Source organism: Stenotrophomonas indicatrix (assembly GCA_041545745.1).
GTDB classification, from domain to species: domain Bacteria; phylum Pseudomonadota; class Gammaproteobacteria; order Xanthomonadales; family Xanthomonadaceae; genus Stenotrophomonas; species Stenotrophomonas indicatrix_A.
The window spans coordinates 824,036-880,792 of sequence record CP168152.1 but is presented as its reverse complement, the minus strand read 5'-3'; the positions used below and the strand labels follow the sequence as shown (position 1 = coordinate 880,792).

Genomic DNA, 56,757 nt, shown 5'->3' with positions numbered 1-56,757 from the left:
ATCAGGTCCACGTTGTCGGTGCTCAGGGTGGCAACGCCGTTTTCGACATTGATGTTGATACCAGCCGGCTTGGCCAGCGACAGGGTGCCCTTCGGGCCCTTGGCGATGACGTTGTCGTTCTGGACGTTCAGTTCAACCTTACCCAGGTCGATCGGCTTCTTGGCTACACGGGACATGGTCTACTCCTTTCGCCTTAGGCCACGAAGCACAGGACTTCGCCGCCGACGCCCAACTGGCGCGCCTGCGCATCAGTCATGATGCCCTTGGAGGTGGAAATGATGGAAATGCCCAGGCCGTTCATGACCTTCGGCAGTTCGCTCTTGCCGCGGTACTGGCGCAGGCCCGAACGCGAGAAGCGCTTCAGGGTCGCGATGACCGGCTTGCCTTCGAAATACTTCAGCACGATTTCCAGCTCGGACTTGTTGTTCTCGAGCGCGGTCACGCGCAGGTCGGCGATGTAACCCTCGTCCTTCAGGACCTGGGCGATCGCAACCTTGATCTTGGACGACGGGGCTTTCACCGTCTGCTTGCCAACCGCTGCCGCATTCTTGATGCGGACCAGCAGGTCGGCGATGGGATCAGTCATGCTCATATGAGTACCTTTGAGTGCACCGATATCCGCTTTCGCGAAAATCTGTTGTCTCCTGGAAACGGGCCAGGCCCCCTCCCCTACGCGTTGCGCAGAGCAAGACGCGGGAGTATACGCCAAAAGAGCCCGACTTGCGTCGGGCTCTTCGGTTTTTTGCAGAGGGAAAGCTGAACGTCCCCTCTCCCCGGCTGCGAGGGCCCCCGAAGGCACCCTCGCTGGCAGGACCGGCTGGTATTACCAGCTGGCCTTGCGCAGGCCCGGAACGTCGCCACGCATGGTGGCTTCGCGCAGCTTGTTGCGACCCAGGCCGAACTTGCTGTACACGCCACGCGGGCGGCCAGACAGTTCGCAACGGTTGCGGTGGCGGCTCGGCGACGAATCGCGCGGCAGCTTCGACAACTTGGTGGAGGCCTCGATCTTCTCTTCGTAGCTCGCGTCCGGGGAGGACACGATCTTCTTCAGAGCAGCACGCTTGACAGCGAACTTTTCAGCCAGTTTCTTCCGCTTGATGTCGCGGTTGACCATGGAGGTCTTTGCCATTTCGGTTTCCTCGACGAATCAGTTACGGAACGGGAACTTGAACGCTGCCAGCAGCGCCTTCGCTTCCGCGTCGGTCTTCGCAGTGGTGGTGATGGCGATATCCATACCGCGGATCGCGTCGACAGCGTCGAAGTCGATTTCCGGGAAGATGATCTGTTCCTTCACACCCATGTTGAAGTTGCCGCGACCGTCGAAGGAACGACCGGAAACACCACGGAAGTCGCGCACGCGCGGCAGCGAGATGTTGATCAGGCGGTCCAGGAACTCGTACATCTTGTGGCGACGCAGCGTGGTCTTGCAGCCGATCGGCCAACCATCACGGATCTTGAACGATGCCACCGAGATACGCGACTTGGTGACGATCGGCTTCTGGCCCGAGATCTTGGTCATGTCGCCAACGGCGTTTTCCAGGATCTTCTTGTTGGTGGCCGCTTCGCCGACACCCATGTTCAGGGTGACCTTGACCAGCTTCGGCACCTGCATGGAATTGGTGTAACCGAACTGCTTCATCAGCGCCGGCACCACTTCTTCCTTGTAAAACTTTTCGAGACGGGAAGTCATCTTCTCATTCCTCAGGCGTCGAGCGCCTCACCGCTGGAGCGGAACACACGCAGTTTGCGTCCATCCTCCAGCACCTTGAAGCCAACGCGCTCGCCCTTGCCCGAAGCCGGGTTCAGCACATTCACGTTGGAGATATGGATCGACGCTTCACGCTCGACCACGCCGCCGGCAACACCTGCCTGCGGGTTCGGCTTGGTGTGGCGCTTGACGATGTTCACGTTGGCGACGACCAGACGGTCGCCATCGACGCGGACGACTTCGCCCTGCTTACCCTTGTCCTTGCCAGCGTTGACGACAACCTGGTCGCCCTTCTTGATACGGTTAGCCATGATTATCTCCTGTCGCTCACAGCACTTCGGGAGCGAGCGAGACGATCTTCATGAACTTCTCCGAACGAAGTTCACGAGTCACCGGCCCGAAGATACGGGTCCCGATCGGCTCCTGCTTGTTGTTAAGCAGAACGGCAGCGTTGCCGTCGAAGCGGATCAGCGAGCCGTCGGCGCGACGCACACCCTTGCGGGTACGCACCACGACGGCGTCATACACTTCACCCTTCTTGACCTTGCCGCGCGGAATCGCATCCTTCACGGTGACCTTGATGATGTCGCCGATGCCGGCGTAACGGCGCTTGGAACCACCCAGCACCTTGAAGCACATCACTCGCTTGGCACCAGAATTGTCGGCGACGTCAAGGTAGCTCTGCATCTGGATCATGATTCAGACTCCTTATTCAGCCGCACGCGTGATGACTTCCACCACGCGCCAGTTCTTGGTCTTGGACATCGGAGCAATCTCGGTCACGCGGACGACATCGCCTTCCTTGCAGGCGTTGTCGGCATCGTGGGCGTGCAGTTTCGTCGAGCGCTTGATGTACTTGCCGTACAGTGCGTGCTTGACCTGACGCTCGACCAGGACGGTAACCGTCTTGTCCATCTTGTTGCTGACGACACGGCCTTCGACCGTGCGCAGCGCTTTGTTTTCAGTATTGTCGCTCATAGCGGCCATCCTTACTTCGTGCTGCCGAGCAGGGTCTTGACGCGAGCAATTTCGCGACGCACCCGGCGGATGTCGTGTGTCTTCGGCAGCTGGCCGGTGACCTGCTGCATACGGACAGAGAACTGTTCCTTACGCAGGTCGATCAGGTGGGCCTTGAGGTCGTCAGCCGACTTTTCACGGAGAGTTTTGATATCCATCAGCGCACCGTCCGGGTCACGAAAGTGGTGGTGACCGAGAGCTTGGCAGCGGCCAGGCGGAACGCCTCGCGTGCCACTTCCTCGGTAACACCCTCGATTTCATAGATCATGCGGCCGGGCTGGATCTGGGCCACCCAGTATTCCACGTTGCCCTTACCCGAACCCATTCGAACTTCGATGGGCTTCTTGGTGATGGGCTTGTCGGGGAACACTCGGATCCACATCTTGCCGCCGCGCTTCACGTAGCGGCTGATCGAGCGGCGAGCCGCTTCGATCTGACGCGCGGTCAGCTGACCGTGGGCGGTTGCCTTCAGGCCGTACTCGCCAAAGCTGACAGCGTTTGCGCTCCAGCTGAGGCCTTCGTTACGGCCCTTGTGCACCTTGCGGTACTTGGTTCGCTTGGGTTGCAACATTGTCGTTACCTCGCTTCACGAGCCGGGCGCTGACGGTCACCGCGGTCGCCGCGATCATGACGATCGTTGCGCGACGGGGTGTCGTCCTGCTTTTCCTGGCCAACCTGGGAGAAATCGAAGACCTCGCCCTTGTAGATCCAGACCTTGATGCCGATGATGCCGTAGGTCGTCTTGGCTTCAGCGAAGCCATAGTCGATGTCGGCACGCAGCGTGTGCAGCGGCACGCGGCCTTCGCGGTACCACTCCGAACGGGCGATTTCTGCACCGTTGAGGCGGCCACCGACGTTGACCTTGATGCCCAGGGCACCCAGGCGCATCGCGTTGCCGACCGAGCGCTTCATTGCACGGCGGAACATGATGCGACGCTCCAGCTGCTGCGCGATCGATTCGGCAACCAGCTGTGCGTCCAGCTCGGGCTTGCGCACTTCGGTGACGTTGATGTGCGCCGGGACGCCCATCATCTCGCTCACTTCCTTGCGCAGCTTCTCGATGTCCTCACCGCGCTTGCCGATCACCACGCCCGGACGGGCGGTGTGGATCGTCACGCGAGCGGTCTTTGCCGGACGCTCGATCAGGATCTTGCTGATGCCGGCCTGAGCCAGCTTCTTGCGCAGCATTTCGCGCACTTTCAGGTCGGCTGCCAGGTAACCAGCGAACTCGGCCTTGTTGGCGTACCACTTGGAGTTCCAGTCCTTGGAAATGCCGAGGCGGATACCAATCGGATGAACTTTATGACCCATGGTCTTTTCCTTATCCGCTTACTTGGCGGCGCCAACAACCACAGTGATGTGGCTGGTGCGCTTGAGGATGCGGGTACCGCGGCCTTTCGCCCGCGCCATGAAACGCTTCAGGGTCGGACCTTCATCTACCATGATGGTCTGAACCTTCAGCTCGTCGACGTCGGCGCCCTGGTTGTTCTCGGCATTTGCAATAGCCGACTCCACCACCTTCTTGATCAGGTGGGCAGCCTTCTTGTCCGAGAACTTCAGCAGGTTGACGGCACGCTCGGCCGGCAGACCGCGCACCTGGTCAGCGACCAGACGTGCCTTCTGCGGGGAGATGCGCGCGGTGCGCAGGATGGCTTTCGCTTCCATTGTCATCTCTCCTTACTTGCCCGACTTCTTGTCACCACCGTGACCCTTGAAGGTCCGGGTGATGGCAAATTCGCCGAGCTTGTGGCCGACCATGTTCTCGTTGACGAGAACCGGGATGTGGTTCTTGCCGTTATGCACGGCAATGGTGACGCCTACCATGTCAGGCAGGATCATCGAACGACGCGACCAGGTCTTGATCGGACGCTTGCTACCCGCAGCGGCAGCCACCTTAGCAACCAGGTGGTGATCGACAAACGGGCCCTTCTTGAGTGAACGTGCCATGGTCGATTAGCCCCTACGATCGCGGACGATGAACTGCTGAGTGCGCTTGTTATGGCGCGTCTTGTAACCCTTGGTCGGAACACCCCACGGGGTGACCGGATGCGGGTTACCCTGGCCGGCCTTCGCCTCACCACCACCGTGCGGGTGGTCAACCGGGTTCATGGCAGCACCACGAACGGTCGGGCGGACGCCGCGCCAGCGCTTGGCACCGGCCTTGCCCAGCTTTTCCAGGCTGTGCTCGTCGTTGCCGACTTCGCCGATGGTCGCGCAGCACTCGACCGGAACCTTGCGCATTTCACCCGAGCGCAGGCGCAGGGTGGCGTAGATGCCTTCACGAGCAACCAGCTGCACGGCAGCACCTGCAGCGCGGGCGATCTGGGCGCCCTTGCCCGGCTTCAGCTCGATGCAGTGGATGGTGGTACCGACCGGGATGTTGCGCAGCGGCAGGGTGTTGCCCGCCTTGATCGGAGCATCCGAACCAGCGATCACCTGATCACCAGCCTTCAGACCCTTCGGGGCGATGATGTAGCGGCGCTCGCCGTCGACGTAGCACAGCAGGGCGATGTGGGCGGTGCGGTTCGGATCGTATTCGATGCGTTCCACGCGCGCCGGGATGCCCAGCTTGTTGCGCTTGAAGTCAATCAGGCGGTAGTGCTGCTTGTGGCCACCACCGACGTGACGCACGGTGATGCGGCCGTGGTGGTTGCGACCACCCGAACGGCTCTGCGACTCGACCAGCGGAGCGTGCGGAGCGCCCTTGTGCAGGTCGGGAGTAACCACGCGCACGGCCGAACGGCGACCGGGAGAAGTGGGCTTGAATTTCATCAATGGCATGGGATGTACCTCAGGCCTTGGCCGTTACATCGATCGACTGGCCGTCGGCCAGGCGAACGTACGCCTTGCGCCAATCGCCGCGGCGGCCAGCACGGTTACGGAAGGACTTGTTCTTGCCCTTGACGTTGACCACGTTGACTGCTTCGACCTTGACGTCGAACAGCTGCTCAACCGCGGCCTTTACATCGGCCTTGGTGGCTTCGTTCGAAATTTCGAAGACGTACTGATTGGAGAGTTCCTGCAGGCGCGCGGTCTTTTCGGAGACACGCGGGGCGAGCAGCACGCTGAAGATTTTTTCGTTGCTGTTCATGCCAGCCACTCCTCGACCTTCTTGACCGCGTCAGCGGTGATGACGACCGTGTCGGCACCGACCAGCGACACCGGATCCAGGCCCTGGACGTCACGCACTTCCACGTAGGGAATGTTGCGCGCCGACAGGTACAGGTGCTCGGAGGCTTCTTCAGTGACGATCAGCGGGCGCTTGCCCACTTCCAGGCCGGCCAGCTTGGCGATCAGAGCCTTCGTGTTGGTCGCTTCGACATCGAAGGACTCCACGATGGTCAGACGGCCCTGACGGTTCAGCTCGGACAGGATCGCGCACATGGCGGCACGGTACTGCTTACGATTGACCTTCTGCTCGAAGCTGCGCGGCTTTGCCGCGAAGGTGACACCGCCGCCGACGAAGATCGGAGCCGTCAGTGCGCCATGACGCGCGCCGCCGCCCTTCTGCTTCTTCGACTTCTTGGTGGTACCTGCCACTTCGGAGCGAGTCTTCTGCGCCTTGGTGCCGGCGCGACCGGCGTTGCGGTAAGCAACGACGACCTGGTGAACCAGATCTTCGCTGAAATCGCGACCGAACACGGCGTCGGAGACCGAGACCTTGTTATTGCTACCCGTGATAACGAGTTCCATCGTCATCTCTCCTTATGCCTTGCTCGCCGGACGGACGATCACGTCGCCACCCGCCGCGCCCGGAACGGCGCCGCGAACTGCGATCAGACCGCGCTCGACGTCGACCTTGACAACTTCCAGGTTCTGGGTGCTCTGCTGCACCGAACCCATGTGACCGGACATCTTCTTGCCCGGGAACACGCGGCCGGGCGTCTGGCGCTGACCCAGCGAACCCGGCGCGCGATGCGACAGCGAGTTGCCGTGGGTAGCGTCACCCATGCGGAAGTTGTAGCGCTTGATGGTGCCCTGGAAGCCCTTACCCTTGGTGACACCCTGGACGTCGACGATCTGGCCGACTTCAAAGATGTCCGCCTTGACTTCGCCACCAACGGCGAAATCGCCGAGCTGGGCGTCTTCAACGCGGAATTCCCACAGGCCACGGCCCGCTTCCACTTTCGCCTTGGCGAAGTGGCCGGCTTCCGGCTTGTTGACCAGGGCAGCGCGACGCGCGCCGACGGTCACCTGCACGGCGCTGTAGCCGTCAGCTTCGACGGTCTTGATCTGCGCGATGCGGTTGGGGGTTGCTTCGATCAGGGTCACCGGGATGGAACGGCCATCTTCGGTAAACACGCGGCTCATGCCAGCCTTGCGGCCCACGAAGCCCAACGAATATTTCTTCGTCATGGTCGTAGTCCTCAGGTCAGCTTGATCTGAACGTCGACGCCGGCAGCCAGTTCGAGCTTCATCAGCGCGTCCACGGTCTTGTCATTCGGGTCAACGATATCGAGCACGCGCTTGTGCGTGCGGGTCTCGTACTGGTCACGCGCGTCCTTGTCGACGTGCGGGGAGACGAGGATGGTGTAACGCTCGATCTTGGTCGGCAGCGGGATCGGGCCACGCACTTGCGCGCCGGTCCGCTTCGCCGTCTCAACGATCTCGCTGGCCGAACGGTCGATCAGACGATGATCGAACGCTTTCAGCCGGATCCGGATCTTTTGGTCCGCCATGGCGGTAGGTTCCTTCGATAAAAGAGCGACAGACAAAGCCTCTGGGTTGCTTTGCCCCATGAAATCCCTGAATACAGACGGCCCGCATTCCCGCAGGCCGACAAGGTCAATCCGTAGACCCCAAATGCATAGGCAGACCCATGAAACTGGCCTGCCCAGACGGAGAAGCATAATGGCACGCAAGGCAGCTGTCAACAGTCTCCTGTTGACGCCGCCTGAATGGCATTGACCCTTCCTGGTCCGGGGAACACAAGGCACATCCTGTGCCTACTTTCCCGTTTGATACGCCCCGATGCCCTACCCAGGCAACATCGGGGCGCAGAGTCTAGCAGATTACTCGAGGATGGTGGCAACCACGCCAGCACCGACGGTACGACCACCTTCGCGGATCGCGAAGCGCAGGCCGGCGTCCATGGCGACCGGGTTGATCAGGGTGACAACCATCTTGATGTTGTCGCCCGGCATCACCATCTCGACGCCTTCCGGCAGCTCGACCGCACCGGTGATGTCGGTGGTACGGAAGTAGAACTGCGGACGGTAGCCCTTGAAGAACGGGGTGTGACGGCCGCCTTCATCCTTCGACAGAACGTAGACTTCGGCGTCGAACTTGGTGTGCGGCTTGATCGAACCCGGCTTGGCCAGAACCTGGCCACGCTCGACGTCGTCACGCTTGGTGCCGCGCAGCAGCAGACCGGCGTTGTCGCCTGCCTGACCCTGGTCCAGCAGCTTGCGGAACATTTCCACGCCGGTCACGGTGGTCTTCTGCACCGGACGGATGCCGACGATTTCGATTTCTTCGCCGACCTTGATCACGCCGCGCTCGATACGACCGGTCACCACGGTGCCACGGCCCGAGATCGAGAACACGTCTTCGACCGGCATCAGGAATGCCTTGTCGACGTCACGCTCCGGGGTCGGGATCCAGGTGTCCAGCGCCTCGACCAGCTTGATGACGGCCGGTACGCCGATTTCGCTCTGGTCGCCTTCCAGCGCCAGACGGGCCGAACCCGAGATGATCGGGGTGTCGTCGCCCGGGAAGTCGTACTTGCTCAGCAGCTCGCGGACTTCCATTTCGACCAGTTCCAGCAGCTCGGCATCGTCAACCATGTCGGCCTTGTTCAGGAACACGACGATGTACGGCACGCCGACCTGACGCGACAGCAGGATGTGCTCGCGAGTCTGCGGCATCGGGCCGTCAGCGGCCGAGCACACCAGGATCGCGCCGTCCATCTGGGCAGCACCGGTGATCATGTTCTTGACGTAGTCAGCATGGCCCGGGCAATCGACGTGGGCGTAGTGACGAACGGTGGATTCGTATTCGACGTGCGCGGTCGAGATCGTGATGCCACGTGCCTTTTCTTCCGGCGCGGCGTCGATCGCGGAGTAATCCTTGAACTCGCCACCGAAGCGCTCGGCACCAATCTTGGTCAGTGCGGCGGTCAGCGTGGTCTTGCCGTGATCGACGTGACCGATGGTGCCGACGTTGACGTGCGGCTTGGTGCGCTCGAACTTACCCTTTGCCATTTCTTTCTACCTTATTGGTTCGTAAGTGGTTTGGAGGACCTGAGCGTTACGCTCAGGCCTTCTTCATGACTTCGTCGGCGATGTTGTTCGGCGCCGGCTCGTAGTGGTCAAATTCCATCGTGAAGGTGGCGCGGCCCTGGGTCTGCGAACGCAGCGAGGTCGCGTAGCCAAACATTTCGCCCAGCGGAATCATCGCGTTGATGATGCTGGCCGAACCGTCACCGGTGGTATCAGAACCCTGCAGAACGCCGCGACGACGGCTGACGTCGCCCATCACGTCACCCTGGTAATCCTCCGGGGTCACGATCTCGACCTTCATGATCGGCTCCAGCAGGACCGGCTTGGCCTTGCGGAAGCCTTCCTTGAAGGCCATCGAGGAAGCGAGCTTGAACGCCATTTCCGAGGAGTCGACGTCGTGGTACGAGCCGAACACCAGCTTCACCTTGACGTCCACGACCGGGAAGCCCGCCAGCGGACCGCTGGTGATGGTTTCGCGCAGGCCCTTTTCAATCGACGGGATGAATTCCTTCGGAATCACGCCACCGGTGATGTCGTTGATGAACAGGAAGTCGTCCTTGATGCCAGCGGCGATCTTCGGATCTGCACGATCGGCCTCGGTGATCGGCGACAGCTCGATCACGACGTGACCGTACTGACCCTTACCACCGGACTGCTTGGCGTGCTTGTAGTCCGACTTCACGTCCGACAGGGTGATCGTTTCGCGGTACGCCACCTGCGGCTTGCCGACGTTGGCTTCAACGTTGAACTCGCGCTTCATGCGGTCAACGATGATGTCCAGGTGCAGCTCGCCCATGCCCGAGATGATGGTCTGGCCGGATTCTTCGTCGGTCTTGACGCGGAACGACGGATCTTCCTGCGCCAGACGACCCAGTGCCAGACCCATCTTTTCCTGATCGGACTTGGTCTTCGGCTCGACAGCCATCGAGATGACCGGCTCCGGGAACACCATGCGCTCGAGGATGATCGGCTGATCCATGGAGCACAGGGTGTCACCCGTGGTGGTGTCCTTCAGGCCCACGGCGGCGGCGATGTCGCCGGCCAGAACTTCCTTGATTTCTTCGCGGTTGTTGGAGTGCATCTGCAGGATACGGCCGATGCGCTCCTTCTTGCCCTTCACCGAGTTCAGCAGCTGGTCGCCTGCATTCAGCGTGCCCGAGTAGACACGGAAGAAGGTCAGCGCGCCGACGAACGGGTCGGTGATGATCTTGAAGGCCAGGGCCGAGAACGGAGCCTTGTCATCAGACTTGCGGCTCATTTCCTTGGTTTCATCGTCAACGTCGGTACCGGTCACGTCCGGCACGTCGATCGGCGACGGCAGCAGCTGGATCACGCCGTCCAGCATGGCCTGCACGCCCTTGTTCTTGAACGCCGAGCCGCAGTACATCGGCACGATGTCGGTCGCCAGGGTGCGCACGCGCAGGGCTTCGATGATCTCGGCCTCGGTCAGCTCATCGCCACCCAGGTACTTGTCCATCAGCTCTTCGCTGGCTTCGGCAGCCGCTTCGATCATGAAGGTACGGGCTTCGGTCGCTTCAGCCAGCAGGTCGGCCGGCACATCGCTGTACTCGAACTTCATGCCCTGCGAAGCCTCATCCCAATGGATGGCCTTCATCTTCAGCAGATCGACGACGCCCTTGAAGCCTTCCTCAGCGCCGATCGGCAGCTGCATCGGAACGGCCTTGGCGCCCAGCTTCGCCTTCAGCTGGCCGACGACCTTGCTGAAGTTGGCGCCGGTACGGTCCATCTTGTTGACGAACGCGATGCGCGGCACCTTGTAACGGTTGGCCTGGCGCCACACGGTTTCCGACTGCGGCTGCACGCCACCGACGGCACACAGCACGAAGACGGCACCGTCGAGCACGCGCAGCGAGCGCTCCACTTCGATGGTGAAGTCGACGTGCCCGGGGGTGTCGATGATGTTGAAGCGGTGCTCCGGCAGGGACTTGTCCATGCCCTTCCAGAACGCGGTGGTCGCAGCGGACTGGATCGTGATGCCACGCTCCTGCTCCTGCTCCATCCAGTCCATGGTGGCGGCGCCGTCATGCACTTCACCGATCTTGTGGCTCTTGCCGGTGTAGAACAGGATGCGCTCGGACGTGGTGGTCTTGCCGGCATCGATGTGAGCCATGATGCCGAAATTGCGGTAACGCTCGATGGGAGTGGAACGGGCCACGGGGAGCCTCTCAGATTTCTTGGATTTCGGATGGCCGAACGCCGCCTTTCGGCGGCCTTCGGATTGGCGCAGCCCTTCTGGGGCCGCGAGGCAGCACCGAGATGGTACTGCCCTGCCTGTTTTACAAGGCCGTCAAACTCACCAGCGGTAGTGGGCGAATGCCTTGTTGGCTTCGGCCATGCGGTGGGTTTCTTCGCGCTTCTTGATGGCGCCGCCACGGTTTTCCGCAGCGTCGATCAGCTCAGCGGCCAGCTTCTTCGGCATGGTGTTCTCACCACGCTTGCGCGCGGAGTCGATCAGCCAACGCATGGCCAGGGCCATCTTGCGCGAGGCGCGCACTTCGACCGGCACCTGATAGGTGGCACCACCGACACGGCGGGACTTGACTTCGACCGACGGAGCCACGTTTTCCAGAGCCTTCTGAACCAGCTCGACGGAATTCGGGTTCTTCTCACCGATCACGTCCATGGCGCCGTAGACGATCTTTTCAGCGACCGACTTCTTGCCGCTCAGCATCACCATGTTGATGAAACGGGCGATGGTTTCGCTTCCGTGCTTCGGATCCGGCAGGACTGCGCGCTGCGGCGTATTACCTTTACGAGACATGTGTGCTTTCCCTTAGCTCTTCGGACGCTTGGCGCCGTACTTGGAACGGCCCTGGCGACGCTTGGCAACGCCGGAGGCGTCGAGCGAACCACGAACGGTGTGGTAACGCACACCCGGCAGATCCTTGACGCGACCGCCACGGATCAGGACCACGGAGTGCTCCTGCAGGTTGTGGCCTTCACCGCCGATGTAGGAAATCACTTCTTCCTGGTTGGTCAGGCGAACCTTGGCAACCTTGCGAAGCGCCGAGTTCGGCTTCTTCGGAGTAGTGGTATAAACGCGCGTGCAGACGCCACGGCGCTGGGGGCACTTTTCGAGAGCCGGCGAGGCGCTCTTATAAGTGGTTGCCTGCCGCGGCTTGCGGACAAGCTGATTGATCGTCGCCATCAGTATGTTCTTCTGAGAGAGGCCGAAAAAAACCGGCCATGAATGCGGATATGTGCGAGCAGGCGAAAAACCGGCCTGCTGAGACAGACGATTGTAGCAACCTGGCGAAAACGCGGTCAAATGCGCACACGCCAAGCCAGCCCTGATCCTGGGCCGTTACAGGGGAGCCTTCTCCATGCCCCCCGTTCAGGTTGTCGCCCGACCCATCGCTGGGCCGGGCGGCATCCTACCTCATCGAAGGCGAACAGACCAGCGGCCTGTGCCTTCGAGTGCAGTTCCGGCCAAAACCGGTCCTGCGTGATGCTTGTCCGGCACGGAGCCGGAGCATGCAGCAGGGACCGGTCGATGGCCGCCCCCTGCCCGATCGAGGTCCGACCGAAGCCGGACCGGCCGATCAATCCTCGGCCTGCTCGGCGTCGGTCGATTCCACCACCACTTCCGGTGCTGCCACGGCCACGGGGGCCGCAGCTGCCGGGGTACCGGCAAGGGTCTGCATTTCCGAGTCGGTCAGCCCGCTCGCGTTGCGGCGGCGGTTGGCGTGGTACGACAGACCGGTACCGGCCGGGATCAGACGGCCGACGATCACGTTTTCCTTCAGGCCGCGCAGGTTGTCCTTGGTGCCACGGACGGCAGCCTCGGTCAGCACGCGGGTGGTTTCCTGGAAGGAAGCGGCCGAGATGAACGACTCGGTTGCCAGCGAGGCCTTGGTGATGCCCAGCAGGACCGGATCGAAACGAGCGATCAGCTCGTTGCGGGTGGTCAGGCGTGCATTTTCCTCGATGACGCGCTGGCGCTCGACCTGTTCGCCGTTCAGGAACTTGCTGCTGCCCTGATCGGTGATCTCGACCTTGCGCAGCATCTGGCGGGTGATCACCTCGATGTGCTTGTCGTTGATCTTCACGCCCTGCAGGCGGTACACGTCCTGGATTTCCTTGACCAGATAGGCGGCCAGCGGCTCGACACCCAGCAGACGCAGGATGTCCTGCGGGCTCGGCTCGCCGTCGACGATCGTTTCGCCCTTGGTCACGTGCTCACCTTCGAACACGATGACCTGACGGTACTTCGGAATCAGCTCTTCGTGTTCCGAACCATCGGTGTCCTTGATGATCAGGCGCTGCTTGCCCTTGGTGTCCTTGCCGAAGCTGATGATGCCCGAACGCTCGGCCAGCACCGCCGGATCCTTCGGCTTGCGCGCTTCGAACAGATCGGCCACGCGCGGCAGACCACCGGTGATGTCGCGGGTCTTGGACGCTTCCTGCGGGATCTTGGCAACCACGTCACCCACGCCGACGGCAGCGCCGTCCTGCAGGTTGACGATCGAGCGCGGCGGCAGCAGGTACTGCGCCGGCAGATCGGTGCCCGGAATCGACAGGTCGTTGCCCTTGCCATCGACGATGCGGACGATCGGGCGCAGATCCTTCGCCTGGGCGCCGCGGCGCTTCGGGTCGGTGATTTCGCGCGACGCCAGGCCGGTCAGCTCATCGGTCTTCTCGATGACGGTGATGCCGTCGACGAAGTCGATGAAGCGGATGAAACCAGCCACTTCCGAAACGATCGGGTGGTTATGCGGATCCCAGTTGGCCACGGTCTGGCCAGCCTTGACCGCATCACCGTCCTTGGAGGTGATGGTTGCGCCGTACGGCAGCTTGTAACGCTCACGCTCACGGCCGTGCGCATCGAGCACCGACATTTCGCCCGAGCGCGACACGGCGACCAGCGAGCCGTTGGCATGGGCCACCGACTTGAGGTTGCTGAACTTGACCGAGCCGGTGGTCTTGACGGTGATGTTGTCGACCGCAGCAGCTCGCGATGCCGCACCACCGATGTGGAACGTACGCATCGTCAGCTGGGTACCCGGCTCACCGATGGACTGGGCGGCGATGACGCCGACCGCTTCACCGATGTTGACCAGGTGGCCACGGGCCAGATCGCGGCCGTAGCAGCGACCGCAGACGCCGAAGGCCGATTCGCAGGAGATCGTCGAGCGGACCTTGATGGTCTGCACGCTGGCCTCTTCAAGCTTGGCGACCCAGGCTTCGTCGAGCAGGGTGTTGCGGGTGACGATCGGATCTTCGTCGTTGCCCGGCAGGAACACGTCCTCGGCAACCACGCGACCCAGCACGCGATCCTTCAACGGCTCGACCACGTCACCGCCTTCGACGATCGGGGTCATGATCAGGCCTTCGGTGGTACCGCAATCCACCTCGGTGATCACCACGTCCTGCGCCACGTCGACCAGACGACGGGTCAGGTAACCCGAGTTCGCGGTCTTCAGCGCGGTATCGGCCAGACCCTTACGGGCACCGTGGGTGGAGTTGAAGTACTCCTGCACGTTCAGGCCTTCGCGGAAGTTCGCCTTGATGGGCGTCTCGATGATCGAGCCATCGGGACGGGCCATCAGGCCACGCATGCCGGCCAGCTGACGGATCTGCGCCTGGCTGCCTCGTGCACCGGAGTCGGCCATGATGTACAGGGAGTTCATCGACTTCTGGTCGATGGTCTCGCCCTTGGCATTGATGACCTTCTCGGTACCGATGGTGTCCATCATCGCCTTGGCGATGCGCTCATTGGTGCGCGACCAGATGTCGACCACCTTGTTGTAGCGCTCGCCGGCGGTGACCAGGCCCGACTGGTACTGCTCCTGGATTTCCAGCACTTCGGCTTCGGCCTCGGTGAGGATGCCCTTCTTCTCGTCCGGGATCAGCATGTCGTCGATGCCGATCGAGACGCCGGCGCGGGTCGCGTAGGCGAAGCCGGTGTACATCAGCTTATCGGCGAACACGACCGTGTCCTTCAGACCCAGCTGGCGGTAGCTGGAGTTGATCAGGCGGCTGATGTTCTTCTTGGTCAGCTCGGTGTTGGCCAGCGCGAACGGCAGGCCTTCCGGCAGGATTTCAGCCAGCAGGGCACGACCGATGGTGGTATCCACGATCGAGGTCTTGCTCTGCTTGTTGCCTTCCTCGTCGGTCACCACCTCGGTGATGCGGACCTTGACGCGCGCGTGCAGTTCCACCACGCGGTTGTCGTAGGCGCGCTTGACTTCGGCGATGTTGGCGAAGGCCATGCCCTCGCCCTTCTTGTTTTCCAGCGAGCGGGTCATGTAGTACAGACCCAGCACGACGTCCTGCGACGGCACGATGATCGGCTCGCCGTTGGCCGGCGACAGGATGTTGTTGGTGGACATCATCAGCGCACGCGCTTCCAGCTGGGCTTCCAGCGAAAGCGGCACGTGGACGGCCATCTGGTCACCGTCGAAGTCGGCGTTGAACGCGGTGCAGACCAGCGGGTGCAGCTGGATCGCCTTGCCTTCGATCAGGACCGGCTCGAAGGCCTGGATGCCCAGACGGTGCAAGGTCGGCGCACGGTTCAGCATCACCGGATGCTCGCGGATGACCTCTTCCAGGATGTCCCAGACTTCGGCTTCTTCGCGCTCGACCAGCTTCTTGGCGGCCTTGATGGTGGTAGCCAGGCCACGACGCTGCAGCTTGGCGAACACGAACGGCTTGAACAGTTCGAGCGCCATCTTCTTCGGCAGACCGCACTGGTGCAGGCGCAGGTACGGACCGACCACGATGACCGAACGGCCCGAGTAGTCGACGCGCTTGCCGAGCAGGTTCTGACGGAAGCGACCCTGCTTGCCCTTGATCATGTCGGCCAGCGACTTCAGCGGGCGCTTGTTGGTGCCGGTGATGGCACGGCCACGACGACCGTTGTCCAGCAGCGCATCGACCGATTCCTGCAGCATGCGCTTTTCATTGCGCACGATGATGTCCGGCGCGCTCAGTTCGAGCAGGCGGCGCAGGCGGTTGTTGCGGTTGATGACGCGGCGGTACAGGTCGTTCAGATCGGAGGTCGCGAAGCGGCCACCATCCAGCGGAACCAGCGGACGCAGGTCCGGCGGCAGCACCGGCAGGACGGTCATGACCATCCACTCCGGACGGTTGCCCGATTCCAGGAAGGCTTCGATCAGCTTGATGCGCTTGGTCAGTCGCTTCAGCTTGGTTTCCGAACCGGTGCTGGCGATTTCTTCGCGCAGGCGGGTCATTTCCGACTGCAGGTCGATGGTGCGCAGCAGTTCGTACACGGCCTCGGCGCCCATGGCGGCGTCGAAGTCGTCGCCGTGCTCCTGGCGGGCCTGCAGGTACTGTTCTTCGGTCAGCAGCTGGCGGCGCTCCAGGGCGGTCAGGCCCGGCTCGGTCACCACGTAGGCTTCGAAGTACAGCACGCGCTCGATATCGCGCAGGGTCATGTCCAGCATCAGGCCGATGCGCGACGGCAGCGACTTGAGGAACCAGATGTGCGCGACCGGCGAAGCCAGGTCGATGTGGCCCATGCGCTCACGACGCACCTTGGCCAGGGTCACTTCGGTGCCGCACTTCTCGCAGACCACGCCGCGGTGCTTCATGCGCTTGTACTTGCCGCACAGGCACTCGTAGTCCTTGACCGGTCCGAAGATGGCGGCGCAGAACAGGCCGTCACGCTCCGGCTTGAAGGTACGGTAGTTGATGGTTTCCGGCTTCTTCACTTCGCCGAAGGACCACGAACGGATCAGGTCCGGCGAAGCCAGCGCGATCTTGATCGCGTCGAAGTCCAGCGTCTGGCGCTGCTGGTTGAAGAGGTTGAGCAGGTCTTTCATGGTGTTCTCCAGAAGGAGGAATGCTGTGTCGATGGGCTTTCAGTTGACTGCCAGCGGCGCGGCGGCGTTGACCGCCGCGCCGGCATGGATCAGTTGTCTTCCAGTTCCATGTTGATGGCCAGCGAGCGGATTTCCTTCACAAGCACGTTGAAGGATTCCGGCATGCCCGCGACCATCTCGTGCTCACCGTCGACGATGTTCTTGTACATCTGGTTGCGGCCCTGCACGTCATCGGACTTCACCGTCAGCATTTCCTGCAGGGTGTAGGCCGCGCCGTAGGCTTCCAGCGCCCAGACTTCCATTTCACCGAAGCGCTGGCCGCCGAACTGCGCCTTGCCGCCCAGCGGCTGCTGGGTGACGAGCGAGTACGGACCGGTCGAACGGGCGTGCATCTTGTCGTCGACCAGGTGGTTCAGCTTCAGGTAGTGCATGTAGCCAACGGTGGTGTGGCGATCGAAGGCTTCACCGGTGCGGCCGTCATACAGCTGGGTCTGGCCACTGCTCGGCAGGTCGGCCAGTTCCAGCATGCGCTTGATTTCCGCTTCGGTGGCGCCGTCGAACACCGGGGTGGCCATCGGCACGCCGTCGAACAGGTTGCGGGCCAGGCGCAGCAGTTCCTCGTCGCTGAACTGCGACAGGTCGACACGGTTGGCCACGTTGGTGTCATCGTGGTTGTAGATGTCGTCCAGGAACTTGCGCAGGTCGGCGACCGCCGCCTGGGCTTCCAGCATTGCCTGGATCTTGCGACCCAGACCCTTGGCGGCCCAGCCCAGGTGCACTTCCAGGATCTGCCCGATGTTCATACGCGACGGCACGCCCAGCGGGTTCAGCACGATGTCCACGGTTTCGCCCGAGGCCATGTACGGCATGTCCTCGACCGGCACGACGTTGGACACCACACCCTTGTTGCCGTGGCGGCCTGCCATCTTGTCGCCCGGCTGGATGCGGCGCTTCACGGCCAGGAACACCTTGACCATCTTCAGCACGCCCGGGGCGAGGTCGTCGCCCGCGGTGATCTTGCCGCGCTTGTCGGCGAAGCGACGCTCGAATTCCTTCTCGTGCGCCTGGATCTGCTTCTGTGCGCGTTCGATGGCTTCGGCAGCGTCCTCGTCCTTCATGCGCAGCACGAACCAGTCAGCCTTCTTCAGGCCATCCAGGTAGGCGTCGGAGATGACGTCGCCCTTCTTCAGGCCGGCACCACCGTTGACCACCTTGCCCACGATCTGCGAACGCAGACGGGCGTAGATGGCCGCTTCCAGGATGCGGAACTGGTCGTCGAAGTCCTTCTTGACGCGCTTGATTTCAGATTCTTCGATCTGACGGGCGCGCTTGTCCTTCTCGATGCCATCGCGGGTGAAGACCTGCACGTCGATGACGGTGCCGTCCATGCCCGGCGGCACGCGCAGCGAGCTGTCCTTCACGTCCGAAGCCTTCTCGCCGAAGATCGCGCGCAGCAGCTTCTCTTCCGGGGTCAGCTGGCTTTCGCCCTTCGGGGTGACCTTGCCGACCATGATGTCGCCAGCGCGGACTTCGGCACCGATATACACCACGCCGCTCTCGTCCAGACGGTTCAGCGCCTGCTCGGAAACGTTCGGGATGTCGGCGGAGATTTCCTCCGGCCCCAGCTTGGTGTCACGCGCAACGCAGGTCAGCTCTTCGATGTGGATCGTGGTGTAGCGATCCTCTTCCACCACGCGCTCGGAGAGCAGGATGGAGTCTTCGAAGTTGTAGCCGTTCCACGGCATGAAGGCGATCAGCATGTTCTGGCCCAGGGCCAGTTCACCGATGTCGGTGGACGGACCATCGGCCAGCACGTCGCCACGCGCCACCACGTTGCCCACTTCCACCAGCGGACGCTGGTTGATGCAGGTGTTCTGGTTGGAGCGGGTGTACTTGATCAGGTTGTAGATGTCGACGCCGGCATCGGACGCATCGGTGATCTCGGCTTCGTTGACCTTGACCACGATGCGGGCGGCGTCGATCTGCACGATCTCACCACCACGACGGGCGTTCACGGTCACACCCGAGTCACGCGCCACGGCGCGCTCGATGCCGGTACCGACCAGCGGCTTCTGCGCACGCAGGGTCGGCACGGCCTGACGCTGCATGTTGGCGCCCATCAGTGCGCGGTTGGCGTCATCGTGCTCCAGGAACGGAACCAGCGCAGCCGCGATCGACACGGTCTGCATCGGCGAGACGTCCATGAAGTGGACTTCCGCCGGCGGCTTCAGCAGCGATTCGCCCTGGTAACGGCAGGGAACGAACTGCTCGGTCAGCACGCTGTTGGCATCGGTCAGGGCGTTGGCCTGGGCGATGACGTACTCGTTTTCTTCGATGGCCGACAGGAACTCGACTTCGTCGAAGACCTTGCCATCCACGACCTTGCGGTACGGGGTCTCGAGGAAACCGTACTGGTTGGTGCGGGCGTACACGGCCAGCGAGTTGATCAGGCCGATGTTCGGGCCTTCCGGGGTTTCGATGGTGCAGACGCGGCCGTAATGGGTCGGGTGCACGTCGCGCACTTCGAAGCCGGCGCGCTCACGGGTCAGGCCGCCCGGGCCCAGGGCCGAGACGCGACGCTTGTGCGTGACTTCCGACAGCGGGTTGTTCTGGTCCATGAACTGCGACAGCTGCGAGGAGCCGAAGAATTCCTTGATCGCCGCAGCCACCGGCTTGGCGTTGATCAGCTCCTGCGGGGTCAGGCCTTCCGACTCTGCCATCGACAGGCGTTCCTTGACCGCACGCTCGACGCGGACCAGGCCCACGCGGAACACGTTCTCGGCCATTTCACCGACCGAACGCACGCGACGGTTGCCCAGGTGATCGATGTCATCGACCACGCCACGACCGTTGCGGATCTCGGTCAGGACCTTGATCACGTCCAGGATGTCCGAGCTGTCGCCGTGGGCGGCAACCAGTCGCTTGGACTCTTCGTCGTTGCGCTCGCCGTAGTACTTGCGGTCGTACAGCACGGCTTCGCCGGTGGTTTCCTTGCGGCCCACGCGACGGTTGAACTTCATGCGGCCGACGGCCGACAGGTCGTAGCGCTCGAAGGTGAAGAACAGGTTGTGGAACAGGTTCTGCGCAGCATCCTTGGTCGGCGGCTCGCCCGGACGCATCATGCGGTAGATCTCGACCAGGGCTTCCAGCTGGGTCTTGGTCGGGTCGATGCGCAGGGTGTTGGACAGGTACGGGCCGCGATCCAGGTCGTTCACCCACAGGGTGCCCACTGCGTCGACGCCGGCCTTGCGGAAGTTCTGCAGCTGCTCGTCGGTGATTTCGTCGTTGGCCTGGGCCAGCAGTTCACCGGTCGAGGCATCGACCACGTCGTGCGACAGGATGCGGCCGACGATGTAGTCGTCCGGCACGGCCAGGGCGGCGATGCCCGAGGCTTCCAGCTGCTTGATGTGGCGCGCGGTGATGCGCTTGCCGGCTTCCACGATGACCTTGTCGCCGTCGGCGAGGTCGAAGCCCAGGGTTTCGCCGCGCAGGCGCTCCGGCACCAGCTCCAGCTGGACGCCTTCATCCGGGTTGATGTGGAAGGTGTTGATCTCGAAGAACTCGGCCAGCATCTCTTCGTTGCTGTAGCCAAGCGCACGCAGCAGGATCGACACCGGCAGCTTGCGGCGACGGTCGATACGGGTGAACAGCGCGTCCTTCGGGTCGAACTCGAAGTCCAGCCAGGAGCCGCGGTAAGGAATGATGCGGGCGCTGTACAGCAGCTTGCCCGAGCTGTGGGTCTTGCCACGGTCGTGGTCGAAGAACACGCCCGGCGAGCGGTGCAGCTGCGAGACGATGACGCGCTCGGTGCCGTTGACGATGAAGGTGCCGTTGTCGGTCATCAGCGGGATTTCGCCGAGGTAGACCTCCTGCTCCTTCACGTACTTGATGGCCTTGGTCGACGACTCGCGGTCGTAGATCACCAGGCGCACGGTCACGCGCAGCGGCGCACCGTAGCTCATGCCACGCTGACGGCATTCACGCTCGTCGAAGACCGGATCGCCCAGCTTGTAGCCGACGTACTCCAGGGCAGCATTGCCGCTGTAGCTGGCGATCGGGAAGACCGACTTCAGTGCAGCGTGCAGGCCGTGGTCCGTGCGCTTGGCCGGATCGACGTTTTCCTGCAGGAATTCACGGTAGGAATCCACCTGGATGGCGAGCAGGAACGGCACTTCGAGAATCGAACGCTGCTTGCCGAAATCCTTGCGGATACGCTTTTTTTCGGTGAACGAATAGGACGTCATGAGGTCTTCCACCTTGTTGTGCGAGTCGTGCGCCCACGACCCGAAGGGAACTTGAAATTGTCAGTTGGAAGTCGCTGGTATTGCCGGCACCAGCACGCCTTCTCCCGCTACTTCCAACTGCCAACTCGTCTGCATCCACTCCCCCGCCGCCGCGCTTTGCGCTGGCCGACCAGGGTTTGACCGCAGCCCGTGTTGGGCTTTTTCACCGTATTTCCGTAGAACCGCGCCACGATTGGCTGGCCCTACAACAACGACCAAAGGCCGGGGGCTTACGCCCCCAGCCTTGGCTGCATCGCCGGATTTCGATGGCGACGCAATGGAAGTGCTTACTTGACTTCGACAGTCGCGCCAGCAGCTTCCAGATCCTTCTTCATCTTCTCGGCTTCGTCCTTCGAAGCGTTGTCCTTCAGGACGCCGCCGGCTTCGGCCAGGTCCTTCGCTTCCTTCAGGCCCAGGCCGGTGATGGCGCGGACGGCCTTGATGACTTCGACCTTCTTGTCGCCAGCGGTCTTCAGGGTGACGACGAATTCGGTCTGCTCTTCAACAACGGCAGCCGGGCCAGCCACAGCAGCGGCGACCGGAGCAGCGGCGGAGACGCCGAACTTCTCTTCGATGGCCTTGACCAGCTCCATCACTTCCATCAGGGACTTCTCGGCGATGGCGTCGACGATCTGTTCGTTGGTAAGGGACATGATAATTACCTTTGGATGTTTTTCTGGATTGAGGTTCCGTCAGGAACCACGATTAGTCGAAACTCAGGCGGTCTCGGCGGCCGGTTCAGCAGCGTCGGCGGCGACGTCGCCACCATTCTGCTTGTCGCCGATTGCCTTGATGGCGCGGGCGAACATCGTGACCGGCTCGGTCAGGACGCGTGCCAGCATTGCCAGGGCCTGGTCGCGGGTCGGCAGCGAGGCCAACACGTCGACATGGCTTGCCGGGAACACTTCGCCGCCGATGGCGACGACCTTGGCCTGCAGCTTGTCGTTGCCCTTGGCGGCATCCTTGATCAGGCGACCGGCAGCGCCGGGCTCCTCAAGCGAGAACGCGTACAGCAGCGGACCAACGAGCTTGTCCTGTGCACATGCGAACTCGGTGCCTTCAACAGCACGCGACGCCAGGGTGTTCTTGACAACTTTCAAGAAAACGCCGGTTTCACGAGCCTGCTTGCGCATCGCGGTCATCTGAGCGACCGTGGTGCCAGCGTATTCGGCTGCGATCAAGGAGTGGGCCTTGGCGGCGATGTCTGCCAGCTCCGCGACTACTTCTTGCTTCTGGGACAGATTGAGAGCCATTGCACTCCTCCGATTGAACTCCGCTTACGGCTCCTGCCGTGTGCGGTCCTGTGCGGCATCCGTCCTGGACGCCGGGAACATCGGAATGATGTTCCGGGGGGTGGGCCGTTCTAGACCTGGAGTGGGCCAACCTGGGTAACCCCAGACGTGCGTGAACCAGAAAAACTCCAGAAGGGCACCATCTACGCAGGGTGATTCCGGGGAATCGATTAAGCGTTCGTGGCTGCTCCGGCGGCGACTCCCTGCCAAATCGAGCTTCCGTGCCCGTCGCCGGCATACCACGACCGCACCTGCGGTCTTTGACGGCTACCACCGGCGATGGGTTGCCGGCGGATGCCTTCAAATGTCACGGTCGCGGGACCCGAGGGACCCACGATCGCTTGAAACGATTACTTCAGGCTCAGCGACGACTGGTCGACGGTGACGCCCGGGCCCATCGTCGAGCTGACCGACACCTTCTGCAGGTACAGGCCCTTCGAGGTGGCCGGCTTGGCCTTGATCAGGTCCAGCAGCAGCGCGGTCAGGTTCGACTTCAGCGCGTCTTCGGCGAAGTCGGCCTTGCCGATGGTGCAGTGGATGATGCCGGCCTTGTCGGTGCGGTAACGCACCTGACCCGACTTGGCATTCTTCACAGCCTCACCCGGGTTCGGGGAGACGGTGCCGACCTTCGGGTTCGGCATCAGGCCGCGCGGGCCCAGCACGGTACCCAGCTTACCGACGACGCGCATTGCGTCCGGGGTCGCGATCACGACGTCGTAGTTCAGATCGCCGGCCTGCATCTTCTCGGCCAGATCGTCCATACCGACGGCTTCGGCACCAGCGGCCAGGGCTTCATCAGCCTTGGCACCGGCCGGAGCGAAGACAGCGACGCGGACCGACTTGCCGGTACCAGCCGGCAGCACGGTGGAGCCACGGACCTGCTGGTCGGACTTCTTCGCGTCGACGCCCAGGCGCACAGCAACGTCGATCGACTCGACGAACTTGGCCTTGGTGGCGGTCTTCAGGATGTTGATTGCGTCCTCGAAGGCATACGCCTTACCCGGGACAACGGCGGCCTTGATGGCCTTTTCGCGCTTGTTCTGTGCCATCTGATTAACCCTCCACCACGAGGCCCATGGAACGGGCAGAGCCAGCGATGGTACGCACGGCGGCGTCCAGGTCGGCGGCAGTCAGATCCGGTTCCTTCGCCTTGGCGATCTCTTCCAGCTGCTTACGGGTGACCTTGCCGACCTTCTCGGTGTTCGGGCGCTTGGAGCCCGACGAGATGCCAGCGGCCTTCTTCAGCAGGGTGGTGGCCGGAGTGCTCTTGGTGATGAAGGTGAACGTACGGTCCGAATAGGCCGTGATGATCACCGGAACCGGCAGACCCGGCTCGAGCTTCTGCGTGGCGGCATTGAAGGCCTTGCAGAATTCCATGATGTTCAGGCCGCGCTGACCCAGCGCAGGACCGACCGGCGGCGAGGGGTTGGCCTGACCGGCCTTCACCTGCAGCTTGATATAACCGACAACTTTCTTTGCCATGTGAGTACTCTCCGGGTGCTAGCGCCTTGCGACAACAGGCTCCCCATCGGACCGGGAATCACGCGTCCCGGCATCGCGTTTTGAAATCATGCCGAAGGCCACCTTTCGGTGGCCTCCTCCCGCCAGCTTCCCAGCGGGAGCCGCGCAGCATATCAGGTTTTTTCTTCACATGCCTGAAGCGACATGTGAATACAGATCAGACGGCCTTTTCGACCTGACCGAACTCGAGCTCGACCGGAGTGGCGCGACCGAAGATCAGCACCGAGACGCGCAGACGGCTCTTCTCGTAGTTGACTTCTTCGACGACACCATTGAAGTCGTTGAACGGGCCTTCGGTGACACGGACCATCTGACCCGGCTCGAACAGCACCTTCGGACGCGGCTTCTCGACGCCTTCCTGGACGCGGTTCAGGATCGCCTCGGCCTCGGAATCTGCGATCGGCAGCGGACGATCGGCGGTTCCGCCGATGAAGCCCATGACGCGCGGGGTTTCCTTGACCAGGTGCCAGCTTTCGTTGTCGATGCGCGGAATACCCGCTTCTTCGTGGGTCTCGATCTGGACCAGCACGTAACCCGGGAAGAACTTGCGCTCGGAACGGCGCTTCTGGCCGGCGCGCATTTCGATCACTTCCTCGGTCGGAACCAGGACGTCGCCGAAGCGCTCTTCCATGCCGTCACGGACGATGCGATCACGCAGAGCCTGCGCCACCGACTTCTCGAAGCCCGAATAGGCGTGAACGACGTACCAACGCTTCATGCATTTCTCCTTAGCGGCTCAGGAACCACTGAGTCAGTTTCTGGATGAAGAAGTCGAACCCACCCAGCAGCAGGCTGAGAATCAGGACGACGACAATCACCACCCAGGTCATGCGAATGGCTTCCTGGCGGGTCGGCCAAACCACTTTACGCAGTTCGAAACGCGACTCGGAGAGGAATTCGCGGGTGTCGCGCCCCTTGCCGGTCAGCATGAACACGCCGATACCGCCAACCAGGCCGACCACGACCGCCAACGCACGCAGCTGACCCGTCCACGTGCCCAGCTGGGCAGCGCGACCGGAGTCGGCGGAGAACCAGAACCAGACGAACAGACCTGCCAGCACCAGCAACGATGCGAGGACGTACTTGACGATATCCCCGCCTTGCGCGGAGGTGTCCTTGGAATGTTCGATCTTGCTATTCATCAGGCTGTGTCTGCTTTAGCGGCAGGGCCGCTGGGTAAGGTGGGCAGATGGCACGCCAGGAGGGACTCGAACCCCCAACCTGCGGTTTTGGAGACCGCTGCTCTGCCAATTGAGCTACTGGCGTACGTAGAAAACTTGCCTTCCCTTAGACGGCGAAGGCGGACCGAGGTTCCCGGCCCGCCACTCGCCAGACCGGCAGCGCTATGCGACCGCCGGCATGCAGGCTTACTCGAGGATGGTGGCAACCACGCCAGCACCGACGGTACGACCACCTTCGCGGATCGCGAAGCGCAGGCCGGCGTCCATGGCGACCGGGTTGATCAGGGTGACAACCATCTTGATGTTGTCGCCCGGCATCACCATCTCGACACCTTCCGGCAGCTCGACCGCACCGGTGATGTCGGTGGTACGGAAGTAGAACTGCGGACGGTAGCCCTTGAAGAACGGGGTGTGACGGCCGCCTTCGTCCTTCGACAGGACGTAGACTTCGGCGTCGAACTTGGTGTGCGGCTTGATCGAACCCGGCTTGGCCAGAACCTGGCCACGCTCGACGTCGTCACGCTTGGTGCCGCGCAGCAGCAGACCGGCGTTGTCGCCTGCCTGACCCTGGTCCAGCAGCTTGCGGAACATTTCCACGCCGGTCACGGTGGTCTTCTGCACCGGACGGATGCCGACGATTTCGATTTCTTCGCCGACCTTGATCACACCGCGCTCGATACGACCGGTCACCACGGTGCCACGGCCCGAGATCGAGAACACGTCTTCGACCGGCATCAGGAATGCCTTGTCGACGTCACGCTCCGGGGTCGGGATCCAGGTGTCCAGCGCCTCGACCAGCTTGATGACGGCCGGCACGCCGATTTCGCTCTGGTCGCCTTCCAGCGCCAGACGGGCCGAACCCGAGATGATCGGGGTGTCGTCGCCCGGGAAGTCGTACTTGCTCAGCAGCTCGCGGACTTCCATTTCGACCAGTTCCAGCAGCTCGGCATCGTCAACCATGTCGGCCTTGTTCAGGAACACGACGATGTACGGCACGCCGACCTGACGCGACAGCAGGATGTGCTCGCGGGTCTGCGGCATCGGGCCGTCAGCGGCCGAGCACACCAGGATCGCGCCGTCCATCTGGGCAGCACCGGTGATCATGTTCTTGACGTAGTCAGCATGGCCCGGGCAATCGACGTGGGCGTAGTGACGAACGGTGGATTCGTATTCGACGTGCGCGGTCGAGATCGTGATGCCACGCGCCTTTTCTTCCGGCGCGGCGTCGATCGCGGAGTAATCCTTGAACTCGCCACCAAAGCGCTCGGCACCGATCTTGGTCAGTGCGGCGGTCAGCGTGGTCTTGCCGTGGTCGACGTGACCGATGGTGCCGACGTTGACGTGCGGCTTGGTGCGCTCGAACTTACCCTTGGCCATGGCTGCTTATCTCGAATTCGTCTGGTGTGGTGCTGAAGATGGTGCTCACAAAAGGAATCGAACCTTCGACCTCTTCCTTACCAAGGAAGTGCTCTACCGACTGAGCTATGTGAGCGAGTTTTGCATTATGGCATGAACTCGATAATATTCAAAGTTCACTCAATGGAGCGGGAGACGGGGATCGAACCCGCACCATCAGCTTGGAAGGCTGAGGTTCTACCATTGAACTACTCCCGCACCGGGAATGTGCCACAACGTGAAGCTGGTGGAGGGAGGTGGATTCGAACCACCGAAGGCGTAAGCCAGCAGATTTACAGTCTGCCCCCGTTGGCCGCTTGGGTATCCCTCCTTTTACCACCCCATTCCGTGCCGCCGAAGCGTTGCGGTGTGTGGTGGTGAGCCCGCAATTCTGGAGATGAAGCGGGGGTCTGTCAACGCTTTTTTTCACTTTTTTTCACGCGCGTCGCAAACCCCTTGATACGCAAGGGTCTGCTCAGGGCAGTGCAATTGTCTCGTCGGCGAAGATGGCCACATGGGCCACGCCATCGGCCCCGATCCAGCCCCGATACATGCCCTGGGTGTTGAAAGGCGCTGCTGCTTTTCCCTCTGCGGAGAGCACGATCGCCCCGCCGTCGCCACCCATCTGCGGAATCGCTTCGTTGATCACGCCCTTGCCTGCCTGTTCCGGCGATTGACCGAGGTAACGCATGCGCGCGCAGATCTCATGGGCTGCCGCGGTGCGGATGTAGTACTCGCCCCAACCGGTACCCGATACCGCACAACGCGCATCGGCCCAGGTGCCGGCACCGATGATCGGGGAATCGCCGACACGGCCATAGCGCTTGTTGGTCATGCCGCCGGTGGAGGTGCCTGCCGCAAGGCGCCCCTGCGCATCCAGAGCGACCGCACCGACCGTGCCGAAGTGCTTTGCGGTTTCCAGGTCGGCATGCGCCTGCCCGCTCGATTCTTCCTTCAATGCACGCTGCAGCTGCTGCCAGCGCTTGTCGGTACGGAAGTAGGAGGGGGCGACCAGGGTCACGCCCTGTTCGGTCGCGAAGGCTTCGGCCCCCTGCCCCACCATCATCACGTGTCTGGACTTCTGCATCACCGTCTGCGCGAGCAGGATCGGATTGCGCACGCGCTGCACGCCGGCCACCGCTCCGGCCGCCTGGGTGGCACCGTCCATCACCGCCGCATCCAGTTCATTGCGGCCCTCGTGGGTGAACACCGCGCCCTTGCCCGCGTTGAAGGTCGGATCATCCTCGAGCACCGTGATCGCAGCAGTGACCGCCGCCAATGCCGGACGCCCGGCTGCAAGTTCGGCATGGCCCTTCAACAAGGCCGCCTTCAGCGCAGCGCGCGCGGCCTGTTCTTCCGCCGCAGAGAGATCCTTGCGCTCCACGCCGGCACCGCCGTGGATGACCAGCAGCGGTGATGCGGTGGGCGCGGCCTGGGCCAGCAGTGGCAGGGACAACAGCGCGGACAGCGCCAGGCGCAGTTTCATCGGGTACGTCTCCAGGGTAGTTCAGGGAATGGGTTGTGCTGGTAGTGCCGGCCGCTGGCCGGCAACGCCTTGCCAATGATGCATCCAGGGGGTTGCCGGCCAGCGGCCGGCACTATCGGCGGATGACGTCGATCTCGCCGTCGCTGATGTCAGCCAAGGCCTCGTAGGCCGCCTCGGCCTGCAGGTCGTCCAGGCGCATGCGACTGCCGCTGGCAACCACGGTGACCGGCACCGCATGGAAGCGCAGGGGCTCACCTTCCACCAGCCGATCGGCATCGCGTCCGGGGCTGACCACCCAGACCTTGCCTTGGCCGTCGGCGCTGTAGACCTGGGCCTGGCCGTCTGGCTCCACGCACAGGGCCGTGTCTTCATCGACGCCGATGCCGACCATGTCCGGGTCACCACTGTCATGCGCGGCGCGGGCCACGAACACGATCAGGCGGCCGAGACGGTCGCGCTTGTCGAAGTGGCTGTCGGTGACCACCCGCTGCAGGTAGGGCAACTGCAGGAAGCCGCGGTCCAGGGTCACGGCCTCGCCCATCGGGTCGGCCATGGCGCTGGCCGAATCGATGCTGCCGCCATCCAGCGCGCCATAGGCGTAGCCACCGAGGATGGCCAGCCCGGCGCTGGTACCGGCAATCGGCTTGCCGGCGCGTACGTGGGCATTCAGCGCGCGATTGAGCGCAGTGCCCTTCCAGAAGCGGATGTAGCGGGACTGATCGCCGCCGGCGATGAAGATCGCATCGGCCGCAGCCACGACCCGCAGCACGGCTGGGTCGTCGGCACCGCGGCGGTTGTCGAACACCAGAGTCTGCACGGCGGTGGTGCCGCCGATGTCGCGGTAAAGACGGTCCTGCAGCTCATCGGTGCCGGAGGCGCGCAGGATCAGCACGCGACCATTGCCAGCCTGGCGCAGCCACCACTGGAAGGCTTCAGGCACCCATTCGCCCCCACCCATCAGCATCATCGCGGGAGCTCGCGGGCCGGGCCGCGGCGCATCCAGATCACCCACTTCGTAATAGGCGAAGCCGGGGTCCATCAGTTCCTGTGCCGCCGCCGGCGAAGTCCAGAGCGCCGACAGCAGCAAGGCGATGAGCGGGCCACGCAGCCCGTAGCGAAGGCGTCGCATCTTGATCTCCCTGAACAAAAACGACCTGCAACCGTTTTCACTCTTTGCCAGACATATCCCCGGTAGTCAAGGACATGAAAAAGGCGTTAAATGCGCGCGCCCATTGCTGAAATGTGAATGGGGGACAGGGCCCCTCCTCTGCGGGCCGGCATTACTTCCGGGAATTTCTCATGCGTAGACAGGCGATGGCGTGGTCGATCCAGCTGGCGTTGATGGCCGTTGCTGCTTCGACGGCCGCACAGACTCCCGCTTCCTCTTCGGTACAACAGCTGGACGCGGTGCAGGTAACCGGCTCACGCATCCCGCGCGCCCAAGTGGAAGGACCGGCACCGATCACCGTCATCAACGCAGAGCAGATCCGCTCCAGCGGCTTCACCACCGTGCCGGACGTGCTGCGCGCGATGACCCAGAACGGCGGTGAGACGCAGAGCCAGCAGTCCTCCGGGGGGGCCGATTTCTCGCCGGGCGCGCAGCAGGTCGACCTGCGTGGGTTGGGGCCGAACCACACCCTGGTGCTGGTCAACGGCCGTCGCATCGCCGACTTCCCGATGCCGTTCAAGGGCCGCAGCAACTTCACCGATGTGTCCAACATTCCGCTGGGCATGATCGACCGCATAGAAGTGCTGACCGGCAGCGCGTCGGCGATCTACGGCTCGGATGCGATCGCCGGCGTGGTCAATTTCATCCTGAAGAAGCAGGCCGATGGCACCACCATCGACATGCGCATGGGCAGCACCACTGAAGGCGGTGGTGAATCATTCGACATGAGCCTGACCAGCGGCTTGAGCAGTGGCAACTTCAACGCGGTGTACAGCGTCGAACTGCAGTCGCAGACGCCGCTGTGGGCCTACGACCGCGACATCCAGGACTCGACCCAGGACGGCCCGACCGAAGGCGCGCGCATCGCCCGTCGTTCCTACCTGCGCACCGATTACAACGATGACTACCTGGACCCGGGCGCAGCGACCTGTGATGCACTGTCGGCGCAGAACCAGGGCAGCACCTACCGCGCGTTCCGCCCGCGCTACGGCTACTATTGTGGCAGCGACAGCGCGATCGGCTACGGCACGATCCTCAGCAAGCGCCGCGGCGCCAACGGCTATGCCTCGCTCAGCTACGACTTCGACAACGGCCAGCAGTGGTTCGCCGACGTGCAGCTGGGCTACCACACGATGTCGCTGATGCGCGATGTCACCACGTGGGGCCGCATGGCCGCCGACGGCGACGAGTCGGGTTACTTCAACAATGAAGCGACCGGAGAGATCGAGTTCTGGCAGCGCCAGTTCTCGCCCGAGGAAATGGGCGGGCTGGACAATGCGATGGTGCGCAGCACGCAGAAGACCTTCAGCGTGACCACCGGCTTCAAGGGCAACCTGACCGGCAACTGGGACTACGAAGCAGCGCTGAGCCATTCGCAGTACCAGTCGCGGATCAGCTGGGCGCAGATCATCGCGTCCAAGGCCAACGATCTGTTCCTGGGCCCGCAGCTGGGCGAGGACGATGACGGCTTCCCGATCTACAACGCCGATCCGTCGCGCCTGTACCGGCCGCTGACCCGTGCCGAGTACGATTCGATCGCCGCACGCACCACCTATACGCCGAAGTCGCGCACCGAGACGGCGGCGCTGACGCTGACCAATGGTTCGCTGTTCACCCTGCCCGGTGGCGATGCCGGCTTTGCCGCGACGGTGGAAGTGGGCCAACAGGCCTATGCGCTCAATCCCGATCCGCTGGCGACGGGCTATTACTACTACAGCTGGAAGGATTCGGACGGCAAGGGCTCGCGCAACCGCTGGGCGACCGCCGCCGAGCTGCGCATGCCGCTGCATGAAACGGTCAACCTGAGCGTGGCCGGCCGTTACGACCAGTACCGCTATTCGGGCCACACCATCGGCAAGGCAACCTGGAGCGGCGGCCTGGAATGGCGCCCGATCGACACGCTGCTGGTGCGCGGTTCGTATGGCACCGCGTTCCGTGCGCCGGACCTGCACTATGTGTTCGCCGGCCCGGGCAACGACGAGACCAGCGCGGAAGATCTGTACAACTGCCGCGCCGATGCCGCCGATGATTGCGCCGATTACGAGCGCAACGTGATCCGCAGCCGCAGTGGCAACCGCGAGCTGGACCCGGAAACCAGCACCTCCTGGAGCGCTGGCTTCGTGTGGTCGCCGACCGCCGGCCTGGACCTGTCGGCCGACTGGTTCAACATCGACATGCGCGACCAGGTGCAGGACATGGACGTGCGTACGATCCTGGCCAGCGAAGCAAACTGCCGGATGGGCAGCGCCGACATCGGCTCGCCGACCTGCGTGGACGCCCTGGCCCGCATCACTCGTACCGCCGACGGCCGTCTGTACGGCGTGCATGTGAACCCGATCAATGTGGCGCGCGAGTCCACCTCCGGCGTCGACGTCGGTCTGCGCTACCGCCTGCAGACCGGCATCGGCGACTTCATCTTCAATGGCACCCACACCTGGGTGAAGAAGCATGACTTCCAGCGCTATGCCGGTGATGTGACCGAGGACCAGTTCGCGATCAACAGCGGCTTCGATATTCCGCGCACCAAGACCAGTGTCAGCGCGACGTGGGAGAAGGATGCGTGGTCGGCCACCGTGTACGGCTCGCGCCTGGGCAGGCTGCCGACCTCGGACAGCTACGACCAGATGTTCGACGAGGAAAGCGGCGACAGCCCGTGGATCAAGGCGACCTACCGCTACAACGTCTCGCTGCAGTACCGCTTCGACGATCACTCGCGGTTGTCGCTGTCGGTGGTCAATGTGTTCAACAAGATGCCGCCGAAGGACAAGACCTATACGGCGTACCCTTACTACGACGTATCCTGGTTCGACAGCGTCGGCCGCACCGTCAACCTGCAGTACACGCACAAGTTCGGCGGCAGCGCGCTGTAAGGGCGCCCCTGCTGGCGGCACGTCACAGCCCCCGCTTCGGCGGGGGTCTTTTTTTGACCGCCAGACCAGTCCGAGCCTGAACGGTTCCCCGCTGGTGGTCTCCTGCACGGGGTGCAGGCCACTTTTTAGGACATGGCTGATTCCGGGCGGGTGACCGTCCTCCCTAGGATCGGTGCATGTTCCGATTCCCTCGCCCTTCCCTGCCCTTGGTCGCACCGCCGACCACCGCTTCGATGCTGCTGCGCTGGCTCACGGTGTGCGTGTTCCTGTGCCTGGCTGCCGCCACCGGCTTCTACCTGCTGACCGCGTTGACCGAAGATATCTCCAGCCACCGCCGCGACATGAATGCCGCCGCGTACAAGGCACAGATCTACTTCGACCAGCGCGAGGCCCTGCTGCGCTACCTGGGCGATTCGGTGGTGGTGGGTGATCCGTCGGCGCCGTCCAGCGAGGGCGTGCGCCAGCTGCCATTGGACGGGCCGGGCGGCAAGCCCGGCCAGCGCCTGCTGCTGTCACCGCGCGCAGAGCACACGCTGCAGACCCTGCAGACCCATCTGCTGCTGGTTGATGCGCAGGGAACGCATTGGCTGGCGGGCGGCCAGGCCGACGTGGACATCGCCGGCCTGCCCACGTTGCAGGTGCTGCAGCAGCGCAGCGGCACGCTTGCCGGTACCGATCCGGTGTACTGGCTGCGCGCGGGCGATGCCGGCGTCGCCCTGGCACAACCGGTACAGGCCGGAGCGCAGCCGAGCCAGTGGCTGATGCTGCTGCTGGACAGTGCGGCCGCTTCGGACATGATCGATGGCCAGGGTATCGGCGGTTACGCCCTGCTGGACCACGATGGGCAGCCTGCCCTGTCGAGCCTGGCTCCACGCCTGGACAGCGCAGGCTGGAAAGCACTGCAGCAGCGCCAGGACGATAGTTTCGGCGTGCTCTGGAGCACGGGCCTGCCACGTGGCGTGGCCCTGGTGAAAGGGGTGGGCAATGACGGCTGGCGGCTGGTCTATCACCTGCCTCCGCGCCTGCTGCTCGGCGACATGGCGACTTCGCTGCTGATCAGCAGTGCATTGCTGCTGCTGGCTGGCATTGCCCTGCGCCTGCTGCGGCACCGTGTCGACCGCCAGTTGATCCAACCGGCCCTGCTGCAGCACCGGCGCTTGCTGGAAAGCCTGGATTTCAGTTCGACGGTGATCGACCTGGCGCCGGTGGGTATCTGTGTGCTGCGTCGCAGCGACCGCCAGCTGCTGCTGTCCAACCAGCTGCTGCGCGACTGGCTGGGCGAGGACGGCACCGACAGCGATTGGCAGGCACCGTGGCGCGGGCATGCCGGCGAACGCGGCCGCGGGCTGGAGTTCACCGCGCGCGACGGCCGCCAGCTGCAGGTACTGCATGCGGCCTGCCGCTACCAGGATGACGATGTACTGCTGTGCGTGTTCCACGACATCTCACGCCATCGGCAGGCGCAGGCGGCACTGTCCTCTGCACGGCAGGCGGCCGACGCCGCCAACCAGGCCAAGAGCGCGTTCCTGGCGACCATGAGCCATGAGATCCGCACGCCGCTGTACGGGGTGCTTGGCACGCTGGAGCTGCTCGGCCGCACGCCCCTCGATGCGCGCCAGTCGCAGTACCTGCGCACCATCGAGAGTTCTTCGTCGGTGCTGCTGCAACTGATCAGCGACGTGCTGGATGTGTCCAAGATCGAGTCGGGCCAGCTGAGCCTGGAGCCGGCATCGTTCTCGCCGCGCGAACTGACCGAGAGCGTGCTGCGCAGCTTCGCCGCTGCGGCGACGCGCAAGGGCCTGCAGGTCCTGGTGTGCACCGATCCCCGGTTGCCGACACGGGTGCTCGGCGATGCCGACCGGATCCGCCAGGTGCTGGGCAACCTGCTCAGCAATGCCATCAAGTTCACCGAGCATGGCCGGGTGGTGCTGCGCGTGCGGCTGGTACAGCGCGAAGGCGAGTCGAGCGTGCTGGCCTGGCAGGTCACCGATACCGGCGTGGGCATCGCCACCGAGGAACAGGCACGCCTGTTCGAGCCCTTCCGTCAGGTCCGTGGCGCAGCCAGTGCGCAGGGCACCGGGCTGGGCCTGTCGATCAGCGACCGTCTGGTACGCCTGATGAGTGGCGAACTGCGCGTGGTCAGCGAACCGGGACTGGGCAGCAGTTTCACCGTGCGCCTGCCCTTGCCGGTGCTGGCCGCGACCGAGGATGGCCCGGCATTGCTCGCCGAACCGCCGGTCTACGTGCGCGGCCGCGATCGCGAGCTGGTCGACAGTGCCTGTGGCTGGCTGCGCCGCTGGGGTGCCAATGCGCAGCCGCTGCAGGGCGATCCTGCCCTGCTCGACCACGCTGGCGCGATCCTGATGGATGGCGAGGCGCAACAGCCGTTGGCCTGGCAGGGACCGCGGGTGCTGGCCTCGATCGATGGTGGCGACCAACCGGCACCCACCGCCGATGGCGCGCTGTTGGTCACCCTGCATGGCATGTCCTCGATCGCCCTGGCGGTCGCACGCCAGCAGCGGCAATGCGCGACGCTGCCGACTGCAGCGCGCGATGTGCAACCGGGCCCGTTAGGGCTGCGGGTGCTGGCCGTGGAAGACAATCCCATCAACCGGGTGATTCTGGCCGAACAGCTGCAGGCGCTGGGCTGCGAGGTGGAGCTTGCGCAGGACGGTGTCGAGGCATTGCAGCTGTGCCAGACCCATGACTTCGACCTGGTGGTCACCGACATCAACATGCCGCGCATGGACGGCCACACCCTGGCGCGCCGGCTGCGGGCAGAAGGCACCCTGCTGCCGGTGATCGGAGCCACCGCCAACGCTACCGCCGAGGAACGCGAGCGCTGCCTGGCCAGCGGCATGCACGGCTATCTGAGCAAACCCATCGACATCGCACGCCTGCGTCAGGCGCTTTCCGCCGTTCGCCAAGGAGATCCCGCATGACCCGCCGTGTCCTGATCCTGGAAGACCAGCCGTTCCAACGTGGTTACCTCGTCAACCTGTTCAGCGCGCGCGCCGGCGTGCAGGTCGACGCCTGCGAAGACGTGGACGCAGCGATCGCCTTGTGTGCCTGCCAGGCGTATGACCTGGTGGTGAGCGATCTGTTGATGCCCGGCCAGGATGGCATCCAGTTCATCCAGGCCCTGGCCGCGCAACCGCGCCCGCCGCGGCTCGCCGTGGTCAGCGCAGCCTCGCGGCGGATGATGAGTTCGGCGCGGTTGATGGCCGAATCACTGGGCCTGGACGTGGTCGGCCTGTTGGCCAAGCCGGTCGCCGCGAGCGATGTCGATGCGCTGCTCGGTGCATTGGCCCAGACCCGGCCAGCGGTGCGGACCAGCCCGGCTGCGCTGACTCCGGAACCGGACGCGGCGCAGCTGCGGCAGGCGCTGGCCGACGGCAGCCTGACCGCCTGGTTCCAGCCGAAGAAGTCGCTGCAGTCCGGGCGCGTGGTCGCCGCCGAAGCACTGGTGCGCTGGCGCCACCCGCAGCTGGGGACGCTGGCGCCTGGAAGCTTCCTGCCGGCGCTGTGCCGTCATGGCCTGGAGGGCGAACTGCTGCGCGCGATGCTCACGGCCAGCATCCAGGCGCAGGCTCGCTGGCGCTCCCAGGGATTCCGCGTGCCGGTGTCGATCAACCTGCCGCCGCACCTGATGGAGCAGTCCGATCTTCCGGATGAACTGCTGGCACTGACCCTGGCCGCGGGCGGCAATCCGGCTGATCTGTGCTTTGAACTGATGGAGAACAGCACCACCCGGCACGTCAGCGACTTCTATGCAGGCGCGTGCCGGTTGCGGATGAAGGGGTTCGGCCTGGCCCAGGACGACTTCGGCCAAGGCCTGAGCTCGGTGCACAACCTGGTCAACACGCCGTTCACCGAGGTCAAGATCGATCGTGCCCTGGTCAGCGGTTGCGCGCGCGATCCCGCCCTGCACCTGACCTTGACCACTGTGATCGCGCTGGCCAACCAGCTCGGCCTGACCATCGTTGCCGAAGGCGTGGAAAGCGATGCCGATCTGGCAGCGCTGCGCCAGCTCGGCTGCAACCAGGTACAGGGCTTCCTGATTTCACAGGCATTGCCCTCGGACGACTTCACCCGTCTGCTGGACGAAGATGTTCCCTATTCTGCCGCCGGCAGCAGCCGGGCCGCGTCGCGCTGACAGGCGCTGCTGAAAGGCTTCACAATCCCATCAAGAGTCATTGACGATCCTCTCTGCACGGCGGTACCAGCCGTGCCCTGGGCCCTTCCGGCCACCATCGCCCGCTTACTGCTCCGAGACCTGTCCATGCCGGCCGAGGCCGCTCCCGTACGCCGACTCGCCCGCCGTTCCCTGCGTGTACATGCCCTGCTGATCGGCGTGGTGGTGCTGGCAACCCTGCAGACCGGCCTGCTGCTGTCCACCGGCAGCCAGCTGTTCAACGAAGAACAGAGCAAGATCCGCTACCACTTCCGTCGCCTGGACGGCACGCTGCAGGAACAGGAACGCTTCCTGCGGCAATGGCGCCTGCATGACGTGGGCAGTGGCGGGCAGCCGGTGGACGATGCCGCTCCACGTGCACAGCCCAGCCCGTTGTTCGCCGGTTTCGCCCGGATCGGTGCCGATGGCGGCGCATCGGCACAGGCAACGGCCGAACTGGGCGATCGCTTCCTGCGCTTCTACGGCGCTTTCTGGGCGGCCTCCCGGTTTCCGCCGCCGCAATGCCTGCTGGTCGATGGACAGGGCCTTCGTGGCCTGCTTGCACCGATCCAGACAACGCGCGGTGATCCCGGCCAGAGCAGCCCGCATCACCTGCAGCCGGCATTGCCCGCCATCCACCAGGTCCTGCGCGAACGGCCAGCGCTGCGCCGCGGCAACGTGGTCTGGACGCCGGTGGCCTGGCGCGATGGACAGACCCGGCTGCTTGCCATCGCGCACGCGCCGCAGGACGCCCGCCTGTGGGGTGAGAGCGAGGACGACTCGCTGGCCGCAGTGGCCTGCCTGCTGGATCCAGGCCGCGTTGATGACTACCGTCAGGTGATGGGTACACCAGTGTTCGAACGGATGTCGCTGTTCGATGGCAACGGCCGCCTGCTGCTCGGTGACCCCAGCGATGCCAGCCGAGCCGGCACGTCCTGGCGTGCGGGTCTGGACGGCCTGCTGTTCCGCATGCGCAGCGAACAGGGATGGCTGGCGGTGTATCACGTTGGCTGGCAACAGGTGTTCCAGCACCCGCGCGGGCCCCTGCTGGGCAGCATGGTGGTGGCATTGCTGCTGGCCACCGGTGGCGTGCTGATCCTGCGTGCCTACCGGCGTTCGGTGATCGAGCCACTGCGCCGCAACCATGCACGACTGCTGGAAAGCGAAGCCTTCAGCCGTACCATCCTCGACAATGCACCTATCGGATTGTGCCTGCTGCGCCGGACCGATGGCCGCGTGCTGCTGGACAACGCGCTCGCGCGTCAGTGGCTGGGGGAAGACCACGACGAGGGGGGCTGGCACGGGCCTTGGCGACGCAGCGTGCTCGCCGCCGGCGGCACTACCGCGGGTGACGGTCTGGCCTACACCACGCCGGACAACCGCCATCTGCTGATCACCGCGACGTCCGCGCGCTATCGCGGCGAGCTCGCCGTGCTGTGCCTGTTCATCGACCTCAGCAGCCAGCATGAGGCCGAGCAGGTGCTGCAGCAGGCACGGCGTGCGGCCGACCAGGCCAACCGGGCCAAGAGCCAGTTCCTGGCCACCATGAGCCATGAGATCCGCACCCCGCTGTACGGCGTGCTCGGCACGCTGGAGCTGCTTGGCCTGACCCCGCTGGATGCTCGCCAGCAGGACTATCTGGACACGATCCAGCGCTCGTCATCGACATTGATGCAGCTGATCAGCGACATCCTGGATGTCAGCAAGGCCGAGGCCGATCAGCTGAGCCTGGAGCCCGGCGCATTCGATCCAGTGCGCTTGACCGAGGACGCGCTGGACTCCTACGCCGCTGCCGCCGCACACAAGGGCCTGCAGTTCTATGCCTGCATCGATCCGGACGTGCCGACCGCGGTCAACGGTGATGCCGCGCGCATCCGCCAGATCCTCAACAACCTGATCAGCAATGCGCTGAAATTCACCGACAGCGGCCGGGTCGTGGTGCGCCTGGGCGCACAGCACGACGATGGTCGATGCTGGCTGCGCTGGCAGGTGGCCGATACCGGCATCGGCATCGCCAGCGAGCACCAGGCACATCTGTTCGAGCCTTTCTTCCAGGCCAACCCGGGCACCGATGCCATGCGGGGTACCGGATTGGGCCTGGCCATCTGTGCACATCTCACCGCGATGATGGAAGGCCATCTGCGGGTGGTCAGCGAAAGCGGCCTGGGCAGCAGTTTCTCGGTCGAACTGCCACTGCCCGAGGCAACACCCGATCCGCTGCAGGCGGCGTCACCGCGATTGCCGGCAGGATTGCCAGTGCAGGTTCGCGGCAGCGTTCGCGAGTTTGCACAATCGATATGCGAGCGGTTGCAGCAGCGTGGTGCACAGGCCAGCGTGCATCGCGAAGATGCGCCGGCGCTTGCCGATCCTGGCACAGTGATGCTCGACCTTGTCCTGGACGAGGGCACGCCCACGTGGAGTGGACCGCAGGTGGTCGCCTGCCGCGAGGGCGGAATGCAGCCACAACAGGTGCGGGGACATTGGCAGGTCGGCGTGCATCGTGTGGACGCGATCGTGCTCGCGCTGGCGGCCGCGGCCGGGCAAGCACTGCCCGCCGAGGTCAACGGGCGCCTGCCGACGCCACGCAGGTTCGGGCTGCAGGTGCTTGTTGCCGAAGACAACCCGATCAACCAGGCGATCCTGCGTGACCAGCTGGAGCAGCTCGGTTGCCATGCCGTGGTCGCCAGTGATGGCAATGAAGCCCTGCACTATTGGCCGCAGCGTCCCTTCGCCCTGGTGTTGACCGACCTCAACATGCCGGGGCTGGATGGTTACGATCTGGCCCGCGCATTGCGCGCGCGTGGGGTTGACGTACCGATCCATGGCGCAACCGCCAACGCCGACCCGGCCGAGCGGCAACGCTGCCATGAGGCGGGGATGCAGGGGGTGCTGGTCAAGCCGATCACCCTGGCGGCACTGCAGCGCCTGCTGACCCAGGTTGCAGCCCGGCCGCACAGCGAACCCATCGACGCGGCCGCCGATGCTCCCCTGCAGGTTCCGGAAAAAATGCAGGCGTTGTTCGTGCAGACCATGCAGGCCGACCTGGACAGCCTGCGGCGGGCGATCGACGATGCCGCATCAGAACGCGTGGCACAGGTGCTGCACCGCATCCGCGGCGCACTGGTGATCGTTGGCGCACCGGTACTGGTGGCACACGGCCAGCAGATCGAACAACAGATCGGCGACGGCGACGCGTTGCCTGCTGTCGCTACGGCGCTCGACCACTTCCAACGGCGCCTGCAGCGGCTGCTGGAACCCTTGGCGCACGCCGCCGCTCCCTCATCTTCCAGCAACCCGACACCGCCATGACCACCCGCATCCTCATCGCTGACGACCATCCGATCGTGCTTGCCGGCATCCGCGATGTCCTGGCCGGCGAACTGGACCTGGACGTGGTCGGCGAGGCCGCCGATCCGGTGACCCTGATCGAGCTGATGACGAGCACCCTGCCCCATGCGGTGATCACCGACTACAGCATGCCCGGTGGTGACAGCTTCGGCGATGGCATCAAGCTGATCTCGTTCCTGCGTCGCAGCTTCCCCGATGTGCGTCTGCTGGTGTTGACGATGGTCTCCAATCCCTCGTTGGTGGCAGCCATGTATGCCGCCGGTGCCAGCGGCGTAGTACTCAAAAGCCATGGTCTGGGCAGCCTGGTGCAGGCGCTGCGCACGGTGCTGGCCGACCGTGTCTACCGCCCGCCCGGCCTGCTGCCGGTGGCCTCCGCAGAACCCGCCGATGCCGAGGCGGTGCTTGCGCGCCTCTCGCCACGCGAACTGGAAGTCATCCGCCTGTTCACCGGCGGCATGAGCGTGGGTGACATCGCCCGACAGCTGCAGCGCAGTGCGAAGACGGTCAGCACGCAGAAAATCAACGCGATGCGCAAACTGGGTGTGGACAGCGACCAGGCATTGATCGAGTACTGCCTGCAGGCGTCGATGTTCGGCTGATGCATCCACATCACTGAACCATCCCCTGCCCATGCGCAGGGGGACTAAGTGCTTTAGGAAACGCCTGATTCCATCGGACAGGGCTGATTTCTACTCTGGATGCATCCCGCCACGGTGACGATTTCCCATCGTCATCGCGTTGCCGGCGGGAAGGAAACCGGATGGCGCCTGCAACGGCCATCGCACGCGGTTTCCACAGCGACGCGGCCCTGCCGCGCCAGATCGCGCAGCCGCGCTGCGCCCTGCCACAGGAATCCAACAGCATGAACGCCTCTCCCCCACGGCGCCGCCGTGCGTCCGTCTGCGCGCGCGCTTCGCGCCTTCCCTTGATTCCCAGCCTGCTGGCCAGCGCACTGTGGGCCGCCCTGCCCGTGCACGCGGCCGAACTGCAGGGGCCGTTGAAGGTTACCGATGGCGGCAGCCTGCAGCTGGGCGCCGACGATACCCTGCTGCACAGTGCCGATGGCTACGCGCTGGAGGCCAATGGTGTCGGCAGCAGCATTACGGTCAACGGCAGCTGGATCTCGAGCACCGGAGGAGGCAGCGGGATCCTGGCCAGCGCCGGTGGCAGCGTCCTGCTCGAGGGCGGCATCCTGCAGGTCGGCAGCGGCAGCACCACCGTCGGCTATGCGCTGAACGCCAGCGGTGCGGGTAGCGTGATCCGGGCCAACAACCTGGTCATCGAGGCCTACCGCAACGGCTCCGGCTACGGCACGGTCAATGCTACCGGTGGTGGCAAGGTCTGGTTGAATGGTGGCAGTGTGACCAGCGGCGGCCACGCTCTTTATTCCAGCGGCGTCGGCAGCGAGTTGCATGTAACGGGAGCAACCATCCACAACGGCCCCAGCAGCAGCGCGTACGCTGAGCGCGGCGCGCTGCTGTCGCTGGAATCGCTGAAGATGACCTTCGCCGAAGCCAGCAGCGGCTACAGCGGTCGCGTCTCCTCCAACGGCAACGGCAGCGTGCTGTCGCTGCGCGACGTGGACGTGGTCAACGGCTACTTCGACATCAACAACGGTGGCACGCTGCAGATCGTTGGGGGCAGCGCCAGCACCAACGGCGGCAGCATCCATCTGCTCGGCAACAGGACGAACCAGGTGTACTCGACGGCCGATGTCACCGGTGGCCGCTTCGAGACCGTCGGCGGCTACGGGGTCAACGTCAACAGCTGGGCCAAGCTGACCGCCAACGGCGCCCACTTCACCGTACGCGATGGCAACTCCGGCATCTGGCTGTCCGGCGCGGACTCGCTGGCCGACCTCACCGATACCACGCTCAGCACCTATGGCGACAACGGCTACGGCCATGGCGTGGACGTCTGGGGTGGTACCGCCACGATCACCGGCGGCAGCATCGATACCCACGGCGATGGGGTGTACGGCCTGCGTGCCTCGGGCAGCAATCCGCCGACGCCCTACTCGCGCATCCGCGCCAAGAACCTCGACATCACCACCCATGGCAACGGCGGCGGCGGCGTCTTCCTTGGCGGCAGCACGGCCGATGCCCAACTGGACGGAGGCTCGATCACCACGCTGGGTGCATCCTCGTTCGGCATCGTGCAGATGAACACCGCCAAGCTCACCGCCGACAACCTGAGCATCCATGCACAGGGCACGAATTCGGGTGCCTATCGTTCCTACATCACGGTGTTCGGGCCGTACTGGGACCGTCTGGTGTTCAACAACAGCACCCTGCAGACCCAGGACGGTCCCGCGCTGTGGCTGCAGGGCAGCAATCACGAACTGACGCTCAACAACACCGATGTCGTCGCGCGCCAGCAGGGCAACGTCGACGGTGGCCGCCTGCTGCGGGTGAGCGACACGGTGTTCACCGATGGAAGCTCGGTCGCCACCGCAGACATTCTTTTCACGGCCGACAACAGCCGCCTGACCGGCGATGTCGTGGTCGACAGCGCCACCGCCAACGTGCAGATGACGCTGCGCAACGGCACCGTGTTCAACGGCGCGCTACGCAACGACTCGGGCTACCAGGTCGCGCAGCTGGCGATGGACGGCAGCAGCCAGTGGAACGTGCGTGGCAATTCAAGCGTCGGCTCGCTGGACCATGCCGGCACCATCGCCTTCATCGCCCCCACCACCAACGACTTCAAGACCCTGACCGTCACCGGCGACTATGTCGGCAACGACGGCCATTGGCTGTTCAACCGCGCGCTGGGCGACGATGCCTCGCTGGGTGACCAGCTGGTGATCCAGGGCAACAGCAGTGGCACGGCCTCCGTCAGCGTGCGCAACGCGGGGGGGGCCGGCGCCTTGACCAGCGAAGGCATCCGCCTGATCAGCGTGGGCGGCCAGTCCGATGCGCAGTTCTCGCTGCAGGGACGCGCGGTGGCCGGCGCTTACGACTACTTCCTGTACAAGGGCGGCGTCTCCACGCCGGGCGACGGTAACTGGTACCTGCGCTCGGAATACGTACCGCCGGTCGACCCGCCGGAACCGCCCGATCCGCCGGAGCCGCCGATTGATCCGCCGACTCCGCCGATTGATCCGCCTGCTCCGCCGATCGATCCACCGGTGGTCCCGCCGGTCGACCCGCCACTGCCGCCGGTCCCGCCGCGTGTGGAGCGTCCGGAGCCGGCGGTGTACATGGCCAACCAGAGCAGTGCGCTGGGCATGTTCCGGCACAGCCTGTACGACCGCAGTGGTGATCCTGCCGATGCAACCGACGGCGGCAGCGACGCCATTGCATGGGCACAGGTGCGCAGCAGCCAGCCCGGCAGCCGCGGCCGCCAGGTGGATGTGGACAGCCAGCTCAACAGCGTGCTGCTGGGTGTCGGTCGCCGCTTCGAAGCCAATCCCGGTGGCCAGCTGCAGGCAGGTGTGATGGCCGGCCAGGGGCGGGCACGCAACGACAGTCGTTCGCAGGTGACCGGTTACACCGCGCGCGGTGTGGTCACCGGCACCAGCCTGGGCTTGTATGCCACCTGGCTGCAGGACGCGCGGATGGACAGTGGTGCGTATGTGGACGGCTGGTTGCAGTACGGGCGGTTCCGCAACAGCGTGCAGGGCGAAGGGCTGCAGAAGGAGCACTATCGCTCGCACAGCTGGACCGGTTCGGCCGAGGCAGGCTATGTGCTGCCCGTGCAGCGCACTGCCCAGCGCGGGCTCTACCTGGAGCCGCAGCTGCAGGTGATCCACAGCCGCTACGATGCCGACCGCGTGGTCGAAACCAATGGCACGGTGGTCGAAGGGCGCGACAAGGACAGCACCACCACGCGTGTGGGCCTGCGCCTGTACACGCGTTCGCTCACGCAGCGCCAAGGGCAGGTACAGCCGTTCGTCGCGGTGAACTGGTGGTCCGGTGGCAACGACGCAGCCATCGCCGTAGACGGCGAACGCCTGCGCCGGCAGTTGCCGCGTGACATCTACGAAGCCAAGGCCGGCGTGCAGGTGAATCTGTCGGGCGGCTGGCGCGGCTGGGGCGAGATCAGCCGGCAGACCGGCGGCATGGGCTTCCGCGATACCAGCGGTCAGCTGGGCGTCTCTTACCGCTGGTAAGACGTACTGCTGGCGAGCCCATCAAGGGGTCCGGCGATGCTTCGTCGGACCCCTTGTTGTTTTCCACACCGCGCGTGGAAATCGATGGGGGTTGGATGTGGACAAGTGGTCGTAAGCCACGCACGACAAGCGTTTTCGACGCTGGCTGTTTTTTGTCCAGGCTGTCCAGGATGCAGGCAGATACGTGTTTTCCACACAGCAGGTGGAAAGCGATGCGGACTTGATGTGGACAACCCGCCTTGAACGTTATGCCTCAAGCATTTCAAGGAGTGGCTGTTTTTTGTCCAGGCGCCTCATCGGTTTTCCACACGCGACGTGGAAAGCCGTGGGGGTTTGGTGTGGACAAGTCACCGCGAGCCATGCAGGCCAAGCGTTTCAACGCGTGGTGATTTTCTGTCCACTGCCACCTCCAACACCGGGCTGGTGCTTCCGCAGCGGAAACGCGGAATGGCACTGTCGTCGTGTACCCGTCATGACAGGCGCCGATACAACAAGACCCCGCATTGCGGGGTCCTGTGGGCAATCACTGCGCTGCGTCGTCGATCAGACGTTGAAGCGGAAATGCAGGATGTCACCTTCCTGCACGCGGTATTCCTTGCCTTCCAGGCGCAGGCGACCCGCTTCCTTGGCGCCGGCTTCGCCCTTGTACTTGATGAAATCGTCATACGCGATGGTTTCGGCGCGGATGAAGCCTTTCTCGAAGTCGGTGTGGATGACTGCGGCAGCCTGCGGCGCGGTGGCGCCCTTGCGCACGGTCCACGCGCGGACTTCCTTCACGCCTGCGGTGAAGTAGGTCTGCAGGCCGAGCAGGCTGTAGGCCGCGTTGATCACGCGATTCAGGCCCGGCTCGGTCAGGCCGAGGTCGGCCAGGAAGGTATCGCGGTCTTCGTCGTCCAGCTGCGACAGCTCTTCTTCGATCGCTGCCGACACCGGCACCACCTGTGCACCTTCTTCGGCGGCACGGGCGCGCACCGCATCCAGGTGCGGGTTGTTCTCGAAACCGTCTTCCAGCACGTTGGCGATGTACATCACCGGCTTCAGGGTCAGCAGGAACAGATCGCGCACCAGCGCCTTCTCTTCCTCGTCCAGACCTGCCGAACGACCGGCCTTGCCGTCGGCCAGCGCGGCCTGCAGCTTGGCCAGCACCGGCTTGCGTGCCGCTGCGTCCTTGTCGCCGCCCTTCGCCGCACGCTCGGCGCGGTTCAGTGCCTTCTCGACGCTGTCCAGGTCGGCCAAAGCCAGTTCGGTATCGATGGTGTCGATGTCCGAGATCGGGTCGACCTTGTTGTTGACGTGGATGACGTCAGCGTTCTCGAAGCAGCGCACCACGTGGGTGATCGCGTCCACTTCGCGGATGTGGGCCAGGAACTTGTTGCCCAGGCCTTCGCCGCTGGCGGCACCGGCCACCAGGCCAGCGATGTCGACGAACTCGACCGCGGTCGGGATGACCTTCTGCGGGTTGATGATCGCTGCCAGTTCATTCAGGCGCGGATCCGGCACCGGCACGATGCCGACGTTCGGTTCGATGGTGCAGAACGGGAAGTTCGCCGCGGCGATGCCCGCCTTGGTCAGCGCGTTGAACAGGGTCGACTTGCCGACGTTGGGCAGGCCGACGATGCCGCATTTGATACCCATGGGTGACAGCTCTCTGGGGTGAAAGTGATTGGTGAAACAGCGCGCGCGCCGCTTGGCCAATCCATCTCGGTATTGCCGATCAACATCTGTGCCAACCAAGGTTGGCACCTACCCAAAGCGGGTTATTTCGGGGTGTGCAGCCGCTTCATCGCTTCGCTGAAATCGCCCTGCACTGCCAACGGCAGCACGTCGATCGCATCGTCGATGGCGCGCGAGATCAGTACTTCATCGTCCTTGGAGGGGCGTCCCAGCACCCAGCCCACCACGCGGTCCTTGTGGCCGGGATGGCCGATGCCCACGCGCAGGCGATGGAACTTGCCGTGGCCGAGCAGCCGGATGGTGTCACGCAGGCCGTTCTGTCCACCGTGGCCACCGTCGAATTTCAACCGCGCCACGCCGGGCGCCAGATCCAGTTCGTCGTGGGCCAGCAGGGTTTCCTCCGGCTCGATCTTCCAGAACCGCTGCGCGGCGGTGACCGACTTGCCGCTGAGGTTCATGAAGGTGGCGGGCTTGAGCAGCCACACCGTCTGCCCAGCGATATCGACCTTGGCGGTCTCGCCAAACAACTTGCTGTCCACGTTCCAGCGTGCACCGGCCTTTTCGGCCAGGGCCTCAACGAAATGAAACCCGGCATTGTGCCGGGTCCGGGCGTGCTCCGATCCGGGGTTGCCCAGACCGACGATCAGTCGCAATCCTGCCATCGTTCCATCCAGATACGGCGCCTGCCCCGAAGGACAGGCGCCGCGGGGTATTACTCGGCCGCTGCTTCTTCAGCGTCGGCAGCATCCTGCTTGCCGTGCTTGGCAGTGACGATCGCGTCGTCGTGGTCCTTGCCCAGCGCCAGCGCCGGGATTTCCACGCCCTTCGGCAGCTTGATGTCCGACAGGTACACAACGTCGCCAGCCTTCAGCTCGCCCAGGTCGACTTCGATCGACTCCGGCAGGTCCTTCGGCAGGCAGGTGATGGCCACTTCCTTCAGTTCGTGGGCAACCACGACGTCGGCAGCCTTGCCAGCCGGCGAGGTGTCTTCGTTGATGAAGTGCAGCGGAACCGAAGCGGTCAGCTTCTCGTTCTCGTTCACGCGCAGGAAGTCCAGGTGCATGATCAGCTGCTTGAACGGATGGCGCTGCATGTCACGCAGCAGCACCTTCTGCACCTGGCCGTCCAGGTTCAGGTCCAGGATCGAGGCATAGAACCACTCGTTCTGCTGGGCCAGCCAGATTTCGTTGTGGTCCAGGCTGATGGCGACCGGTTCGGCGTTGCCGCCGTACACGATCGCCGGGATCACACCAGCGGTACGCAGGCGGCGGCTCGCACCCTTACGCTGCAGTTCACGCTTGGTGACCTTGATTTCATGGGTCTTCGACATTTTCGACTACTCGGTTGTTGCCTTGCCTTGCGGCTTGGCGGTTGAAGGCACTTCCGCGACCAGAAGTGCCCAGTGTGTCCCTGCCGTTGCCGGCGGGGACGAAAAAATCAATCGACGTACAGCGAGCTGACCGACTCGCCGAAGGCGATGCGGCGCATCGTTTCGGCCAGCATTTCCGCCACGCTCAGCTGGCGGATCTTGCTGCACACCCGCGCGGCGTCCTTCAGCGGGATGGTGTCGGTCACCACCAGCTCATCGAGCTGGGAATTGGTGATGTTGTCCACCGCCGGGCCCGACAGCACCGCATGGGTGCAGTAGGCGGCGACCTTGAGCGCACCGCGCGCCTTCAGGGCAGCGGCAGCGGCGCACAGGGTGCCGGCGGTGTCGACGATGTCATCGACCATCACGCAGGTCTTGCCTTCGACGTCACCGATGATGTTCATCACGGTGGAGACGTTGGCGCGCGGACGGCGCTTGTCGATGATCGCCAGGTCGGCGTCATCCAGGCGCTTGGCCACCGCACGGGCGCGGACCACGCCGCCCACGTCCGGCGACACCACGATCAGGTTCTCGGTGCCGTAGGCGCGCCAGATGTCGGCCAGCAGCAGCGGAGAGGCATACACGTTGTCGACCGGAATATCGAAGAAACCCTGGATCTGGTCGGCGTGCAGGTCGACGGTCAGCACACGATCAGCGCCGGCGGTGCTGAACATCTTCGCCGCCAGCTTGGCGGTGATCGGCACGCGCGAGGAACGCATGCGGCGATCCTGGCGCGAGTAGCCGAAGTACGGCACCACGGCGGTCACGCTGGCCACCGATGCGCGCTTGAGCGCGTCGATCAGCACCAGCAGTTCCATCAGGTTTTCCGCGCTCGGCGCCGAGGTCGGCTGGATCACGAACACGTCCTGCTTGCGGACGTTCTCTTCGATTTCCACCTGCACTTCACCATCGGAGAAGTGCGAGACCAGCGCCTTGCCCGGGCGGACTCCCAGTTCCTTGCAGATGTTCTGCGCCAGACGTTTGTTGGCGTTGCCGGAAAAGACCAGCAGGTTCGGGGACTCTTGCATCATGATTGTCTCGGGCGGGGACGAGTGGCGGGGATCCGGTGGCGGCAAGGACCACTGCGGCCCCTGCTGCTGACAACACCGCGGCTGTTCCCACGTCCCGCGCAGATGATGCGCTGGAAGGCGCGGAGGCAGCCGCATTGGCAGGGGCGGGAGGATTCGAACCTCCGAATGCCAGGATCAAAACCTGGTGCCTTGGGCCTCTTGGCGACGCCCCTGCATTGATGAATCAGTGTTGCTCGAGTGCATCCAGCAGTGGCGAACGTGCAACGCCCGCAGCCACCCTTGCCCGCAACTCCTTCGACAACTTCGCTCGTCCCTGCTCGGCGGCAGCCTGCGAATCGAACTCGACGAAACAACCACTTCCCGAACCGGTCAGACGTGCCGTGCCGATGTCGCTCAACGCAGCAAGCACCACCTCGACGGCAGGCTCACGGCGGCGCAGCACCGGTTCGAACACGTTCCCGACCAGCAAGCCGGAAGCGAAGTCCTCTATTTTCGCCTGTGGACTGTCGCGCGTCAAATCCGGATCAGCGAACAGCAGGGGCGTCGGCACATGAACGCCCGGTTCGACCACCACATACCAGGCCTGCGGCAGGGTGATCGGCTGCAGCCGCTCGCCCACCCCTTCGGCCCAGGCGTTGTGGCCACGCACGAACACCGGCACGTCCGCGCCGAGACGCAACCCCAGCGCAGCCAGCGCTTCTTCGTCCAGCCCGCCGCCCCAGAGCCGGTTCAATACCACCAGCACGGTGGCCGCGTCGGACGAACCGCCACCAAACCCACCGCCCGCAGGAATGTGTTTTTCGACGATGATGTCGACACCCTGCTCGACATTCGCCGCCTCTTTGAGCATCCACGCCGCGCGAACGGCCAGATCGTCCGCCTCGGCGACGCCGGCCAGGCCATCGCCCTGCCGTCGCACCTGACCGTCTTCACGCAGGCGCAGGCCGATCCGGTCGCCCCAGTCGAGCAGGCGGAACACGGTCTGCAGCTCGTGGTAGCCGTCGGTCCGGCGGCCGGTGATGTGCAGGAACAGGTTCAGCTTGGCCGGGGCCGGCCACCAGGACCAGCCCGCGTCATCCACCCGCGCGTTCATGGCGCGCCCTGGCCCCATTGGTCGACCAGCAGGCGCACCTTGGCGTCGCCATTGACCGCTTCGACCCTGCGCGGCAGGGCCGGACGCCCGGCCTCGGCCGGATACCAGTCCAGATACTGGATCACCCAGCCCATCTGCTGCATCCGCCGCGGACGGCCATCAGCATCACGATCGATCTTTCCCGGCCCCGCGCTGTCGCCAGCGACCAGTCCACGTACCCAGTCCGGCAGCTGATTGACCGGAATATCCCAGCCGGTGGCCTCCAGCAGCAGCGCCTGCGCGTCTTCACCGTCTCGCGGACCACCGGCCAGCCCTTCCAGGCGCCCGGCTTCATGATGGGTATCACCGCTCAACTTCCAGCTCTGGCGGGTCACCGGCGCACTCAGTTCAACGACATAGCGCTGGCCTTCCTGTTTCCAGTCGATGCGGCCGCTGCCACCGTCCTTGCCCTTGCTGACCGCCACCCGGCCCTGGAAATTCCAGTCCGCTGCCGATCGCAGCGCATCCACGCGCGCGGCCTCGGCGGCAGCCGCTTCGGCGGAAACGGTGGTGACCACGGCAGGCGCCGGCGTCTTCTGCCGGCCAACGGTGGTGCAGGCACTCAGGGCCAGGGTCACGGCCATCAGCAGCAGTGGCCGGATCGTGGAAACACTCATGGGTTGAATTTCTCGCGGGCGCGCAGCAGCGCGCGGTTTTCAGGGTCGAGCCGGGCCGCTTCCTCGAAGAAGTGACGGGCTTCATCGTGCTTGCCCAGCACCCACAGCACCTCGCCCACGTGGGCGGCGATTTCCGGGTCCTTGGCCAGCGTCCAGGCGCGGCGCAGCTGCACCAGCGCGTCGGCGTTGCGCCCCAGCCGATACAGCACCCAACCATAGCTGTCGACGATGGCCGCGTTGTCCGGCTCGGCCACGCGGGCGCGGTCGATCAGCTCAAGCGCTTCCTGGTAACGACCGGTCCGGTCGGCCAGGGTGTAGCCCAAGGCGTTCAGTGCCGGCACGTTCTCCGGCTCGGTCACCAGGATCTTGCGCAGGTCGGCCTCGGCGCGGGCGATGTCGTCGCGGCGCTCCCAGGCCAACGCACGGGCATACAACAGGCCGTTCTCGTCCGGATACGCAGCCAGGCCACGGGCCAGTGCATCGATCTCGCCGGGAAGGTCGTCGGCGCGCTGGCGCAGCTCGGCTTCCAGCAGATACGCATCGCGCCGCACATCATCATCCACCCCGGCATCGGACTGGATCGCATGCACTTCATCCAGCGCCAGCGACTGCCGGCCCGCCAGACCCTGTGCATTGGCCGCGCGCAGGCGCGCTTCATTCAGCTCATCGCCGCCAGGCACGCTGTGATACCAGTTGACCGCCTCCGGGTAGCGCTTGAGGTACTCGGCGATCTTGCCCAGCAGCAAGCGCTGCGCCGGATCCGGCTTGGCCGCCTGCCGCGACAGTTCGTTGTACAGATTGGACAGCGCGGCCTTGTCGCCCTGCTTGGCCAGCAGCGAAGCGCGCATACCCCACGTCTGCACATTCTGCGGACCGACTGCCAGCACGCGCTCGGCCGCTGCCGGCTGGCCGAGGCTGTCATAGGCGATGGCCACGGCATTGCGCAGTTCCGGATCCTGACGGGTCTTCGGTTCCACCCCACGCAGCAGCGACAGCGCCTGGTCGGTCTGCCCGGCCTGCTGCAGCTGGCTGGCGCGCAGCAAGGCAACCCGCGGTTCTTCGGGGAAGCGCTTGACCACCTCATCGATCATGCGCCGTGCCAGCTCGGGCTTTTCCATGCGCAACGCCAGGCGTCCAAACTCCTGCCAGGCCTCGATCTTCTGGGGAATGGCGTTGGCATCGACCAGTTCGCCCAGCACCTGGGCCGGCACGGCCGGATCGCGGCCACCGCCGATCAGGGCGCCCAGGGCGAACTTCCAGCCCTCATCGCCCGGGTCCTGCAACAAGGCCTGAAGCTCGCTGCGCGCAGCCTTCACATCGCCCTGGCGCATGGCCAGCGCACCGGCGGCGCTGCGCATCGCCAATGAGCGCGGCGCACGCTGCTGCCACAGGGCCAGGCCCTTGGCCGCCGCATCATCCTCGTTGGCAAGCATGGCGATGCGGGTCGCCCGCTCGGCCAGGCCGGCGTCGCCGTCGGTCTGCTGGGCGGCCTGCAGATACCAGCGCGCGGCCTCGGCCAGCTTGCCTGCCTGCAGGGCGAACTCCCCAGCCAGGACCGGCTCCAGCGCCAGTTCCTCAGTCACCGCGGGCCGCGCAGGTGCCTTGGCGGGCACCGCCGCCAGGGCCTGGGCACAGGCCAGAGTCAGCAGCAGAACACTGGGGATGCGAATCAATGCGGGCATCGTCGGCATCGGGGCCTTAAAATGTCGTCCAATGGCCAGCAGCTTATCGCAAGCAACTGAACAATGACCCTGTGGGTGCTCGGACTGAATCACCAGACCGCACCGGTGGAACTGCGCGAACGCGCAGCCTTCGCCGGTGATGCGTTGCCGCGCGCGCTCGGTTCGCTGCGCGATACCCCGCAGATCGCCGAGGCGGTACTGCTGTCCACCTGCAACCGCACCGAGCTGTATGCCGTGGCCGAGTCCGCGCAGGCACTGGACCAGTGGCTGCACGCCCAGGCCGGCGACCTGCAGGGCTATCTGTACCAGCACGCCGATGCCGATGCCGTGCGCCACCTGTTCCGGGTGGCGACGGGGCTGGATTCGATGGTGCTGGGCGAACCGCAGATCCTGGGCCAGGTGAAGGATGCCTGGTCGACCGCGCGCGACCACGGTCTGCTCGGCCAGCGCCTGGACCGGCTGTTCCAGCAGACGTTCTCGGTGGCCAAGCGCGCGCGTACCGATACCCAGGTCGGCGCCAACCCGGTATCGGTGGCCTCGGCAGCGGTACGCCTGGCACAGAACGCATTTGCCCGCCTGGACGATTCCACCGTGCTGCTGGTCGGTGCCGGCGAGACCATCGAACTGGCCGCGCGCCACCTCAGCGAAGGCAAGGTGCGGCGTCTGCTGATCGCCAACCGGACGCTGGCCCATGCGCAGGAACTGGCCAGCCGCCATGGCGGCGTGGCGCTGCCGCTGACCGAACTGGAGCGCCACCTGGCCGAGGCCGATGTGGTGTTCTCGGCCACCGCCGCCCGCGAACCGGTGATCCACCGCGCCGCGGTGGCCAACGCCCTGCGCGCACGCCGGCACAAGCCCATGCTGCTGTTCGACCTGGCCGTGCCGCGCGACATCGAGGCCGACGTTGCCACGCTCAAGGATGCGTTCCTGTACACCGTGGACGATCTCGAGCGCGCGGTGGAAGACAACCGCCGCAGCCGCCGCGAGGCTGCCGCCGAAGCCGAGACGATCATCGACCTGCAGGTCTCGCGTTTCGTCGAAACCCTGCAGGCCAGTGCCCACCAGGCACCGCTGCGGCAGCTGCGCGCCTTCGGCGAGGCCACCCGTGCCGAACTGCTGGAACGCGCGCGCCAGCAGCTGGCCAACGGCAAGCCGGCCGACGACGTGCTGGAACTGCTTGCCCACGGATTGACCAACCGCCTGCTGCACCCGCCGACCGCCGCCCTGCGCGCGGCCGCACTCAGCGGCGATGCCGACCTGACCCGCGCCGCCGAGCGCCTGTTCCCGGCGACGCCGGGTTACCGCCACCCACCTGTGAGAACCGATGACGCCGACCCTGCGCCGTAAGTTGGAAGCGCTGGCCGAGCGCCGCGAAGAACTGGAACGTCTGCTCGCCGAACCGGAGGTGGTCGCCAACAATGCGCGCTTCCGCGATCTTTCGCGCGAGTTTTCCCAGCTCGAACCGATCGCCACCGCACTGGCCGATGAAGCACGCGCCAAGGCCGACCTGGCTGCGGCCGAAAGCATGCGTGCGGACCCGGACCTGCGCGAGCTGGCCGACGAGGAAATCGCTGCCGCGCAAACCCGCCTGCAGGAACTGGAGCAGGAACTGGCGCTGCTGCTGGTGCCACGCGACCCGCGCGATGAAGGCAACCTGTTCCTGGAAGTACGCGCTGGTACCGGTGGCGACGAGGCGGCGATCTTCGCTGGCGACCTGTTCCGCATGTACGCCCGCTACGCCGAGCGACAGGGCTGGAAGGTCGAGATCGAATCGGACAATCCCGGCGAACATGGCGGCTACAAGGAAGTGGTGGCGCGCGTGGTCGGCCGTGGCGCGTTCTCGCGCCTGAAATTCGAATCGGGCACGCACCGCGTGCAGCGCGTGCCGGCCACCGAATCGCAGGGCCGCATCCACACCTCGGCGGCAACCGTGGCGATCATTCCGGAAGCCGACGAAGTCGATGAGATCGTCATCAACCCGGCTGACCTGAGAGTCGACACCTACCGTTCCTCCGGCGCCGGCGGCCAGCACGTCAACAAGACCGAATCGGCGATCCGCATCACCCACCTGCCCAGCGGCGTGGTGGTCGAATGCCAGACCGAGCGCAGCCAGCACGCCAACCGCGACAAGGCGATGAAACGCCTGAAGGCGCAGCTGCTCGATGCCGAGCGCCAGCGCCACGACGCAGCGCAGGCCGAATCACGGCGCCTGCAGGTCGGCAGCGGCGACCGCAGCCAGCGCATCCGCACCTACAACTTCCCGCAGGGCCGGATCACCGACCACCGCGTGGAAGGGCTGACCCTGTACGACCTGCCCAACGTGTTGGCCGGCGACCTGGACCCGTTGCTGCAGCGATTGAGCCACGAGCACCAGGTCGACGCCCTGGCCCAGCTTTCGGCGGGCTGACCAGCATGTCGGCCTGGCAGCAGCGGCAGCAACTGCAGCAGGCGATCACACGCCAGCCCGGCGACTTCGTCGCCTGGGTGATGCTGGCCGACCTGGAACTGGAAGCCGGCGACATTGCGGCCGGCGAGCAGGCCGCGCGACGCGCGCTGCAGCTGCGGCCCAATCATCCTGAAGCACTTGCCCGGCTGGGCCGGGTGGCGTGGATGGCAGGAGCGCATGCCGATGCCGCCAAGCTGCTGGGCCAGGCCTCCGCGCTGGCACCGGAGCACCCGGGCATCGCGTTGTGGCTGGGGCACGCGCTGGAAGATGCCAATGATGCGGAAGGTGCATCGGCAGCCTATCGCCGCGCGCATGCACTGATGCCCGGTGAACCCTATATCGCCGCACAGCGCCTCGCCTGGCAGCGTCGCCTGTGCGATTGGCAGGACGTGGATGCGCTGGCCGCGCAGGTGCGCGGTGCGCTTGTGTCCGGCCAGGGCGTGGTCGAACCCTTCGCGTTCCTCAGCGAAGACGCCAGCGCAGCCGAACAGCTGGCTTGCGCGCGTGCGCGGGCCTTGGTCGTGGCGGCGTCAGTGCGGCCACTGCCCCCGGTGAAGCTGCGCGAACGAGGTCCACTTCGCGTGGGCTTCCTTTCCAACGGCTTCGGCGCCCATCCCACCGGATTGCTGACGGTGGCGCTGCTGGAACACATGGGCCAGGACCCGGCCTTGCTGCTGCATCTGTTCGCGCTCAATGCCGATGATGGCAGCCGCATCCGCCAACGCCTGCAGACCGCCACCCGGCTGCATGACGTGGCGGGATTGCGCCATGCCGATACCGCCGCGCGCATCCGTGCACAGGGCATCGACCTGCTGTTCGACCTGCGCGGCTGGGGCGGCGGCGGCACACCGGAAGTACTGGCGATGCGCCCTGCCCCGCTGCAGCTCAACTGGCTGGCCTACCCCGGCACCTCCGGTGCACCGTGGCTGGACTCCGTGATCGCTGACGACTTCACGCTGCCGCCCTCGCTGGAACCGCACTACAGCGAACGTGTGCTGCGCCTGCCGCGCGCGTTCCAGCCTTCGGACAACACCCGCACGCTGGAGCCGGCACCGGACCGCGTGGCGTGCGGGCTGCCCGCGCAGGGCACGGTGTTCTGCTGCTTCAACAACAGTTACAAGCTCAACCCGCGCAGCATGGGCCGCGCGTTCGCGGTGCTGCAGGCCGTACCCGGCAGCGTGCTGTGGCTGCTGTCCGGCCCCGGCCAGGCCGATGCGCGGCTGCGTGCCGCCGCGCAGGCAGCAGGGCTCGATCCGGCACGTCTGGTGTTCATGGCCAAGCTGCCACATCCGCAGTATCTGGCCCGCTATCAGTTGGCCGACCTGTTCTTGGATACGAACCCGTACAACGCCCATACCACCGCATCGGATGCCCTGTGGGCCGGCTGTCCGGTACTGACCTGCCCCGGCGCTACCTTCGCCGCGCGTGTGGCCGGCAGCCTCAACCATCAGCTGGGGCTGGAGCACATGAATGTCGCCGACGACGCGGCCTTCGTCGCCACCGCCAGCGCACTCGGCAACGATCCGGCCGCCTTGGCCGCAGTGCGCGCCGAGCTGGCGCAGGCACGCGAACACAGCGGCCTGTTCGACATGGCGGCTTTTGCGCGCGATCTGTCCGCACTGCTGCAACAGCTGGCCCGAGAACAGGGCTGGCAGGGCCTCGACACGCCCTGACATCGCCCTGCGCTACGCTCGAGCCTCCTTTCGGCGTGGTATGACGATGGCCAAGCTCAAGCGCAAGGAATACGACGAACTGCTGCAGCCGCTGCAGCTGGAACTGGCTGCGATGGCGCGCTGGGTGCAGCACAGCGGACAACGCCTGCTGGTGCTGTTTGAAGGACGCGATACCGCCGGCAAGGGTGGCGCGATCCAGGCCATCAGCGAGCACCTCAACCCACGCCAATGCAGGGTGGTGGCGCTACCCAAACCCACCGACCGCGAAGCCACGCAGTGGTACTTCCAGCGCTACGCCTCGCATCTTCCGGCTGCCGGCGAGATCGTGCTGATGGACCGCAGCTGGTACAACCGCGCCGGCGTTGAACGGGTGATGGGCTACTGCAGCGAGACCGAATACCAGCAGTTTTTGCGCCAAGCACCGGTGTTCGAACAGCTGCTGGTGGATGACGGCATCCTGCTGTTCAAGTACTGGCTGTGCGTGGACCAGGAGCAGCAGGAAAAGCGCTTTGCCGAACGTCATGTCGATCCACTGAAAGGCTGGAAGCTGTCACCGGTGGACCTGAAGTCACGCAGCAAGTACAGCGCGTACACCGAAGCGCGCGAGGCGATGCTGCGCGCCACCCATCGCGACGGTGCGCCGTGGACGCTGGTGGATTTCAACGACCAGCGGCTGGGTCGCCTGACCCTGGCCCGCAACCTGCTGGACCGGTTGCCGGACACGCGGGTGGATGCACCGCTGCCGGAGCTGCCGAAGCTGAAGGGCAAGCTGCATCGCGAGCACTACGACGTGCTGAAGCCGATCGAGGATTTTCCGGTCGAAGAATAGGGTTGGTCGGCAGGGCCTGCGGCCCTGCACCTGCAGAGGCAACGTCAACGTCAACGTCAAAAGCGGGCCTTCTGTGAGTTGGCGGGGCGGTGCCGGAGTGCGGGGACGCCGCAAGTACGTCCCTGTAGGCTTGGCCGCGGCATCCATGCCGCGGACACCCCGCACTCCGACACCGCCCCACCTCTGACAGATTTCCGGCGTCTGATGGATCCACTTCATGCGTGGATGAATCTCCATCGGAATCGCATATTTCGACAATTCATCGAAAATCATCCACGCATGGCGTGGATCTACGTGTCGACCAAAGTCGACACCCACCAAGAGCAGGCCATACCATCCCGACAGTTCGCGGAGATCTGTCGAAGGCGGGGTGGGTCCGGTTGCGGGGGTGTAAGCGCCATGGATGGCGCGCCCAAGCCTCCAGGGACGGATTCACGGCGTCCCCCGCAACCGGACCCACCCCGCCATCCCACGGAATGCCCGCTGTTGCTTTGGCCTTTGCCTTTGCCTTTGCCGTTGCCGTCGATTCGGCGGGTGCAGGGCGCAGCCCTGCCGCCCACCCCTTACTTGGCAGCCGCGATCTGCTGTTCGATGTCGGCTGCGGTGACCGGGCCCAGGAAGCTGTGCGCCAGCTTGCCCTGCGGATCGATCAGATGGGTCAGCGGCAGACCGCGCGGGGTGGCGAAGTCGGCCGGCGGATCGAACGGATCGACGATCACGA

Annotated in this window: 50 protein-coding genes and 5 tRNA genes (2 of these 55 only partly in view); 10 read left to right on the top strand and 45 right to left on the bottom strand. The window is 64.6% G+C overall.

Annotated features, from left to right (window positions below):
• From rplF to ACEF39_RS03795, 36 genes are all read right to left on the bottom strand, one after another.
• Window positions 1-176, bottom strand: the start of a protein-coding gene (gene rplF, locus ACEF39_RS03970) for a 50S ribosomal protein L6 (RefSeq protein WP_089239003.1). The gene continues 349 nt to the left of window position 1, outside the view; the window shows 176 of its 525 coding nt (coding positions 1-176); the start codon lies at window positions 174-176; the stop codon falls past the left edge of the window.
• 17 nt (window positions 177-193) lie between these two features.
• Window positions 194-592, bottom strand: coding sequence for a 30S ribosomal protein S8 (gene rpsH / locus ACEF39_RS03965; protein WP_025879311.1), 399 nt, complete (start codon window positions 590-592; stop codon window positions 194-196).
• A 231-nt stretch (window positions 593-823) separates the two neighbouring features.
• Window positions 824-1,129: a 30S ribosomal protein S14 gene (gene rpsN, locus ACEF39_RS03960; RefSeq protein WP_089239001.1), complete on the bottom strand. Its 306-nt coding sequence runs from the start codon at window positions 1,127-1,129 to the stop codon at window positions 824-826.
• Between the two features lie 18 nt (window positions 1,130-1,147).
• Window positions 1,148-1,690, bottom strand: coding sequence for a 50S ribosomal protein L5 (gene rplE, locus ACEF39_RS03955; protein WP_025879309.1), 543 nt, complete (start codon window positions 1,688-1,690; stop codon window positions 1,148-1,150).
• Between the two features lie 11 nt (window positions 1,691-1,701).
• On the bottom strand, window positions 1,702-2,019 hold the full coding sequence (rplX, locus tag ACEF39_RS03950) for a 50S ribosomal protein L24 (protein WP_025879308.1): 318 nt from the start codon (window positions 2,017-2,019) through the stop codon (window positions 1,702-1,704).
• A gap of 16 nt (window positions 2,020-2,035) precedes the next feature.
• On the bottom strand, window positions 2,036-2,404 hold the full coding sequence (gene rplN, locus ACEF39_RS03945) for a 50S ribosomal protein L14 (protein WP_025879307.1): 369 nt from the start codon (window positions 2,402-2,404) through the stop codon (window positions 2,036-2,038).
• A 12-nt stretch (window positions 2,405-2,416) separates the two neighbouring features.
• Window positions 2,417-2,686, bottom strand: coding sequence for a 30S ribosomal protein S17 (rpsQ, locus tag ACEF39_RS03940; RefSeq protein ID WP_004145355.1), 270 nt, complete (start codon window positions 2,684-2,686; stop codon window positions 2,417-2,419).
• Window positions 2,687-2,697: 11 nt separating this feature from the next.
• The gene (rpmC, locus tag ACEF39_RS03935; RefSeq protein ID WP_025879306.1) at window positions 2,698-2,883 is read right to left on the bottom strand and encodes a 50S ribosomal protein L29; all 186 of its coding nucleotides are present in this window, start codon (window positions 2,881-2,883) and stop codon (window positions 2,698-2,700) included.
• On the bottom strand, window positions 2,883-3,296 hold the full coding sequence (rplP, locus tag ACEF39_RS03930) for a 50S ribosomal protein L16 (RefSeq protein ID WP_025879305.1): 414 nt from the start codon (window positions 3,294-3,296) through the stop codon (window positions 2,883-2,885). Before rplP ends, rpmC begins: the two co-directional genes overlap by 1 nt.
• A gap of 5 nt (window positions 3,297-3,301) precedes the next feature.
• A complete protein-coding gene (gene rpsC, locus ACEF39_RS03925; protein WP_004145350.1) occupies window positions 3,302-4,036 on the bottom strand; it encodes a 30S ribosomal protein S3 in 735 nt (244 codons plus the stop codon).
• Between the two features lie 18 nt (window positions 4,037-4,054).
• Window positions 4,055-4,390 (bottom strand): 50S ribosomal protein L22, encoded by a 336-nt coding sequence (rplV, locus tag ACEF39_RS03920; RefSeq protein WP_004145348.1) that lies wholly within the window; start codon window positions 4,388-4,390, stop codon window positions 4,055-4,057.
• A gap of 12 nt (window positions 4,391-4,402) precedes the next feature.
• Window positions 4,403-4,672 carry a 30S ribosomal protein S19 gene (gene rpsS / locus ACEF39_RS03915; RefSeq protein ID WP_004145340.1) on the bottom strand — a complete coding sequence of 90 codons (270 nt, stop codon included), beginning with the start codon at window positions 4,670-4,672 and terminating at the stop codon, window positions 4,403-4,405.
• A 6-nt stretch (window positions 4,673-4,678) separates the two neighbouring features.
• Window positions 4,679-5,506, bottom strand: a complete 828-nt coding sequence (gene rplB, locus ACEF39_RS03910; protein ID WP_025879304.1) for a 50S ribosomal protein L2 — start codon at window positions 5,504-5,506, stop codon at window positions 4,679-4,681.
• A gap of 10 nt (window positions 5,507-5,516) precedes the next feature.
• The gene (gene rplW / locus ACEF39_RS03905; RefSeq protein ID WP_025879303.1) at window positions 5,517-5,816 is read right to left on the bottom strand and encodes a 50S ribosomal protein L23; all 300 of its coding nucleotides are present in this window, start codon (window positions 5,814-5,816) and stop codon (window positions 5,517-5,519) included.
• Entirely contained in the window at window positions 5,813-6,418 is a 606-nt protein-coding gene (gene rplD / locus ACEF39_RS03900) for a 50S ribosomal protein L4 (RefSeq protein ID WP_025879302.1), read from the bottom strand. The genes rplW and rplD overlap by 4 nt, the downstream gene beginning before the upstream one ends.
• Window positions 6,419-6,430: 12 nt before the next feature.
• A complete protein-coding gene (gene rplC, locus ACEF39_RS03895) occupies window positions 6,431-7,081 on the bottom strand; it encodes a 50S ribosomal protein L3 (protein WP_049470484.1) in 651 nt (216 codons plus the stop codon).
• Window positions 7,082-7,092: 11 nt separating this feature from the next.
• On the bottom strand, window positions 7,093-7,404 hold the full coding sequence (gene rpsJ / locus ACEF39_RS03890) for a 30S ribosomal protein S10 (RefSeq protein WP_010341589.1): 312 nt from the start codon (window positions 7,402-7,404) through the stop codon (window positions 7,093-7,095).
• Between the two features lie 333 nt (window positions 7,405-7,737).
• Window positions 7,738-8,928 carry an elongation factor Tu gene (gene tuf / locus ACEF39_RS03885; RefSeq protein ID WP_100463176.1) on the bottom strand — a complete coding sequence of 397 codons (1,191 nt, stop codon included), beginning with the start codon at window positions 8,926-8,928 and terminating at the stop codon, window positions 7,738-7,740.
• Window positions 8,929-8,980: 52 nt separating this feature from the next.
• Window positions 8,981-11,122, bottom strand: a complete 2,142-nt coding sequence (fusA, locus tag ACEF39_RS03880; protein WP_089238999.1) for an elongation factor G — start codon at window positions 11,120-11,122, stop codon at window positions 8,981-8,983.
• A gap of 138 nt (window positions 11,123-11,260) precedes the next feature.
• Entirely contained in the window at window positions 11,261-11,728 is a 468-nt protein-coding gene (rpsG, locus tag ACEF39_RS03875) for a 30S ribosomal protein S7 (RefSeq protein WP_089238997.1), read from the bottom strand.
• Window positions 11,729-11,740: 12 nt separating this feature from the next.
• Window positions 11,741-12,115 carry a 30S ribosomal protein S12 gene (gene rpsL, locus ACEF39_RS03870; RefSeq protein ID WP_025879344.1) on the bottom strand — a complete coding sequence of 125 codons (375 nt, stop codon included), beginning with the start codon at window positions 12,113-12,115 and terminating at the stop codon, window positions 11,741-11,743.
• A 394-nt stretch (window positions 12,116-12,509) separates the two neighbouring features.
• Window positions 12,510-16,751, bottom strand: a complete 4,242-nt coding sequence (gene rpoC, locus ACEF39_RS03865; RefSeq protein ID WP_100463189.1) for a DNA-directed RNA polymerase subunit beta' — start codon at window positions 16,749-16,751, stop codon at window positions 12,510-12,512.
• A gap of 89 nt (window positions 16,752-16,840) precedes the next feature.
• Window positions 16,841-20,995: a DNA-directed RNA polymerase subunit beta gene (gene rpoB / locus ACEF39_RS03860; RefSeq protein ID WP_100463185.1), complete on the bottom strand. Its 4,155-nt coding sequence runs from the start codon at window positions 20,993-20,995 to the stop codon at window positions 16,841-16,843.
• 326 nt (window positions 20,996-21,321) lie between these two features.
• Window positions 21,322-21,687 carry a 50S ribosomal protein L7/L12 gene (gene rplL / locus ACEF39_RS03855; protein WP_025879347.1) on the bottom strand — a complete coding sequence of 122 codons (366 nt, stop codon included), beginning with the start codon at window positions 21,685-21,687 and terminating at the stop codon, window positions 21,322-21,324.
• 63 nt (window positions 21,688-21,750) lie between these two features.
• Window positions 21,751-22,287: a 50S ribosomal protein L10 gene (gene rplJ / locus ACEF39_RS03850; RefSeq protein ID WP_089238991.1), complete on the bottom strand. Its 537-nt coding sequence runs from the start codon at window positions 22,285-22,287 to the stop codon at window positions 21,751-21,753.
• A gap of 389 nt (window positions 22,288-22,676) precedes the next feature.
• Window positions 22,677-23,375: a 50S ribosomal protein L1 gene (gene rplA / locus ACEF39_RS03845; RefSeq protein WP_089238989.1), complete on the bottom strand. Its 699-nt coding sequence runs from the start codon at window positions 23,373-23,375 to the stop codon at window positions 22,677-22,679.
• 4 nt (window positions 23,376-23,379) lie between these two features.
• Window positions 23,380-23,808 (bottom strand): 50S ribosomal protein L11, encoded by a 429-nt coding sequence (rplK, locus tag ACEF39_RS03840; protein WP_004145248.1) that lies wholly within the window; start codon window positions 23,806-23,808, stop codon window positions 23,380-23,382.
• 196 nt (window positions 23,809-24,004) lie between these two features.
• A complete protein-coding gene (gene nusG, locus ACEF39_RS03835; protein ID WP_025879350.1) occupies window positions 24,005-24,565 on the bottom strand; it encodes a transcription termination/antitermination protein NusG in 561 nt (186 codons plus the stop codon).
• Window positions 24,566-24,575: 10 nt separating this feature from the next.
• Window positions 24,576-24,989 carry a preprotein translocase subunit SecE gene (secE, locus tag ACEF39_RS03830; protein WP_500287038.1) on the bottom strand — a complete coding sequence of 138 codons (414 nt, stop codon included), beginning with the start codon at window positions 24,987-24,989 and terminating at the stop codon, window positions 24,576-24,578.
• Between the two features lie 48 nt (window positions 24,990-25,037).
• A tRNA-Trp gene (locus tag ACEF39_RS03825) sits at window positions 25,038-25,113 on the bottom strand.
• A 101-nt stretch (window positions 25,114-25,214) separates the two neighbouring features.
• The gene (gene tuf / locus ACEF39_RS03820) at window positions 25,215-26,405 is read right to left on the bottom strand and encodes an elongation factor Tu (RefSeq protein ID WP_100463176.1); all 1,191 of its coding nucleotides are present in this window, start codon (window positions 26,403-26,405) and stop codon (window positions 25,215-25,217) included.
• 39 nt (window positions 26,406-26,444) lie between these two features.
• Window positions 26,445-26,520: transfer RNA gene (locus ACEF39_RS03815), tRNA-Thr, on the bottom strand.
• A gap of 48 nt (window positions 26,521-26,568) precedes the next feature.
• Window positions 26,569-26,642 (bottom strand) — tRNA-Gly (locus ACEF39_RS03810).
• A gap of 26 nt (window positions 26,643-26,668) precedes the next feature.
• Window positions 26,669-26,754: transfer RNA gene (locus tag ACEF39_RS03805), tRNA-Tyr, on the bottom strand.
• Window positions 26,755-26,898: 144 nt separating this feature from the next.
• Entirely contained in the window at window positions 26,899-27,909 is a 1,011-nt protein-coding gene (locus tag ACEF39_RS03800) for an isoaspartyl peptidase/L-asparaginase family protein (RefSeq protein ID WP_500287037.1), read from the bottom strand.
• 112 nt (window positions 27,910-28,021) lie between these two features.
• Window positions 28,022-29,038, bottom strand: coding sequence for a cyanophycinase (locus tag ACEF39_RS03795; protein WP_500287036.1), 1,017 nt, complete (start codon window positions 29,036-29,038; stop codon window positions 28,022-28,024).
• A gap of 170 nt (window positions 29,039-29,208) precedes the next feature.
• Here ACEF39_RS03795 and ACEF39_RS03790 point away from each other — a divergent pair, with 170 nt between their 5' ends.
• The 6 genes from ACEF39_RS03790 (at window position 29,209) to ACEF39_RS03765 (ending at window position 43,583) form a co-directional block, all read left to right on the top strand.
• Entirely contained in the window at window positions 29,209-31,947 is a 2,739-nt protein-coding gene (locus ACEF39_RS03790) for a TonB-dependent receptor plug domain-containing protein (RefSeq protein ID WP_500287035.1), read from the top strand.
• Window positions 31,948-32,123: 176 nt separating this feature from the next.
• On the top strand, window positions 32,124-34,889 hold the full coding sequence (locus ACEF39_RS03785; RefSeq protein ID WP_500287034.1) for a response regulator: 2,766 nt from the start codon (window positions 32,124-32,126) through the stop codon (window positions 34,887-34,889).
• Window positions 34,886-36,103, top strand: a complete 1,218-nt coding sequence (locus ACEF39_RS03780; RefSeq protein ID WP_500287033.1) for an EAL domain-containing response regulator — start codon at window positions 34,886-34,888, stop codon at window positions 36,101-36,103. The genes ACEF39_RS03785 and ACEF39_RS03780 overlap by 4 nt, the downstream gene beginning before the upstream one ends.
• Window positions 36,104-36,229: 126 nt before the next feature.
• Entirely contained in the window at window positions 36,230-39,430 is a 3,201-nt protein-coding gene (locus ACEF39_RS03775; RefSeq protein ID WP_500287032.1) for a hybrid sensor histidine kinase/response regulator, read from the top strand.
• Window positions 39,427-40,068 (top strand): response regulator, encoded by a 642-nt coding sequence (locus tag ACEF39_RS03770; protein ID WP_500287031.1) that lies wholly within the window; start codon window positions 39,427-39,429, stop codon window positions 40,066-40,068. The genes ACEF39_RS03775 and ACEF39_RS03770 overlap by 4 nt, the downstream gene beginning before the upstream one ends.
• Before the next feature lie 161 nt (window positions 40,069-40,229).
• Complete coding sequence (locus ACEF39_RS03765) at window positions 40,230-43,583, top strand: autotransporter outer membrane beta-barrel domain-containing protein (RefSeq protein ID WP_500287030.1); 3,354 nt, start codon at window positions 40,230-40,232, stop codon at window positions 43,581-43,583.
• A 543-nt stretch (window positions 43,584-44,126) separates the two neighbouring features.
• Here ACEF39_RS03765 and ychF read toward each other — a convergent pair.
• From ychF to ACEF39_RS03725, 8 genes are all read right to left on the bottom strand, one after another.
• The gene (gene ychF / locus ACEF39_RS03760; RefSeq protein ID WP_025879150.1) at window positions 44,127-45,218 is read right to left on the bottom strand and encodes a redox-regulated ATPase YchF; all 1,092 of its coding nucleotides are present in this window, start codon (window positions 45,216-45,218) and stop codon (window positions 44,127-44,129) included.
• Window positions 45,219-45,340: 122 nt separating this feature from the next.
• Window positions 45,341-45,919: an aminoacyl-tRNA hydrolase gene (gene pth / locus ACEF39_RS03755; protein ID WP_089238967.1), complete on the bottom strand. Its 579-nt coding sequence runs from the start codon at window positions 45,917-45,919 to the stop codon at window positions 45,341-45,343.
• 50 nt (window positions 45,920-45,969) lie between these two features.
• Window positions 45,970-46,587 carry a 50S ribosomal protein L25/general stress protein Ctc gene (locus tag ACEF39_RS03750; protein WP_100551634.1) on the bottom strand — a complete coding sequence of 206 codons (618 nt, stop codon included), beginning with the start codon at window positions 46,585-46,587 and terminating at the stop codon, window positions 45,970-45,972.
• Between the two features lie 107 nt (window positions 46,588-46,694).
• The gene (locus ACEF39_RS03745; RefSeq protein WP_025879147.1) at window positions 46,695-47,654 is read right to left on the bottom strand and encodes a ribose-phosphate diphosphokinase; all 960 of its coding nucleotides are present in this window, start codon (window positions 47,652-47,654) and stop codon (window positions 46,695-46,697) included.
• 138 nt (window positions 47,655-47,792) lie between these two features.
• Window positions 47,793-47,869, bottom strand: a tRNA-Gln gene (locus ACEF39_RS03740).
• Window positions 47,870-47,880: 11 nt separating this feature from the next.
• The gene (gene ispE / locus ACEF39_RS03735; RefSeq protein WP_500287029.1) at window positions 47,881-48,750 is read right to left on the bottom strand and encodes a 4-(cytidine 5'-diphospho)-2-C-methyl-D-erythritol kinase; all 870 of its coding nucleotides are present in this window, start codon (window positions 48,748-48,750) and stop codon (window positions 47,881-47,883) included.
• Window positions 48,747-49,406, bottom strand: coding sequence for a lipoprotein insertase outer membrane protein LolB (gene lolB, locus ACEF39_RS03730; protein WP_500287028.1), 660 nt, complete (start codon window positions 49,404-49,406; stop codon window positions 48,747-48,749). Before lolB ends, ispE begins: the two co-directional genes overlap by 4 nt.
• On the bottom strand, window positions 49,403-51,088 hold the full coding sequence (locus tag ACEF39_RS03725; RefSeq protein WP_500287027.1) for a tetratricopeptide repeat protein: 1,686 nt from the start codon (window positions 51,086-51,088) through the stop codon (window positions 49,403-49,405). The genes lolB and ACEF39_RS03725 overlap by 4 nt, the downstream gene beginning before the upstream one ends.
• Before the next feature lie 63 nt (window positions 51,089-51,151).
• On the opposite strand from ACEF39_RS03725, the gene hemA reads away from it, so the two are divergent.
• The 4 genes from hemA to ppk2 are packed head-to-tail and all read left to right on the top strand — an operon-like array spanning window position 51,152 to window position 56,036.
• Window positions 51,152-52,435, top strand: coding sequence for a glutamyl-tRNA reductase (hemA, locus tag ACEF39_RS03720; RefSeq protein WP_500287026.1), 1,284 nt, complete (start codon window positions 51,152-51,154; stop codon window positions 52,433-52,435).
• Window positions 52,413-53,495 (top strand): peptide chain release factor 1, encoded by a 1,083-nt coding sequence (gene prfA / locus ACEF39_RS03715; protein WP_500287025.1) that lies wholly within the window; start codon window positions 52,413-52,415, stop codon window positions 53,493-53,495. The genes hemA and prfA overlap by 23 nt, the downstream gene beginning before the upstream one ends.
• A 5-nt stretch (window positions 53,496-53,500) precedes the next feature.
• Window positions 53,501-55,207 (top strand): O-linked N-acetylglucosamine transferase, SPINDLY family protein, encoded by a 1,707-nt coding sequence (locus tag ACEF39_RS03710; RefSeq protein ID WP_500287024.1) that lies wholly within the window; start codon window positions 53,501-53,503, stop codon window positions 55,205-55,207.
• Between the two features lie 46 nt (window positions 55,208-55,253).
• A complete protein-coding gene (gene ppk2, locus ACEF39_RS03705; RefSeq protein ID WP_500287023.1) occupies window positions 55,254-56,036 on the top strand; it encodes a polyphosphate kinase 2 in 783 nt (260 codons plus the stop codon).
• A gap of 563 nt (window positions 56,037-56,599) precedes the next feature.
• Here the strand turns inward: ppk2 and ACEF39_RS03700 are convergent.
• Window positions 56,600-56,757 carry the 3' portion of a TlpA family protein disulfide reductase gene (locus tag ACEF39_RS03700; protein WP_500287022.1) on the bottom strand. The gene runs 406 nt beyond the window's last position, so only the last 158 of its 564 coding nucleotides appear in the window; its start codon lies beyond the right edge, outside the window; its stop codon occupies window positions 56,600-56,602.

What these genes read in the sequence shown, in the direction of transcription:
- ACEF39_RS03750 (WP_100551634.1), bottom strand. Translation starts at nt 46,587, where the DNA reads ATGTCGAAGACCCATGAAATCAAGGTCACCAAGCGTGAACTGCAGCGT.
- rpsG (WP_089238997.1), bottom strand. Translation starts at nt 11,728, where the DNA reads ATGTCTCGTAAAGGTAATACGCCGCAGCGCGCAGTCCTGCCGGATCCG.
- rplN (WP_025879307.1), bottom strand. Translation starts at nt 2,404, where the DNA reads ATGATCCAGATGCAGAGCTACCTTGACGTCGCCGACAATTCTGGTGCC.
- rplJ (WP_089238991.1), bottom strand. Translation starts at nt 22,287, where the DNA reads ATGGCTCTCAATCTGTCCCAGAAGCAAGAAGTAGTCGCGGAGCTGGCA.
- ACEF39_RS03725 (WP_500287027.1), bottom strand. Translation starts at nt 51,088, where the DNA reads ATGCCCGCATTGATTCGCATCCCCAGTGTTCTGCTGCTGACTCTGGCC.
- rpsL (WP_025879344.1), bottom strand. Translation starts at nt 12,115, where the DNA reads ATGGCGACGATCAATCAGCTTGTCCGCAAGCCGCGGCAGGCAACCACT.
- rpsJ (WP_010341589.1), bottom strand. Translation starts at nt 7,404, where the DNA reads ATGGCGGACCAAAAGATCCGGATCCGGCTGAAAGCGTTCGATCATCGT.
- rpsQ (WP_004145355.1), bottom strand. Translation starts at nt 2,686, where the DNA reads ATGAGCGACAATACTGAAAACAAAGCGCTGCGCACGGTCGAAGGCCGT.
- secE (WP_500287038.1), bottom strand. Translation starts at nt 24,989, where the DNA reads ATGAATAGCAAGATCGAACATTCCAAGGACACCTCCGCGCAAGGCGGG.
- rpsS (WP_004145340.1), bottom strand. Translation starts at nt 4,672, where the DNA reads ATGGCACGTTCACTCAAGAAGGGCCCGTTTGTCGATCACCACCTGGTT.
- ACEF39_RS03785 (WP_500287034.1), top strand. Translation starts at nt 32,124, where the DNA reads ATGTTCCGATTCCCTCGCCCTTCCCTGCCCTTGGTCGCACCGCCGACC.
- lolB (WP_500287028.1), bottom strand. Translation starts at nt 49,406, where the DNA reads ATGAGTGTTTCCACGATCCGGCCACTGCTGCTGATGGCCGTGACCCTG.
- tuf (WP_100463176.1), bottom strand. Translation starts at nt 26,405, where the DNA reads ATGGCCAAGGGTAAGTTCGAGCGCACCAAGCCGCACGTCAACGTCGGC.
- prfA (WP_500287025.1), top strand. Translation starts at nt 52,413, where the DNA reads ATGACGCCGACCCTGCGCCGTAAGTTGGAAGCGCTGGCCGAGCGCCGC.
- tuf (WP_100463176.1), bottom strand. Translation starts at nt 8,928, where the DNA reads ATGGCAAAGGGTAAGTTCGAGCGCACCAAGCCGCACGTCAACGTCGGC.
- ACEF39_RS03780 (WP_500287033.1), top strand. Translation starts at nt 34,886, where the DNA reads ATGACCCGCCGTGTCCTGATCCTGGAAGACCAGCCGTTCCAACGTGGT.
- rpoC (WP_100463189.1), bottom strand. Translation starts at nt 16,751, where the DNA reads ATGAAAGACCTGCTCAACCTCTTCAACCAGCAGCGCCAGACGCTGGAC.
- rpsH (WP_025879311.1), bottom strand. Translation starts at nt 592, where the DNA reads ATGAGCATGACTGATCCCATCGCCGACCTGCTGGTCCGCATCAAGAAT.
- hemA (WP_500287026.1), top strand. Translation starts at nt 51,152, where the DNA reads ATGACCCTGTGGGTGCTCGGACTGAATCACCAGACCGCACCGGTGGAA.
- ispE (WP_500287029.1), bottom strand. Translation starts at nt 48,750, where the DNA reads ATGAACGCGCGGGTGGATGACGCGGGCTGGTCCTGGTGGCCGGCCCCG.
- nusG (WP_025879350.1), bottom strand. Translation starts at nt 24,565, where the DNA reads ATGAAGCGTTGGTACGTCGTTCACGCCTATTCGGGCTTCGAGAAGTCG.
- rplW (WP_025879303.1), bottom strand. Translation starts at nt 5,816, where the DNA reads ATGAACAGCAACGAAAAAATCTTCAGCGTGCTGCTCGCCCCGCGTGTC.
- ACEF39_RS03775 (WP_500287032.1), top strand. Translation starts at nt 36,230, where the DNA reads ATGCCGGCCGAGGCCGCTCCCGTACGCCGACTCGCCCGCCGTTCCCTG.
- ychF (WP_025879150.1), bottom strand. Translation starts at nt 45,218, where the DNA reads ATGGGTATCAAATGCGGCATCGTCGGCCTGCCCAACGTCGGCAAGTCG.
- rplX (WP_025879308.1), bottom strand. Translation starts at nt 2,019, where the DNA reads ATGGCTAACCGTATCAAGAAGGGCGACCAGGTTGTCGTCAACGCTGGC.
- ppk2 (WP_500287023.1), top strand. Translation starts at nt 55,254, where the DNA reads ATGGCCAAGCTCAAGCGCAAGGAATACGACGAACTGCTGCAGCCGCTG.
- ACEF39_RS03790 (WP_500287035.1), top strand. Translation starts at nt 29,209, where the DNA reads ATGCGTAGACAGGCGATGGCGTGGTCGATCCAGCTGGCGTTGATGGCC.
- ACEF39_RS03795 (WP_500287036.1), bottom strand. Translation starts at nt 29,038, where the DNA reads ATGCGACGCCTTCGCTACGGGCTGCGTGGCCCGCTCATCGCCTTGCTG.
- rpmC (WP_025879306.1), bottom strand. Translation starts at nt 2,883, where the DNA reads ATGGATATCAAAACTCTCCGTGAAAAGTCGGCTGACGACCTCAAGGCC.
- rpsN (WP_089239001.1), bottom strand. Translation starts at nt 1,129, where the DNA reads ATGGCAAAGACCTCCATGGTCAACCGCGACATCAAGCGGAAGAAACTG.
- ACEF39_RS03710 (WP_500287024.1), top strand. Translation starts at nt 53,501, where the DNA reads ATGTCGGCCTGGCAGCAGCGGCAGCAACTGCAGCAGGCGATCACACGC.
- rpsC (WP_004145350.1), bottom strand. Translation starts at nt 4,036, where the DNA reads ATGGGTCATAAAGTTCATCCGATTGGTATCCGCCTCGGCATTTCCAAG.
- rplK (WP_004145248.1), bottom strand. Translation starts at nt 23,808, where the DNA reads ATGGCAAAGAAAGTTGTCGGTTATATCAAGCTGCAGGTGAAGGCCGGT.
- rplE (WP_025879309.1), bottom strand. Translation starts at nt 1,690, where the DNA reads ATGACTTCCCGTCTCGAAAAGTTTTACAAGGAAGAAGTGGTGCCGGCG.
- rplV (WP_004145348.1), bottom strand. Translation starts at nt 4,390, where the DNA reads ATGGAAGCGAAAGCCATCCTGCGCACCGCGCGCATCTCCCCGCAGAAG.
- rplB (WP_025879304.1), bottom strand. Translation starts at nt 5,506, where the DNA reads ATGCCATTGATGAAATTCAAGCCCACTTCTCCCGGTCGCCGTTCGGCC.
- rplL (WP_025879347.1), bottom strand. Translation starts at nt 21,687, where the DNA reads ATGTCCCTTACCAACGAACAGATCGTCGACGCCATCGCCGAGAAGTCC.
- rplD (WP_025879302.1), bottom strand. Translation starts at nt 6,418, where the DNA reads ATGGAACTCGTTATCACGGGTAGCAATAACAAGGTCTCGGTCTCCGAC.
- rpoB (WP_100463185.1), bottom strand. Translation starts at nt 20,995, where the DNA reads ATGACGTCCTATTCGTTCACCGAAAAAAAGCGTATCCGCAAGGATTTC.
- ACEF39_RS03765 (WP_500287030.1), top strand. Translation starts at nt 40,230, where the DNA reads ATGGCGCCTGCAACGGCCATCGCACGCGGTTTCCACAGCGACGCGGCC.
- ACEF39_RS03800 (WP_500287037.1), bottom strand. Translation starts at nt 27,909, where the DNA reads ATGAAACTGCGCCTGGCGCTGTCCGCGCTGTTGTCCCTGCCACTGCTG.
- rplA (WP_089238989.1), bottom strand. Translation starts at nt 23,375, where the DNA reads ATGGCACAGAACAAGCGCGAAAAGGCCATCAAGGCCGCCGTTGTCCCG.
- rplC (WP_049470484.1), bottom strand. Translation starts at nt 7,081, where the DNA reads ATGACGAAGAAATATTCGTTGGGCTTCGTGGGCCGCAAGGCTGGCATG.
- ACEF39_RS03770 (WP_500287031.1), top strand. Translation starts at nt 39,427, where the DNA reads ATGACCACCCGCATCCTCATCGCTGACGACCATCCGATCGTGCTTGCC.
- ACEF39_RS03745 (WP_025879147.1), bottom strand. Translation starts at nt 47,654, where the DNA reads ATGCAAGAGTCCCCGAACCTGCTGGTCTTTTCCGGCAACGCCAACAAA.
- rplP (WP_025879305.1), bottom strand. Translation starts at nt 3,296, where the DNA reads ATGTTGCAACCCAAGCGAACCAAGTACCGCAAGGTGCACAAGGGCCGT.
- pth (WP_089238967.1), bottom strand. Translation starts at nt 45,919, where the DNA reads ATGGCAGGATTGCGACTGATCGTCGGTCTGGGCAACCCCGGATCGGAG.